General features: G+C 65.8%; 49 protein-coding genes, 1 tRNA gene and 1 pseudogene (2 of these 51 only partly in view). 22 read left to right on the top strand and 29 right to left on the bottom strand.

Annotation, left to right across the window (positions count from 1 at the left end):
* The 9 genes from ACP69Z_RS11645 to fmt form a co-directional block, all read right to left on the bottom strand.
* Positions 1-849, bottom strand: partial view of an N-succinylarginine dihydrolase gene (locus tag ACP69Z_RS11645; RefSeq protein WP_426267645.1) — the 5' portion only. It extends 402 nt beyond the left edge of the window; 849 of the gene's 1,251 nt are visible here — the first part of the coding sequence; it begins with the start codon at positions 847-849; its stop codon lies off the left edge, out of view.
* Entirely contained in the window at positions 846-1,865 is a 1,020-nt protein-coding gene (locus ACP69Z_RS11640) for an arginine N-succinyltransferase (protein ID WP_426267644.1), read from the bottom strand. The genes ACP69Z_RS11645 and ACP69Z_RS11640 overlap by 4 nt, the downstream gene beginning before the upstream one ends.
* Positions 1,862-3,070 (bottom strand): hydrolase, encoded by a 1,209-nt coding sequence (locus ACP69Z_RS11635; protein WP_426267643.1) that lies wholly within the window; start codon positions 3,068-3,070, stop codon positions 1,862-1,864. Before ACP69Z_RS11635 ends, ACP69Z_RS11640 begins: the two co-directional genes overlap by 4 nt.
* Positions 3,071-3,179: 109 nt before the next feature.
* On the bottom strand, positions 3,180-3,593 hold the full coding sequence (locus ACP69Z_RS11630; protein ID WP_426267642.1) for a hypothetical protein: 414 nt from the start codon (positions 3,591-3,593) through the stop codon (positions 3,180-3,182).
* Positions 3,594-3,664: 71 nt separating this feature from the next.
* Positions 3,665-6,343 (bottom strand): EAL domain-containing protein, encoded by a 2,679-nt coding sequence (locus tag ACP69Z_RS11625; protein ID WP_426267641.1) that lies wholly within the window; start codon positions 6,341-6,343, stop codon positions 3,665-3,667.
* Positions 6,344-6,429: 86 nt separating this feature from the next.
* Positions 6,430-7,362 carry a cysteine synthase A gene (gene cysK, locus ACP69Z_RS11620; RefSeq protein WP_426267640.1) on the bottom strand — a complete coding sequence of 311 codons (933 nt, stop codon included), beginning with the start codon at positions 7,360-7,362 and terminating at the stop codon, positions 6,430-6,432.
* Positions 7,359-8,648, bottom strand: a complete 1,290-nt coding sequence (locus tag ACP69Z_RS11615) for an MFS transporter (protein ID WP_426267639.1) — start codon at positions 8,646-8,648, stop codon at positions 7,359-7,361. The genes cysK and ACP69Z_RS11615 overlap by 4 nt, the downstream gene beginning before the upstream one ends.
* Entirely contained in the window at positions 8,645-9,397 is a 753-nt protein-coding gene (truA, locus tag ACP69Z_RS11610; protein ID WP_426267638.1) for a tRNA pseudouridine(38-40) synthase TruA, read from the bottom strand. Before truA ends, ACP69Z_RS11615 begins: the two co-directional genes overlap by 4 nt.
* Complete coding sequence (gene fmt, locus ACP69Z_RS11605) at positions 9,394-10,296, bottom strand: methionyl-tRNA formyltransferase (RefSeq protein ID WP_426267637.1); 903 nt, start codon at positions 10,294-10,296, stop codon at positions 9,394-9,396. The genes truA and fmt overlap by 4 nt, the downstream gene beginning before the upstream one ends.
* A gap of 50 nt (positions 10,297-10,346) precedes the next feature.
* On the opposite strand from fmt, the gene recR reads away from it, so the two are divergent.
* The 4 genes from recR to ACP69Z_RS11585 all read left to right on the top strand — a co-directional run bounded on the left by recR (position 10,347) and on the right by ACP69Z_RS11585 (position 12,569).
* Positions 10,347-10,943, top strand: coding sequence for a recombination mediator RecR (gene recR / locus ACP69Z_RS11600; RefSeq protein WP_426267636.1), 597 nt, complete (start codon positions 10,347-10,349; stop codon positions 10,941-10,943).
* An 11-nt stretch (positions 10,944-10,954) separates the two neighbouring features.
* Positions 10,955-11,539 (top strand): hypothetical protein, encoded by a 585-nt coding sequence (locus tag ACP69Z_RS11595; RefSeq protein ID WP_426267635.1) that lies wholly within the window; start codon positions 10,955-10,957, stop codon positions 11,537-11,539.
* A gap of 61 nt (positions 11,540-11,600) precedes the next feature.
* The gene (locus ACP69Z_RS11590) at positions 11,601-12,059 is read left to right on the top strand and encodes a hypothetical protein (RefSeq protein ID WP_426267634.1); all 459 of its coding nucleotides are present in this window, start codon (positions 11,601-11,603) and stop codon (positions 12,057-12,059) included.
* A 93-nt stretch (positions 12,060-12,152) separates the two neighbouring features.
* Positions 12,153-12,569, top strand: coding sequence for a BLUF domain-containing protein (locus ACP69Z_RS11585; protein WP_426267633.1), 417 nt, complete (start codon positions 12,153-12,155; stop codon positions 12,567-12,569).
* Here the strand turns inward: ACP69Z_RS11585 and trmFO are convergent.
* The 3 genes from trmFO to ACP69Z_RS11570 form a co-directional block, all read right to left on the bottom strand.
* Entirely contained in the window at positions 12,566-13,912 is a 1,347-nt protein-coding gene (gene trmFO, locus ACP69Z_RS11580; RefSeq protein WP_426267632.1) for a methylenetetrahydrofolate--tRNA-(uracil(54)-C(5))-methyltransferase (FADH(2)-oxidizing) TrmFO, read from the bottom strand. The genes ACP69Z_RS11585 and trmFO overlap by 4 nt on opposite strands.
* A gap of 37 nt (positions 13,913-13,949) precedes the next feature.
* Positions 13,950-15,158: a sugar transferase gene (locus ACP69Z_RS11575; protein WP_426267631.1), complete on the bottom strand. Its 1,209-nt coding sequence runs from the start codon at positions 15,156-15,158 to the stop codon at positions 13,950-13,952.
* A gap of 103 nt (positions 15,159-15,261) precedes the next feature.
* A complete protein-coding gene (locus ACP69Z_RS11570) occupies positions 15,262-16,533 on the bottom strand; it encodes a nucleotide sugar dehydrogenase (RefSeq protein ID WP_426267630.1) in 1,272 nt (423 codons plus the stop codon).
* Between the two features lie 194 nt (positions 16,534-16,727).
* Here ACP69Z_RS11570 and ACP69Z_RS11565 point away from each other — a divergent pair, with 194 nt between their 5' ends.
* Positions 16,728-17,120 carry a hypothetical protein gene (locus tag ACP69Z_RS11565; RefSeq protein ID WP_426267629.1) on the top strand — a complete coding sequence of 131 codons (393 nt, stop codon included), beginning with the start codon at positions 16,728-16,730 and terminating at the stop codon, positions 17,118-17,120.
* Between the two features lie 65 nt (positions 17,121-17,185).
* On the opposite strand, the gene ACP69Z_RS11560 is transcribed toward ACP69Z_RS11565, so the two are convergent.
* From ACP69Z_RS11560 to ACP69Z_RS11530, 7 genes are all read right to left on the bottom strand, one after another.
* A complete protein-coding gene (locus ACP69Z_RS11560) occupies positions 17,186-18,634 on the bottom strand; it encodes an AMP nucleosidase (protein ID WP_426268096.1) in 1,449 nt (482 codons plus the stop codon).
* Between the two features lie 228 nt (positions 18,635-18,862).
* Complete coding sequence (locus ACP69Z_RS11555) at positions 18,863-20,188, bottom strand: PepSY-associated TM helix domain-containing protein (protein ID WP_426267628.1); 1,326 nt, start codon at positions 20,186-20,188, stop codon at positions 18,863-18,865.
* Positions 20,185-22,182, bottom strand: coding sequence for a TonB-dependent receptor family protein (locus ACP69Z_RS11550; RefSeq protein ID WP_426267627.1), 1,998 nt, complete (start codon positions 22,180-22,182; stop codon positions 20,185-20,187). The genes ACP69Z_RS11555 and ACP69Z_RS11550 overlap by 4 nt, the downstream gene beginning before the upstream one ends.
* An 842-nt stretch (positions 22,183-23,024) precedes the next feature.
* Positions 23,025-23,894 carry an MlaD family protein gene (locus ACP69Z_RS11545; RefSeq protein ID WP_426267626.1) on the bottom strand — a complete coding sequence of 290 codons (870 nt, stop codon included), beginning with the start codon at positions 23,892-23,894 and terminating at the stop codon, positions 23,025-23,027.
* Complete coding sequence (locus tag ACP69Z_RS11540; protein WP_426267625.1) at positions 23,894-25,375, bottom strand: efflux transporter outer membrane subunit; 1,482 nt, start codon at positions 25,373-25,375, stop codon at positions 23,894-23,896. The genes ACP69Z_RS11545 and ACP69Z_RS11540 overlap by 1 nt, the downstream gene beginning before the upstream one ends.
* Positions 25,376-25,391: 16 nt before the next feature.
* On the bottom strand, positions 25,392-26,954 hold the full coding sequence (locus ACP69Z_RS11535; protein WP_426267624.1) for a DHA2 family efflux MFS transporter permease subunit: 1,563 nt from the start codon (positions 26,952-26,954) through the stop codon (positions 25,392-25,394).
* A 5-nt stretch (positions 26,955-26,959) separates the two neighbouring features.
* Entirely contained in the window at positions 26,960-28,102 is a 1,143-nt protein-coding gene (locus ACP69Z_RS11530; RefSeq protein ID WP_426268095.1) for an HlyD family secretion protein, read from the bottom strand.
* A gap of 155 nt (positions 28,103-28,257) precedes the next feature.
* Between ACP69Z_RS11530 and ACP69Z_RS11525 the strand changes: the two genes are divergently transcribed.
* Both ACP69Z_RS11525 and ACP69Z_RS11520 read left to right on the top strand, forming a co-directional pair.
* Positions 28,258-28,668: a MarR family winged helix-turn-helix transcriptional regulator gene (locus tag ACP69Z_RS11525; RefSeq protein WP_426267623.1), complete on the top strand. Its 411-nt coding sequence runs from the start codon at positions 28,258-28,260 to the stop codon at positions 28,666-28,668.
* A 2-nt stretch (positions 28,669-28,670) separates the two neighbouring features.
* The gene (locus ACP69Z_RS11520) at positions 28,671-30,287 is read left to right on the top strand and encodes an ABC1 kinase family protein (protein ID WP_426267622.1); all 1,617 of its coding nucleotides are present in this window, start codon (positions 28,671-28,673) and stop codon (positions 30,285-30,287) included.
* A 578-nt stretch (positions 30,288-30,865) separates the two neighbouring features.
* On the opposite strand, the gene ACP69Z_RS11515 is transcribed toward ACP69Z_RS11520, so the two are convergent.
* Complete coding sequence (locus tag ACP69Z_RS11515) at positions 30,866-31,123, bottom strand: hypothetical protein (protein WP_426267621.1); 258 nt, start codon at positions 31,121-31,123, stop codon at positions 30,866-30,868.
* 371 nt (positions 31,124-31,494) lie between these two features.
* On the opposite strand from ACP69Z_RS11515, the gene ACP69Z_RS11510 reads away from it, so the two are divergent.
* The gene (locus ACP69Z_RS11510; RefSeq protein WP_426268117.1) at positions 31,495-31,980 is read left to right on the top strand and encodes a hypothetical protein; all 486 of its coding nucleotides are present in this window, start codon (positions 31,495-31,497) and stop codon (positions 31,978-31,980) included.
* A gap of 98 nt (positions 31,981-32,078) precedes the next feature.
* On the opposite strand, the pseudogene ACP69Z_RS11505 reads toward ACP69Z_RS11510, so the two are convergent.
* From ACP69Z_RS11505 to ACP69Z_RS11490, 4 genes and pseudogenes are all read right to left on the bottom strand, one after another.
* Positions 32,079-32,228, bottom strand: a pseudogene (locus ACP69Z_RS11505) (DUF6538 domain-containing protein); the annotation flags it as partial.
* Positions 32,229-32,396: 168 nt separating this feature from the next.
* Positions 32,397-32,470: transfer RNA gene (locus tag ACP69Z_RS11500), tRNA-Gly, on the bottom strand.
* Between the two features lie 101 nt (positions 32,471-32,571).
* Positions 32,572-35,118 (bottom strand): TonB-dependent receptor, encoded by a 2,547-nt coding sequence (locus ACP69Z_RS11495; RefSeq protein ID WP_426267620.1) that lies wholly within the window; start codon positions 35,116-35,118, stop codon positions 32,572-32,574.
* Positions 35,119-35,319: 201 nt separating this feature from the next.
* Positions 35,320-35,976 (bottom strand): queuosine precursor transporter, encoded by a 657-nt coding sequence (locus tag ACP69Z_RS11490; RefSeq protein WP_426267619.1) that lies wholly within the window; start codon positions 35,974-35,976, stop codon positions 35,320-35,322.
* A gap of 106 nt (positions 35,977-36,082) precedes the next feature.
* On the opposite strand from ACP69Z_RS11490, the gene ACP69Z_RS11485 reads away from it, so the two are divergent.
* The 6 genes from ACP69Z_RS11485 to ACP69Z_RS11460 all read left to right on the top strand — a co-directional run bounded on the left by ACP69Z_RS11485 (position 36,083) and on the right by ACP69Z_RS11460 (position 42,194).
* Positions 36,083-36,847, top strand: coding sequence for an SDR family oxidoreductase (locus ACP69Z_RS11485; RefSeq protein ID WP_426267618.1), 765 nt, complete (start codon positions 36,083-36,085; stop codon positions 36,845-36,847).
* 65 nt (positions 36,848-36,912) lie between these two features.
* Positions 36,913-37,905, top strand: coding sequence for an adenosine kinase (locus tag ACP69Z_RS11480; protein ID WP_426267617.1), 993 nt, complete (start codon positions 36,913-36,915; stop codon positions 37,903-37,905).
* Positions 37,902-38,477 (top strand): TIGR00730 family Rossman fold protein, encoded by a 576-nt coding sequence (locus ACP69Z_RS11475; protein ID WP_426267616.1) that lies wholly within the window; start codon positions 37,902-37,904, stop codon positions 38,475-38,477. Before ACP69Z_RS11480 ends, ACP69Z_RS11475 begins: the two co-directional genes overlap by 4 nt.
* A 28-nt stretch (positions 38,478-38,505) precedes the next feature.
* The gene (locus ACP69Z_RS11470) at positions 38,506-39,792 is read left to right on the top strand and encodes a NupC/NupG family nucleoside CNT transporter (protein WP_426267615.1); all 1,287 of its coding nucleotides are present in this window, start codon (positions 38,506-38,508) and stop codon (positions 39,790-39,792) included.
* A gap of 40 nt (positions 39,793-39,832) precedes the next feature.
* Positions 39,833-40,783 carry an isopenicillin N synthase family dioxygenase gene (locus tag ACP69Z_RS11465; protein ID WP_426267614.1) on the top strand — a complete coding sequence of 317 codons (951 nt, stop codon included), beginning with the start codon at positions 39,833-39,835 and terminating at the stop codon, positions 40,781-40,783.
* A 364-nt stretch (positions 40,784-41,147) separates the two neighbouring features.
* Entirely contained in the window at positions 41,148-42,194 is a 1,047-nt protein-coding gene (locus ACP69Z_RS11460; protein WP_426267613.1) for a hypothetical protein, read from the top strand.
* Here ACP69Z_RS11460 and ACP69Z_RS11455 read toward each other — a convergent pair.
* Positions 42,191-42,640, bottom strand: a complete 450-nt coding sequence (locus tag ACP69Z_RS11455; protein ID WP_426267612.1) for a cytidine deaminase — start codon at positions 42,638-42,640, stop codon at positions 42,191-42,193. The two genes, ACP69Z_RS11460 and ACP69Z_RS11455, sit on opposite strands and share 4 nt — an antisense overlap.
* A 125-nt stretch (positions 42,641-42,765) precedes the next feature.
* On the opposite strand from ACP69Z_RS11455, the gene ACP69Z_RS11450 reads away from it, so the two are divergent.
* Positions 42,766-43,503, top strand: coding sequence for a queuosine precursor transporter (locus ACP69Z_RS11450; protein WP_426267611.1), 738 nt, complete (start codon positions 42,766-42,768; stop codon positions 43,501-43,503).
* Positions 43,463-45,145: a bifunctional metallophosphatase/5'-nucleotidase gene (locus tag ACP69Z_RS11445; RefSeq protein ID WP_426267610.1), complete on the top strand. Its 1,683-nt coding sequence runs from the start codon at positions 43,463-43,465 to the stop codon at positions 45,143-45,145. The genes ACP69Z_RS11450 and ACP69Z_RS11445 overlap by 41 nt, the downstream gene beginning before the upstream one ends.
* Positions 45,146-45,163: 18 nt before the next feature.
* On the opposite strand, the gene ACP69Z_RS11440 is transcribed toward ACP69Z_RS11445, so the two are convergent.
* A complete protein-coding gene (locus tag ACP69Z_RS11440; protein WP_426267609.1) occupies positions 45,164-45,994 on the bottom strand; it encodes a class I SAM-dependent methyltransferase in 831 nt (276 codons plus the stop codon).
* A 207-nt stretch (positions 45,995-46,201) separates the two neighbouring features.
* Here ACP69Z_RS11440 and ACP69Z_RS11435 point away from each other — a divergent pair, with 207 nt between their 5' ends.
* The gene (locus tag ACP69Z_RS11435; protein WP_426267608.1) at positions 46,202-47,863 is read left to right on the top strand and encodes a putative bifunctional diguanylate cyclase/phosphodiesterase; all 1,662 of its coding nucleotides are present in this window, start codon (positions 46,202-46,204) and stop codon (positions 47,861-47,863) included.
* Here the strand turns inward: ACP69Z_RS11435 and ACP69Z_RS11430 are convergent.
* The gene (locus ACP69Z_RS11430; protein ID WP_426267607.1) at positions 47,857-48,783 is read right to left on the bottom strand and encodes an L-threonylcarbamoyladenylate synthase; all 927 of its coding nucleotides are present in this window, start codon (positions 48,781-48,783) and stop codon (positions 47,857-47,859) included. The genes ACP69Z_RS11435 and ACP69Z_RS11430 overlap by 7 nt on opposite strands.
* A gap of 49 nt (positions 48,784-48,832) precedes the next feature.
* Between ACP69Z_RS11430 and ACP69Z_RS11425 the strand changes: the two genes are divergently transcribed.
* Positions 48,833-50,509, top strand: a complete 1,677-nt coding sequence (locus ACP69Z_RS11425; RefSeq protein WP_426267606.1) for an acyl-CoA dehydrogenase — start codon at positions 48,833-48,835, stop codon at positions 50,507-50,509.
* Here ACP69Z_RS11425 and ACP69Z_RS11420 read toward each other — a convergent pair.
* Both ACP69Z_RS11420 and ACP69Z_RS11415 read right to left on the bottom strand, forming a co-directional pair.
* Complete coding sequence (locus tag ACP69Z_RS11420) at positions 50,506-50,859, bottom strand: GntR family transcriptional regulator (RefSeq protein WP_426267605.1); 354 nt, start codon at positions 50,857-50,859, stop codon at positions 50,506-50,508. The two genes, ACP69Z_RS11425 and ACP69Z_RS11420, sit on opposite strands and share 4 nt — an antisense overlap.
* Before the next feature lie 39 nt (positions 50,860-50,898).
* Positions 50,899-51,486 (bottom strand): nitroreductase family protein, encoded by a 588-nt coding sequence (locus tag ACP69Z_RS11415; RefSeq protein WP_426267604.1) that lies wholly within the window; start codon positions 51,484-51,486, stop codon positions 50,899-50,901.
* A gap of 105 nt (positions 51,487-51,591) precedes the next feature.
* Between ACP69Z_RS11415 and ACP69Z_RS11410 the strand changes: the two genes are divergently transcribed.
* The 4 genes in view from ACP69Z_RS11410 to ACP69Z_RS11395 are tightly spaced (at most 14 nt apart) and all read left to right on the top strand, a layout consistent with a single transcriptional unit that may run on beyond the window.
* The gene (locus ACP69Z_RS11410; protein WP_426267603.1) at positions 51,592-53,241 is read left to right on the top strand and encodes a peptide MFS transporter; all 1,650 of its coding nucleotides are present in this window, start codon (positions 51,592-51,594) and stop codon (positions 53,239-53,241) included.
* A gap of 14 nt (positions 53,242-53,255) precedes the next feature.
* Positions 53,256-54,647 (top strand): amidohydrolase family protein, encoded by a 1,392-nt coding sequence (locus ACP69Z_RS11405; RefSeq protein WP_426267602.1) that lies wholly within the window; start codon positions 53,256-53,258, stop codon positions 54,645-54,647.
* Positions 54,644-56,035 carry an amidohydrolase family protein gene (locus ACP69Z_RS11400; protein WP_426267601.1) on the top strand — a complete coding sequence of 464 codons (1,392 nt, stop codon included), beginning with the start codon at positions 54,644-54,646 and terminating at the stop codon, positions 56,033-56,035. Before ACP69Z_RS11405 ends, ACP69Z_RS11400 begins: the two co-directional genes overlap by 4 nt.
* Positions 56,032-56,498, top strand: partial view of an NnrU family protein gene (locus tag ACP69Z_RS11395; RefSeq protein ID WP_426267600.1) — the 5' portion only. 196 nt of this gene lie beyond the right edge of the window; 467 of the gene's 663 nt are visible here — the first part of the coding sequence; the start codon lies at positions 56,032-56,034; its stop codon lies off the right edge, out of view. Before ACP69Z_RS11400 ends, ACP69Z_RS11395 begins: the two co-directional genes overlap by 4 nt.

The following is a 56,498-nucleotide window of genomic DNA, read 5'->3' as shown; positions in this document are numbered from 1 at the left end:
ACGAATAGCGTCTTCAAGGCTGACTTCGCTAGCAGGCACCTCGACCAGCTCGAGAACCGGGAACCGGGCCTCAAGTTCGGTGAGGAAGCCGGCTCGATCGGCGAACGCCTGTTCGTGGGCAAACAGCACACGCTCGTTGGCGACGGCGACCACGTCATTGTGGAAGGCACCAGCGGCGATCGCTTCTTCCGATTGAGCGACGAACAACGTGCGCTCGGGATCGAGCCTGTGGCGGCGGGCGATGGCCTTGCCCGCTTCGACATGCTGGCGAGCGGGGAAAGGACCGCCTGACAGGCCGTAGACGAACACCTCAACACCGGCCTGATCGTGCGCGGCGCAGAGCCGCATGTGATTGGCCGCGCCCTCGTCGCCGAAGGTCGGCGGCACGGGGCCGTGCACCGCGAAGCTCTCATGTGCGAAAGCAAGGCGAAGCTGGGCAAGCGTCGCCGGCCATTCGTGGCTGCGATGCGACATGGTGCGGAGGTTGGCGACGGTGAGGTGGGTGCGGCCGTCGGCGGTGTCGCTCGCCGGGCTGACGGTTGCAGCATTGGCGGCCCACATGGCGCTGGCGCTCATCGCATTGGCGAGCAGCGCGGGGCCCGCCTTCTCGGGTGTGGTGCCGAGGTCGGCGAGCCAGGCGCGGGCCGGGCGCGGCTGAGGCACGAAGATGCCCTGGGGTAGGCCGAGCGCGAGGTTGGCGCGCATCTTGTCGAGGCCCTGCAAGGCGGCCGCGCGCGGATAGCTGACCTTGCCGAGATTGCGCGCGGACGCGAGATTACCGAGGCTGAGGCCGCCGTAATTGTGGCTTGGGCCGACGATCCCGTCGAAGTTGATCTCGCGCACGCTCATCGGGCGACCATCGTTATTCTGGCGCCCGTTTCGATCTCGAGCAGTTCGGCCGCTTCCCGCGTGATCGCGATGCCCTTTCTGCCAAGCCGTCTCACCTCGGCCCGCACGCAGCGGAAATCGCGCAGGCGCCCCGCGGCGAGCAGGACTTTGGATTTTCCGGGATCACCACCGATCTCGACCACGGTTTCTTCGGTCGACTCGCGGATGGATCGGACCTGGTCCGTCAGTGCCGTAACAGTGGGGCCGCCATCGAAGATGTCGATGTAGCGATCGAAGGTCATGCCTTCTTCCTGCAGCATCCGCAGCGCGGCGCGGCCGGTCGGGTGCGGCTGACCCATCACCGCTTTCGCGCTGTCGGGCAGCAGCGAGACGTAGATCGGCGTCTTCGGCATGAGATCGGCGATGAACTGGGTGCCGTTCACCGCATTGAAGCCGTCCGCTTCAGGAAAGGTCATATCGAAGAAGCGCCCGGCGAGCGCGTCCCAGAAGGGCGAATTGCCAGCCTCGTCCATGACGCCGCGAAGCTCGGCCAGCAGGCGGTCGCCGAACCGCCGGCGGTGGGCCTTGATGAACAGGTAACGGCTGCGCGCGAGCAGCATGCCCCAGCCGCCGGCGCGCAGGTGGGGGTGGAGGAACAGGCCGCCGACCTCACTCGATCCTTCAAGATCGGTGGTCAGCGTCAGCATCTGGTTGCGGAAGGTCTTGCCGAGTTCCGGGCTCCACTGCGTCAGCGTGGAGAGGTGATAGGAGTAAAAGGCCTGGGCCGTGCCGACCATGCCGAACACCTGGCAGGTGCCGCGGATGATCTTCTCGCGCGGGTCTTCGAGGACGAAGATGTAGCAGTCGTTGCCTTGTGCTTCCTCGGTCTTGTCGAAGGCGACTTCCGACCTGGACAGTTTGTTGACGAGGGTGCCCTTGTCGGCGGGCAGGTTGGTGAAGCCGCCGCCGGTCAGCTTGGCCATCTCATAGATGGCGTCGAAGTCGTTCGGGTTCGCCGGGCGGATGCGGAAGCTCACAAGGCACCATCGGAGAGGCGGGCGAGCACGAGGGCCGACAGGCCTGCGCGTTCGCCAAGGGATTGCGGGATCAGATATTCCTCCTCGCTGTGGATAGCGCCGCCGCGCACGCCCATGGTGTCGACCACCGGCACGCCGCAGGCCGCGATGTTGTTGCCATCGCAGACGCCGCCGGAATCCTTGTGGGTGATGTGCTGGCCAAGGTCGCGGCCTGCCTGCTCGACCAGTGCGAACAGGCGCAGGGCTGCGGCGTCGAGCGGCTTGGGTGGCCGGCCAAAGCCGCCGTGCGTGTTGATCTTTACGTCGCGGGCGGCGGCGACGTGGCGGACGGCGGCAGCGATGCCGTCGCGCGCTGCGGCTTCGAGCGCAGGGGTGCGCGGGCGCAGGTTGACGCGGAGGATGGCGCGGTCCGGCACGACATTGTTGGGCGATCCGCCGTCGAGCCGCGCGACGTTGACCGCCAGGCCATCGCGGCGGAGCGCTTCAAGCCCAAGAGCGAGTTCGGCCGCGGCGGTGACGGCGTTGCGGCCGTCTTCGGGATTGCGCCCGGCGTGTGCCGATCGGCCGCGGATGTCGAAGGAGAAATTGCCCGATCCCGGGCGCGCGCCAGCGAGCGTGCCGTCGGGGAGGGCGGACGGCTCGTAGGTGAGGGCCGCCAGCTTGCCACGGGCTGCCGCGGCGATCAGCGGGGCGGATGAGCCCGAGCCCACTTCCTCGTCGCTGTTGATCACGACCTCGTAGCCGGTTGATGCAGCGCCGGGGTGCTGTTCGAAGGCTTGCAGGGCGGCGATCATGACGGCGAGGCCGCCTTTCATGTCTGCCACGCCGGGGCCATTGACCCGGCCGTCCGGCATTTCGCGCACCTCCTGAAACGGGTGATCGGCGCCGTAAACGGTATCCATGTGCCCGGTCAGCAGAAGCTGCTGCGGCGCGCCCGGACGAACAACGAGGTGGAGGTGCTTGCCGTGGACGAGCTCGCGGTCGACGCCGGATGCATCGAGGGCGCTGACTGGTTCCGGGTCGCGCAAGGCCAGCGTACCCGGCAACACCGATAGCCGGGCGGCGAGCAGCTCTGCCATGGTGGCCAGACCCTGAAGGTTGGTCGAGCCGCTATTGACCGAGGCCCAGGCAACGACCTCATCGAGGCGGCAGGCGTCGGCCGCGCGCTCTACCAATTGCCGTTCGATGCCTGAGCATTCCCCCATTCCGGACGCTTAGCCAAGCGACCGCATGAAGGCGAGGGGCAGTCGCGCCAAAAGAAAAGCCCCGGCGGTGAGGCCGGGGCTTATCGAAATCAGAGAAGGTCCGACGAGATCACGGGCTGATCGAGATCTGGGTGGAGCCTTCACCGTTGCTGAGCAGCAGGGCGGCAAGACCACCGAGCGCGGCAAGGCCGAGCAGCAGCGGAAGAATGCCGACGCCAGCGCCAGCGGCAGTCGCCACCGGGGCAGCGACCGGAGCGGCTTCGGCAACCGGAGGGGCAACCGGCGCATCAAGGGTTGGGAAGACGCAGCCAGGGGTGCCGGCCTGGGCCGTGGCAGAAGCCGCCGCCGAAGCCGCCGCCGCGCCGCACAGCGCCTGGCTCGACGCCGGGGAAGCAAATGCCGCAAGCGACGCCCACGGGCTGTAGTTGGCCGACTGGACGCGCGAGGCCGCTGCCGCGGGTGCGCTGACCAGGAAAGTGGCGGCACTGGCCGTGACGACCAAGCGTGCTGCAAAGCTCTTCATTTCAAACCAACTCCCAGATTCCTTGCCGCACATGCCCGGCTTCATCCGTTTTGCCAAGTATTTTCGGTCCATTACTGCACATGCGCCAGAACCTGTGGCGGAGCGGTTAACGTCGGGGCCGGCTGGTGGTCCGGGGTGGCGGACAGCCGCTCGAGGTCGAACTCTTCCTTGAAGCGGATCCCGAACCGGTCGCGCTGGGCCCAGCGGATGGTGGCGGTGACCGGGCCGGCACCGACAACATCCATGATGATGTTGCGTCCGGGTGTCACCGGCTGGCTGCATTCGACCAGCGCCCCCATGGCCGAGATGTTGCGCAGCCTGACCTCGATGACCTCGCCGTCGAGCCCGATCAGGGCGCGGCGCATCATCCGCTGGCGCGGTTCGCGCAGGGACGGGCTGGCGTCGGCTTCCAATGTCCTCGCCTGCGCCAGGTCGATCGCATCCGAGAGTGCCACCGGCTGACCGAAGATATAGCCTTGGATCTCGCTGACCCCGAGGTTGCGCATGAGCTGCAGGTCTTCATGCGTCTCTACGCCCTCTGCAACCGTGTCCATTCCGAGGCTTTCGGCGAGGGTCACGATGGCCCGGATGATCGCGGTGTTGCGGTTCTCGTTCAGCGTGGCGCCGCGCACGAAGCTGCGGTCGATCTTGATCTTGTCGAACGGCGCCTGCTTGAGATAGCCGAGCGAGGAATAGCCGGTTCCGAAGTCGTCGAGGACCAGGCGGACACCAAGCTCTTTCAACCGGGCAAAGGTCGCCTCGGTGGTGTCGCATTCGGTCAGGAACACGCCTTCGGTGATCTCGAGCTCTAGCCGCGACGGCTCGACGCCCGAGACGGCAAGCGCGGCAGCGACGACATCGACCAGGCGGGGATCGTTGAACTGGATCGGCGAGACGTTGACCGCAAGGCGGAAGGTGTCGGGCCAGTGACGGACCGCCTGAAGCGCCTCGATCAGCACCCACTCGCCAAGCTGGCCGATCAGCCCGCTTTCCTCGGCGATGGGGATGAACTCGCCAGGCGGGATGAGACCGCGCTTGGGATGCTGCCAGCGAACCAGCGCTTCGAAGCCGGCCATTTCCTCGCCGGCGGCACGAACGATCGGCTGGAACACGACCGATAGCTCGTCCCGCTTCACCGCGCCGCGAAGATCATGTTCCAACATCTGCCGGTTGGCGGCATTGTTGTGCATCGAGGGTTCGTAGAAGCGATGACGCCCGCGACCGGCCGCCTTTGCGGCATAGAGCGCGAGGTCGGCATTGCGGACCATCGAATCGGCGCAAGACCGCTCGGGCTCGCCGACTGCGATGCCGACCGAAGCGCCGATGGTCACTCGCTGGCCTTCGAGCATGTAGGGGCGCGAGAGCTCCGCGATGAGGGCGCCCGCGATGCGATCCAGGAGGTGGATGTCGGTGGTACCGGGCAGCACCGCCTTGAACTCGTCCCCGCCAAGCCGGCCGACCTGGCCATGGGGGGCGATCACCTGGGTGAGCCGCTGCGCCACCTGTTTCAGCAACGCGTCACCCGACGGGTGGCCGTGCGTGTCGTTGACGTGCTTGAAGCGGTCGAGGTCGATCAGCAGGAGCGCGCAGCCGCGGTGGCTGTGTTTGGCGTTGCGAAGGCCCTCATCGAGCGTCCGCCGCATCATTGCGCGATTGGGCAATCCGGTCAGCGAATCCGAGCGGGCGAGGCGACTGATCTCCTGCTCGGTGCGGCGTTGTTCGGTGAGGTCGGTGCCGATCCCGCGAAAGCCGTAGAAGTGGCCATTGTCGTCGAACACGGGGTTGCCCGACAGCGACCATTGCACCTCGTCATCGCTCGCGGGACGCACCACGATGTCGGAGAATGGGAAGCGCGCCGAGAGGTGGAAGCCAAGCGTGCGTTCTTCGCGCAGCCCTTGGTTGTTGCCGTTGTCGACCGACATGAGGTCGGTGAACTGCCGGCCAAGCAGCGCGTCGGGCGAGGTCTTGAAGTCGTCGGCAAGCTGCTGGCTGACATAGGACAGGGTGCCGGCTGCATTGGTTTCCCAGAACCAGCCGCGTCCGCTGTTCTCGAACTCTTCGATGAAGTTGAGCGCCTTCTTGGCTTGCCAGTCGAGCATCAGGCGGCGGCGGCTACTGGCGAGCATCAGCTGGGTGATGATGATCGAATAGACGGCGGTAAGGAGGCCGAGCAGCGGAATGGCGGCCCGAAGCAGCGGATCGTCGGAGAAGATGTTCACGCCGATGGCGGCCATCAAGGCGTTGAGGATGGCGGCCGGCGGCGAGCCGATCGAAAGCATCGCCTTGACCGCAAGGCCGGCGCCGAGCGCCAGGGGAAGGAAGCTCTTGTCGTGAAGCCCGCTGTAGGCCGCGCCGCCGAATAGCATCCACAGGATGCCGGTGAAGCAGAACCAGCCAAGGATTAGCCGCGCGGTAAAGACCGGTGTCAGCCGCAGCCGCATGCGCAGAAATAGCAGCAGGCCGGCGCCGGCGTCGAGCAGGAGGGCGATCGCTACCAGCGCCAGCGCCATGGCGAGCTGGTTGCCGTCCATGTTGCCGCCTTCGCGCACCAGAAGGATCAGGCCGACGATGAAGTGGGTCGCGGCAAGCAGGATGGGGCCATAGGCCCACATCGCCATGCGCTTGGACTGAAGCGTCAGATCGTCATCATCTCGCGGAGGCAGAACGTCGAACGTGATCGCCTCGCACACCGACGCGCGAGGTCGTCCGGGATCGGCCTTGTCCGTGAAATTGAATCGCGATTGAGGCATCCTGGTTCCTGCCGGTTTCATCCGAGCAGGACCAGTTATCGTGATGCGGGTTAATGCTTTATCTAAAGCGGAGGATTGACGTCCGCTTAACCCTCTTCAGGCAAGAAATCAGGTACGGACAAATAACGCTCGCCGGTGTCGTAGTTGAAACCGAGCACGCGCGCATTGGGGCCGAGTTCCGGCAGCTTCTGGGCGATGGCGGCAAGCGTCGCGCCCGAGCTGATGCCGACCAGGATACCTTCTTCGCGCGCCGAGCGGCGGGCCATCTCCTTGGCATCCTCCGGCGCGACCTGAATGACGCCGTCGAGCACGTCCATGTCGAGGTTGGCCGGGATAAAGCCGGCGCCAATGCCCTGGATCGGGTGGGGCGCAGGCTGGCCGCCCGAGATGACCGGCGACAAGGTCGGTTCAACCGCGAACACCTTGAGGTTCGGCCAGCGCTTCTTGAGCTCACGCCCGGCCGCGGTGATGTGCCCGCCGGTACCGACGCCGGTGATCAGCGCATCGAAGCCGCGATCGTCGTCGCCGAAATCGGCAAGGATCTCGGGCACGGTGGTGCGCAGGTGGACATCGATGTTGGCGGGGTTGTCGAACTGCTGCGGCATCCATGCGCCGGGCGTGGAGGCGACGATCTCCTCGGCGCGGGCGATGGCGCCCTTCATGCCCTTTTCACGCGGGGTGAGGTCAAAGGTGGCGCCGAAAGCAAGCATCAGGCGGCGGCGTTCGACGCTCATGCTGTCGGGCATGACGAGGATCAGCTTGTAGCCCCTGACCGCCGCGACCATCGCAAGGCCGACCCCCGTGTTGCCGCTGGTCGGCTCGACGATGGTGCCGCCAGGCTTTAGCCGGCCGTCGGCTTCGGCCGCTTCAATCATCGCAACGGCGATGCGGTCCTTGACCGAGCCGGCGGGATTGGACCGCTCCGACTTGATCCAGACTTCGGCTCCTTCCGGAAACAGCCGGTTGATGCGGATGTGGGGGGTCTGGCCGATGGTGGCGAGGATGTTGTCAGCCTTCACGCAGGTTTCTCCTGTTCAACTGCTTGGGCGAGCACTTCGGGCGGCGGGTCAAAGGTCTTTGCCCGCCTGAGTTCGGGAAACAGATAGGACCACAGCCCTGCGATACCAATGGCTGCGGCCCCGCCGGCGACCACCGCGCCGACCGGTCCAAGCACCGCGGCGGCAACGCCGGACTGCAATTCGCCAAGCTCGTTGGAGGCGCTGATCGCAAGCCCGCTCACCGCCGACACCCGCCCGCGCATGGTGTCGGGGGTGTGAAGCTGGACGAGGCTGGAGCGGACATAAACGCTCAGCATGTCGGCCGCGCCCAGGCAGGCGAGCAAGGCGAGGCTGAGGGCAAAGGTCTGGGACAAGCCGAACAGCACCGTCACAAGGCCAAAGGCGGCGACGCTCCACAGCATCTTGATCCCGACATTGTTCTTGAGCGGATTGAACGAGAACCAGCCAGCAACCAGCGCCGCCCCGATGGCCGGCGCGCCGCGCATCAGGCCGAGGCCTTCGGTACCGACGTGAAGGATGTCGCGGGCGAACACGGGAAGCATGGCGGTGGCGCCGCCGAGCAGCACGGCGAACAGGTCGAGGGTAATCGCACCCAGAAGAAAGCGGTGGCGGCGAACGTAGCTCAGCCCCTCGATCATCTGTCGGATCGGGTGCGGATGCCCTTGCATGGGTGGCGGCACGACGCGGCGAACCGGGGTCAACAGCAGCACTGCGAGAGCCAGCATCGCTACCGATGCCCAGTAGGGCAGGGATGCACCGGCGGCGTAAAGGAAACCGCCGAGCGCTGGGCCGGCGACCGAGGCCGATTGCCAGGCGATGGACGATAGGGCGATCGCCTTTGGCAGCAGTTCGGGCGGCACGATGTTGGGCGCAATGGCCGCCATGCTCGGTCCTAGGAACACGCGGGCAACGCCGTGCAGCGCCGCAAGGGTGAACAGCAAGGGGAGGCTCAGCACCTCATTCCAGGTGGCGAGCGCAAGGCACAAGGCAACCAGAAGATCGACGCCGTTGGCGATCCGAGCCACCGTTCGACGTTCGAAACGGTCAGCCGTCCAGCCGGCAACGGGGGTGAGCAGGGCGAGGGGCACGAACTGCACGAGGCCCAGCAGCCCCAGCATCAGTGCGCCGTCGCGGATGCTCATGCCATAGTCGGCGCGGGCCGTGTCGTAGACCTGATAGCCGATGATCACGACCATCCCCATGGTCGCCAGCACGGCACAGAAGCGCGCGCACCAGTAAAGGCGGAAGTCGCGGATCTGAAGCGGAGAGGTGAGGGGTGTCGTCACGCGGCCGGCGTGTCGTAGAGCGCTTGCGCGAAGTAAAGCCCCTCCGCCGGGGCATTGAGGCCAAGTGCGGCGCGGTCGCGGGCTTCGAGCGCCCGCTTCATGTCGGCAGGCGCCCATTGACCGAGCCCGACGAGGCTGAGGCAGCCGACCATCGAACGCACCTGATGGTGGAGGAAGGAGCGGGCGGCGGCATGGATGTGGATCTCGTCACCGACCCGTTCGACGTCGAGGCGGTCGAGGGTCTTCACCGGACTGTCGGACTGGCAGTTGACCGAACGGAAGGTGGTAAAGTCGTGGTGGCCGACGAGGTGCGCCGCGCCTGCTTGCATCGCTTCGGCATCGAGCGGCTTCGCAATCCGCCAGGCGCGGCCGTTGTCGAGCGTCAGTGGGGCGCGGCGGTTGGCGATGCGGTAGAGGTAGCGGCGGCCGAGGCAGGCAAAGCGGGCATGCCAATCGGCCGGGACCCGCTCGGCCGATAGCACGGCAACCGGATGAGGGCGGAGGAGGGCGTTGAGGCCTTCCGCCAAGCGGTGGCCGTCCAGCTGCTTTTCAAGATCGAGGTGCACCGCCATCGCCAGTGCATGCACGCCGGCGTCGGTTCGGCCGGAAGCATGGGCGGTGACCGTCTCACCGGTCATCTTGCGGGCCGCCTCCTCCAGCGCACCCTGGACCGAGGGGCCATGATCCTGGCGCTGCCATCCCATGAACGGTGCGCCGTCCCATTCGAGGATCAGCTTCCAGCGCGTCACGGCAGGATGGTGCCGGGCGGCAATGCGAAGCCGCGCAGCAGTTCGGCCGTGAACATCGCCCGCCCGCCGGCGCGCTGGAGCAATGTCGGCCGAAGTGCGCCGGTGCCGCAGGCGACCGTGAGGTTGTCATCGAGCACGGTGCCAGGCGGCGCGCTGACACCTTCGACCAGTTCGGCTGAGAGCAATTTGACCCGCTCGCCTGCCGCCTCGAACCAGGCGCCCGGAGCAGGGGCGAAGGCGCGGACCTGGCGCTCGGTCACGGCGGGGGCGCGGGTCCAGTCGATGCGTGCTTCGGCCTTCGCAATCTTGGGCGCATGGGTGACGCCCTCCTCTGGCTGGGCCTGCGGCGGGGACGGGCTGGCAAGCTCTTCGACCATCAACCGCGCGCCGATCTTTGCCAACTCATCGGTGAGGTCGCCGACCGTCTTGCGGGCGATCGGCGTTCGGCCGACGCGCAGCATCGGGCCGGTGTCGAGACCGGCCTCCATCTGCATGATGGTGACGCCCGTTTCCTCATCACCGGCAAGGATCGCGCGGTGGATGGGCGCGGCGCCGCGCCAGCGGGGGAGGAGGCTCGCATGGACATTTAGGCAGCCTCGCACCGGCGCACCGAGGATCGGCTGGGGCAACAGCAAGCCGTAGGCGGCGACAACCGCTGCCTCGGCGCCGAGCGCAGCGAAGGTTTCCTGCTCCTCCGCCGAACGCAGCCGCTCAGGGGTGCGGACGGTCAGCCCGAGGTCCTCGGCGCGCTGCTGGACCGCGGTCGGCTGCAGCTTCTTGCCGCGTTGGGCGGGCCGGGGTGGCTGGCTATAGACGGCGGCAATCTCGTGCCCCGCTTCTACGAGTGCATCGAGCGTCGGCACCGCAAAGGCCGGGGATCCCATGAAGATAAGCCGCATGGGGTGAGGCCTATGGCGGAAAGCTCCCGCTTTTCCTATCTGGATTGGCGATGGCCTCCCAGGAAATCGAAGCTCTCGCCAACGCGCTCGCCCGGTTGCCCGGCCTTGGCCCCCGCTCGGCCCGGCGCGCTGTGCTGCACCTGATGAAACGGCGCGAAGGTGCCCTCCAACCGCTGCTCTCTGCCCTGCAGACCGTGTCAGAGCGGCTGTCGACCTGTTCGACCTGCGGCAACGTCGACACGCGCGATCCGTGCACCATCTGTGCCGACCCGCGCCGCGACGACAAGAGCTTGTGCGTGGTGGAAGAAGTGTCGGACCTGTGGGCGCTCGACCGCTCGCGGCTGTTCCCCGGGCGCTATCATGTGCTCGGCGGTAAGCTGTCGGCGCTGGAAGGGGTGCGGCCCGAGGATCTGTCGATCGACCAGCTGCTGCGCCGAGTATCAGCGGGCGGGATCGACGAGGTCGTGCTGGCGATGAACGCGACGCTCGAGGGGCAGACCACCGCTCATTACCTCGCCGAGCGGCTGGAGAAATTTCCGGTGCGGCTGACCCAGCTGGCGCATGGATTGCCGGTAGGCGGCGAGCTAGACTATCTCGACGAAGGCACGCTGGCGCAGGCGCTTCGCGCGCGGCGCCCGGTCGCCTGAGCGGAAGGCAGATGCGCGACCGCGATCTCGTTCGGCTGCACTGGCCGGAGTCGCGCCGGGCGGCCTTCGACACGGCTCTGGCGCTCGACGACCGGCTGGCCGAGGTGGCGCTCGGCGCTGCGCAGCCGGCGCTCGGCGCCATCAAGCTCGCCTGGTGGCGTGACCAACTGGCGGCGCTCGACACCCAGCTGCCACCGCCCGAGCCTTTGCTGTCGCGAATAGTATCGGACCTGATGGTGGTGGGCGTCAGCGGCGCAAACTGTGCGGCACTTGCCGACGGGTGGTTGCAGGTACTGGAGGAAGAGCCCGATGCGGCGCCGCGTGGGGCGGCTCTCTTCGCAATCCTCGGGCGCGTGCTCGGGAGTGAGGGCGTGCCGGGCGGCGAAGCCTTTTCGCGGGCGGACCTGGCCCGGCGTTCGGGCGAGCCCGAGTGGCTGCGCAAGCTGCCTGCTGCGCCCACGACGCGCCCCGTGCGGCCGGTGACCTTGCTCGATGCGCTCGGCCGCCGCGATGCGGCGCGCTTCTGGCCGCCGGAGCCGGAAGCGACACCGGGGCGAAGCTGGACGCTGATCCGTCATCGCCTGACGGGGCGTTGACGGCAGCCAGAGAAACGGTGACAAGGCGCGCGCCGGATCGCTGTTTGCCAGGAGGTCATCCATGACCCGCCTCGTCGCCGGCGCTGTTGCTGCCTTGCTTCTCACTTCGGGCGCCGTGTTTCTTTATTCCAGCCGATCTGCCGATGCCGCTGCCGCTGCGCCGGCGCCTCCGCCGGTCGCGCCTGCCATGCCGCTGGTCGCTGCCGCGACGCCGAGCTTCGACACGGTGCGATCACCGCCGCTCGCCAGCCCCAAGAGCCGCGAGGAGAAGCGCTTTGCGCGGGCCGACAAGGACGATGACGGGAGGATCACGTCGGCCGAGCTGTTCGAGCCGCGGCGCAAGGCGTTCGCCAAGCTCGACCGGGATGGCAACGGGACGCTCAGTTTCGATGAGTGGGCGGTCAAGACCGTGAGCAAATTTGCTTCGGCCGACCGCGACCGGTCGGGATGGCTGACGGCGGCCGAGTTCGCGACCACTGCGCCCAAGGCGCCCAAGCGGAAGACCGTCTGCAGCTGCTGACATGTGGCTTAGCAGCTGAAATGGCGTGCTATTTGGCTATTTGGGGGGGCGTCACTAAATCTGTGGCGGACCCTTCGGTCCGGAAGGCCCGGCATGCAGTTGAAGTGCGTTACCTACACCAGCCTCGCGGCGCTTGATCTCGACGAGGATCAGCTGCGGGCGATCCACGGCGCTGCGCGCGACCTGAACGGTATCGACGGCATCAGTGGCCTGTTGCTGTTCAACGGAACGCACTTCCTGCAATGGATCGAGGGGCCACCCGAGGCGATCGACGAGTTGATCGAGCGCCTCCGCCGTGACCCGCGGCATAGCGGTTTCGAAATTCGTGACGAGCGGACCACGACCGAGCGGATGTTCGGCGACTGGACCATGAAGCTGGTGCGGGTGCGTTCCAGCTTTCTACTCGCGCAGGACGATGTGGTGTCGCAGCTTCCCGACGATTTCCCCGAGCATCTGCGCGCGCGGGTGTTGCAGATGGTCGAGAAGATCAGCGAGGACGTTACGCTTTAGGCTTCCACCGGTTCGGCTAGCGAGGTCTGGCCGACCGCTTCGCCGAGCCATTCCGAAAAAGCGGCGCGGGCGCGGTCGGTATAGGCTTTCTTGCGGTCGGCCTTGCGGAAGCGCTCGGGCAGCGGCGGCATCAGGCCGAAGTTGACGTTCATCGGCTGAAACGTCTCGGCGTTGGCGTCGCCGGTGATGTGCCCGAGGAGGGCGCCGAGTGCCGTGGTGTTCGGCGGTGCGGCAAGTTCCTTGCCGCTGGCCTCTGCGGCGGCGAAGCGGGCGGCGATGAGGCCGATGGCGGCGCTTTCGACATAGCCTTCGCAGCCGGTGATCTGCCCGGCGAAGCGGATGTTGGGCCTGGTCTTCAGCCGCAATCGGCGGTCGAGGAGGTCGGGGCTGCGGATGAAACTGTTGCGGTGGATGCCGCCAAGCCGCGCGAATTCGGCGTTCTCCAGACCCGGGATGGTGCGGAAGATTTCGGCCTGCGCGCCGTGACGGAGCTTGGTCTGGAAGCCCACGATGTTCCACAAGGTGCCGCTGGCATTGTCCTGCCGCAGCTGCACGCAGGCATAGGGCCAGCGGCCAGTCTTCGGATCATCGAGGCCGACGCCTTTCAGCGGCCCGAAGCGCAGCGTCTCAGGACCGCGCTCGGCCATCACTTCGATCGGCATGCAGCCCTCGAAGTAGGGCGTGTCCTTTTCCCATTGCTTGAATTCGGTCTTCTCGCCCGCATTCAGCGCGTCGACGAAGGCGTGGTACTGCTCCTTGGTCAGCGGGCAGTTGATGTAGTCGTCGCCGCCCTTGCCCCAGCGCGCGGCCTTCCAGGCGACCGACATGTCGATGCTGTCGCCGTGGACGATCGGCGCAATGGCATCGAAGAAGGCGAGGGCGTCCTTGCCGGTCTCGGCCGCAATGGCCTCGGCCAGCTTCGAGCCGGTCAGGGGGCCCGTGGCGATGATGCAGGGGTGATCGGGAAGAGCATCGATCCGTTCGCGAACGATGGTGATGTTCGGATGAGCTTCCAGCGCCTTCGTGACCTCCGCGGCGAAGCCTTCGCGGTCGACGGCGAGGGCTGAGCCGGCGGGCACCTTGGTGGCGTCGGCGCAGCGCATGACGAGGCTGTCCATGCGCCGCATTTCCTGATGCAACAGGCCGACCGCGTTGTTTTCCGGGTCGTCCGAGCGGAAGCTGTTGGAGCAGACCATCTCGGCCAGCCGATCGCTTTCATGCGCGGGCGTCATGTCGCCGCCGCCGCGCATCTCGCTGAGGCGAACGGTGAGCCCGGCTTCGGCCAACTGCCACGCCGCTTCCGAGCCGGCGAGGCCGCCGCCGATGATGTGAATGTCTTGCATAGGCCGCGCCCTTAGCGCCGTTTGCCTGTGTTGCGAACTAGCGCGCGCCGAAGCCGGTCAGCATCGTCTTCAGCGTCTTGAACAGGATCAGGACGTCGAGAAACGGCGAGAAGTATTTGATATAATAGAAGTCGTACTGGAGCTTGCGGTGGATGTCCTCGACTTCCGCGACGTGGCCCTGGTTGGTCTGGGCCCAGCCCGAGATGCCCGGCTTCACCACGTGGCGGTAGCGGTAGAAGGGGATCTCGCCGACATACCAGTGGCTCAGCACCTCCGCTTCGGGGCGAGGGCCGATCCAGCTCATCTCGGCCCGCAGAATGTTCAGCACCTGCGGCAGCTCGTCGATGCGGCTCTTGCGGAGGAAGGCGCCGACGCGGGTAATGCGCGGGTCGAAGTCGCCGGTCATTGCCGCCTTGCGCGCGTCATGGCCCGCCGCAGCGTTTTCCACCCGCATGGTACGGAACTTCATGACGTGAAAGGGCGTGCCGCGATGGCCGATGCGGCGCTGCCGGAAGAAGACCGGGCCGCCGTCGTCGAGGAGGATGGCAATCGCCGCCACCGCCATGATCGGGAGCAACAGGGGCAAAGCGGCGATCACCGCCAGGAAGTCGATCACCGTCTTGAGGTGGAAATAGCCGCGGGCCGGGACCAGCGAACCGAAGCTGTTTTCCGACAGGTGGTCGATCTCGACCCGCCCGGTGAGAGATTCGGCAAGCGGCTTCACTTGGTAGACGATGAGGCCGGCCAGCGCGGCGTCGGCAAGGAATGCTTCCCACTTGGGCGACAGATCGGCGGTAAAGTCGGCGACAATGGCGTCGCAGCGCGATGCGAGATCGAGGCGTGGCTGGTCGAGCTTGATCCAGCTGACGCCTTTCAGGTCGACCAACTTGGTCCAGGCACCGAGCGGCACCACACCGATCTGCAGGTGCGTCCGCCGCTGCACCGCGAAATAGATGAGGTAGAACCAGGCAACGTGAAGCACGAAGCCGGCGATAAAGGCGACGCGGTCGTAGGGCAGCCGCGTGAAGAAGAAGAACGCCAGCACGGCCGCATGCGCCGCAGCGCAGGTCGGCAGGATGACCAGGCTCGAACGGATGCCCGGATAGGGCTCGACACTCAGCCGCAGCCACAGGGCCAGGCACACCGCGAAGAGATTGGCCCAGAATGCGTTGAAGCTCGACACCCATAGCGTTTCAGGCGTGATGAACAGCCGGAACGCGAGCGGCAGGAAGGCGGCGACCAACATGGCGCCGAGAAGCTGGACCCGCCTGCGGCCAAGCCAACTGTCACGCCGGACGTGAGAGACGGGGGTGAAAGCCAACATAAACCTAAGTTATTGCGAGCGGGACCTAGAGGGTCCACGCGCCTCCTGTCGACCCTTGCGTCCAGTTCCACAAGCGCTTGAGATCGGCGATTTGTCCGCCGTCCTTGAGCAACGCGGAAACGCGCGTTTCGTCCCATTCCTTGTAGACGGAGTGAGCGACGGCACCGAGGACGAGATCGACTTTCTCGCCCAGCGCAGCGGGGTCAACCAGCTCCAGCCCATATTCGTGATGCGCTTCAGCAGGGTCCGCGAGTGGGTCGGCAACCAGCACTTCGTGGCCGAGCCAGCGCAGCCGCTGGACGACGTCGATCACCCGGCTGTTGCGAAGGTCCGGCACGTTCTCCTTGAAGGTGAGGCCCAGCACCAGCACGCGGCCGGCGCGGTTGCCGAGCCGCTCGTGAAGGCGGTCGGCCACCCACGCACCCATTCCGTCATTGGTCTCGCGCCCGGCGAGAATGACCCGCGGCTCGTGGCCAAGCTCGCGGGCGCGGTGGGCGAGGTAATAGGGATCCACCCCGATGCAGTGACCGCCGACGAGCCCCGGCTCGAACGGCAGGAAGTTCCATTTGGTGCGCGCGGCTTCCAGCACGTCCCAGGTGCTGAGCCCGAGCTTGGCGAAGATCTGCGTGATCTCGTTGATGAAGGCGATATTGATGTCGCGCTGCGCGTTCTCGATGACCTTGGCCGCTTCGGCTGCCTTGATCGAGGCGGCGCGGAAAATACGCCCGCCGTTCATGGCGCCATAAAGGTCGGAGAGGAGGGCGGTCGTTTCCGCATCCTCACCCGCGACGACCTTGGTGATGCGCTCGACCGTATGCTCGCGGTCGCCTGGGTTGATCCGCTCGGGGCTGTAGCCGAGGCGGAAGTGCGTGCCGCGCTTCAGGCCCGACACGTGCTCGAGTTCGGGGCCGCAAATGTCTTCGGTGACGCCGGGATAAACGGTGCTTTCGTAGACGATCACGGCCGGGCGGTCGGCGTCGAGCATCGCGGCAACACTGCGGGTGGCGGAGAGCAGCGGGCGGAGGTCCGGCTGGTTGGACCCGTCAACCGGGGTCGGCACGGTGACGATGTAGACCTCGGCGCCGTGGACGGCGGCCGGATCGTCGGTCAGCGCGAGCGACGTTGCTTGGAGCCGCTCCGGCTCTACCTCGCGCGTGCGGTCCTCGTGGCGGCGCAGTTCCTCGATTCGGCTGCCATCGATGTCAAAGCCGGTTACTCGCATGTGGTCGGCAAGGGCAACTGCAAGCGGCAGGCCGACATAGCCAAGCCCCACCACCACGACATGCTGATCCTGCACCCACCGCTCCTTGCATCGCTGCTGTTCCGGGCGCTCATACGGAGGGTTGTGCGCTGCAGCAAACGCCGAAGTCCCGAAGCGAGCTATAAAAAAGCCTTGCAACTTCGTTCCGGGGTCGTGAGTTTGGGAACAGGCATTCGTCTACCAACCAGGGGGGCGGATCCGACGTGTTTCAACAGGTGGGGAGTGCCGCCATGACCAAGTTGTCCATTTTTGCCGGGATCGCCGGCGCTGCGCTGTTCGCCAGCGGTGCCGCCGCCCAGTATGTGCCGGGCTCGGAAATCGTCGGTCAGACCGTGCAGGTCGAGACCAATGGCGTTGTCAACAACGTGACGTTCGAGCCGGGCGGCACCGCCCGCATCTCGACGCCGAGCGGCAATGTCGTTCCGGCGAGCTGGACCGCCAACGCCGGGCAGCTGTGCCTCAGCACCGGCGGCGCCCAGGAGTGCTTTCCCTACAACCAGCCGTTCCAGGCCGGTCAGCCGGTAACCGCGACGTCGAGCTGCGGCGCGACCAGCCGCTGGCTTGCCAATGCGACCAACCAGCCGGCTGCCCCGCAGCAGCAGCAGGCCGGCGAGCGCGGCTAAGCGCTACCGGATCGCAAGTTCGGGAGAGGGCTCGGCAGAAATGCCGGGCCCTCTTTCGTTGAGCCTTAACGGAACGGCGGCTCGTCGAAGCTGCGAAGCTTGCGGCTGTGCAGCGCGTCGCCTTCCTCGCGCAGCAGGTTCAGCGCCTCGATCCCGATCCGGAGGTGCTGGCTGATCGCCCGCTCATAGAAGGCGTTGGCCTGCCCCGGGAGCTTGAGTTCGCCGTGGAGCGGTTTGTCCGACACGCACAGCAGGGTGCCGTAGGGCACGCGGAAGCGGTAACCCTGCGCGGCCACCGTGGCGCTTTCCATGTCGATCGCCACCGCCCGGCTCTGGTTGAAGCGCAGCGCGCTCGCGGTGTAGCGGAGCTCCCAATTGCGGTCGTCGGTGGTGACGACGGTGCCGGTGCGGAGCCGCTTCTTGAGGCTGTCCTCGTCCTCCCCGGTGACCTTGGCCGCCGCATCGAACAGCGCGGTCTGCACTTCGGCGATCGGCGGCACGGGGATCTCCACCGGCAGGATGCCGTCGAGGACGTGGTCGTCGCGCAGGTAGGCGTGCGCCAGGACATAATCGCCGATCGTCTGGCTCGGGCGCAAGCCGCCGCAATGGCCGATCATCAGCCACACTTCGGGGCGCAGCACCGCGATGTGGTCGCAGATCGTCTTGGCGTTGGACGGACCGACGCCGATGTTGACGAGGGTGATGCCGTCATCGCCGTTCGGGCCGACGAGGTGGTAGGCCGGCATTTGGAAGCGCCGCCACGATCCCCCTGCGATCTCCGCTTCGGCATTCTCCAGCATGTCGCGCTCATAGCGGCCGCCGGGCACGCTCAGCGCCTGATAGGGACTTCCTTCCTGGCGCAGCGCGTCCGCCGCAAAGCGAACGAATTCATCCACGTAGCGGACGTAGTTGGTGAACAGGATAAAGCGCTGGAAATGTTCTGTCGGGGTGCCGGTGTAGTGGCGCAGGCGCGCCAGGCTGAAGTCGGTGCGCGGCCCGTCGAACAGCGCCAGCGGCCGCGCGGTGTGGCGGCTCATGTCCCAGTCGCCGTCGGCGATCTCGTCGCCGATGTGGACCAGCTCGGTGGTCGGGAACCAGCGCCCGAGCTCGGCCGACTGGATGCCGCCGAGCTTCAGGTCGTCGCCGGCGTCGAGGACGTAAGGGTAGGGTATTTCGCTTGCCGAGCGGCCCACGCTGATCTGCACCTCATAGTCGGAAGTGAGATGCTGGAGCTGCGTGCGGAGATAATCGCGGAACAGCCGCGGGCGAGCGATGCTGGCAGTGTAGATGCCGGGCTGGTTCAGCCGCGCAAAGGCGCGTGCCGGCAGTGGCGGCGGGCTGTCCGGGTCGTAGTCGATCCGGAGTTCCGGATACGCGAAGCAGCCCTCGGCGCGGGCTTGCGGTTCTGGCTTGATCCCATCCTGCACATAGTCGGCAAGCGCGCGGCGGAGGTTCTGGACGGAGCGGTCGAAGATGGTCTCGAGCTCGTCGAGGATCGTCTCGATGTCTGGCATGGCGCCATGTAGCGCATTGGCGCCGCGGGGCAAGCTGGAGCGGGTAGCGGAAATCTGCTCCACTTCCACGATCAGCTCAGAACGGCAGATTTCCGCGGTTCAAGAAGCGTCCGGGAAGGGGTTGTGCTACAGCTAGGTGCGACAAGCAAGCCGCCTCGGCTTTTCGTCTGCTTTGCGCCCCTTGCAGACACTCACGCAAGGGGCGCTCCGACGAGAAAGCGGACATACCTAACCTCGCGACGCTGGACGTCGTTGAGCCCAAACCCGATCGAAGATCACGACGACGACCATGGTCGCGCCTGTGAGAGGGTACAGGATGCCTAGCACTGCGGCAGCTGCTGTCGCGACCTTACCACGATTGCGGTCCTTCGGCAGCGGTGGCGCGAGCAGCCGGCGTTGCACGCGGCGCTTCCACCAGAGCACGGGTGCGCTGACGCAGAGCAGCAGCAGCGAGAGGCACCCCGCCAGCATGATCCAGCGATTGGCCGGGCCATATTGCTGCCCCTGGTGGGTCGCGATGCCCCATTCTATCAGTTGCGCGCCCTTACCGAACTGAGCGTAGGAAGCATTCTGGAGGATGCGACCGCTGCTTGGTTCAACGTAGACGGCGCGGGCGTCCTCAGAACGGTTGATTACCCGCGTGAAGCTATACGGCTGCCCCACATCGAGAGGGAGGCTGATTGTCATGGGGGCACCGACGCCAGCACTACGGGCGACTGCGGCGGCTATGTCCACGCACACGTCCGACGAGCCGCTGGCCTGCGGCGGCGTTGCTTCCTGTAGGGCCCAAGGAAGGGCCTCTCGCCTAGCGGCTGCGGCGCCATGCTCATGGCCTCCGCCCCCGGCCTTGCCTATCTCCCACGGCTGCGGCCCGGGCCCCTTCGGCCGACCAAGGCCATTCTCAGCCACCATCCGCTGCACCTGAGCGCCCCAGAACACCGACCATGGCATGCCGGTCACCGCCAGAAACAGGACGATCCCGCCAGCGAGCACGCCCGTGCTGGCGTGGAGGTCGCGCCAGAAGCGGCGCTGACGTGGCGGTCCGCGCAGGGCCAGCGCCTTGTTGCTCCCTCGCGGCCACCACAGAACCAAGCCGGTGACGACAAGGACGATCGCCCAGCCTGCGGCGATCTCGATCAGCGCGTTGCCGAGGGTGCCGGTGATCACCAAGCTATGAAGGTCGCGGACCGTCTTCATGATCCCGCCGGCCTTGGTGCTGCCGAACACAGTGCCCGAGCCCGGGTCGACGAAGGCCGTGCGCGCCTCATCGCCGAGCTGCACCCGCATGCGCCAGCTTTCAGCGGTTGAGGCCGGCACCTCGACTTGAGTCACCTCGCCGCCCGTCTGCTCCTCGGCAGCAGCGATGAGGCGCGAGGCCGGTAAAGCCTCCCGCGTCGACGAGAGCGTGATCCAGTCCTTGTAGACCAGTCGCTCAATCTCCGGCTTGAACAGGTAAAGGCCGCCGGTCACTGCCAGCCAGGCGAGGAAAGGCAGCGCGATCAGCCCGGCGTAGAAGTGCCAGCGCCAGAAGGCGCGATAGAGATCATTGCTCATCGCCGCCCCCCAAACCGCTGGCGGACTCCGATCGAGAAGGAGCGGCGTTCAACCGGATAGAAGATTGCGCTGCTCTCGTTGTTGTTCGGCGTCGCTGGATTGTCGAAGGCGTAGCGCACCACGGCGCTGATATCGCCGGCGGTCTTCTTGTTGGTGAGGTTCCGGAGGTCGGCAAAGAACTCCGTGTCCTTCGAGAGCGAGACCGAGCCCCCGAGATTGAACAGGGTGTAGCCGTTCGTCCGGAAGGTGTTGGCGTAATCCGCCCAGGCGCCCTGCGGCACCCACTCGATGCCAGGAGTGATCCCCCAGGCATCGGGTCCAAGCCGGACCTGCGCCCGGACGAGGTGCTTGGGAATGACCGGCAGGCGATTGTCTCCGAATTGGCGGTCACCGTCGAAGCGGAAGTCGTTGAACTGATAGGTGGAGCTCAGCTTGGCCCACGGCCTCACCGGCAGCTCCAGCCCGGCTTCGATTCCCTGATGGATCGTTCGGTCGGCGTTGAAGGTCGACGCAGGAATGTCGGGGCCGATGTTGAACTGCAGCAGTTCGTTGCGGGCACCGGCCCGATAGGCGCTGAAGTCGAGCATGACCGGCCCGATCTGCCCTCGCATCCCGACTTCGCGCGTCCAGGCATGCTGCGCCTGTAGCGGCACGAAGCTGGCCACCTGGGCAAGTTCGATGAACCCCGGCAGCTCGTGGCTGCGGCTGACGTTGGCATAGAGCTGAAGCTGGGGCCGAGCCTCCCACAGTAGGCCGAAGCGCGGCGAGAACTCGTCATAGCTCGCCGAGCCTGTGGCCTTGGTGGGCAAGATCTGATCCTGACGGCGCTTCCCGCTGGTGTAGACGCCCCCCGCGATTGCGATCAGGCCGCTTCCGAGGCCAATCCGCCCTTCACCATAGATGTCGATCGTCCGGGCAGTCTGGTCGGCCTCGAAGGTCTTGGCGCCGCGCTTGCCGTTCACATTGACGAAGCGCTTGGCGTCTACGTCGCCGAAGCGAGCGGTAACGCCAGTCAGCAGCTGAAGCGGTCCTTTTGTCCACCCGACCCGTCCGAATAGACCGCGATCGACCGAGTCCTGATCAACCACCTGGAAAATCGGATGGTAGAGGCTCTTCACATTGATGAAGGCACCGCCCTCGAGATCGACATCGCCCACCGTGAAGGTGGTGCGGTTCTGAAGGCGGAGCGAGTCGATGTCGCGCGCCTGATTGCCGAAGAAGCTGCCGGTCTTCGGACGCGTCCGCACCGTGTCGTAGGTGAGCGAACCCGGTAGCTCCTGCCGCAGGCGATTGGCACCGACGTAGAAGCGGGTCTGTAGCCCTTCGGACGGCTGCCAACCGAGATTGCCGTTGAAGCGCAGGCCGCTGCGGCGAGCATGCTCCCGGTCGCCATCGCTGCGATCGCCGTTGATTGCGACCCAGCCGTCCAGCTCCTCATTAGCGAAGCCGTAGGAGCCGAGCGCTCGTATGGTGTCGAACGAACCGCCGTCGGCGCGTAGCCGGACGTCATTCGACGTGCGTCCTGTAGGCGTGACGCCGTTGATGGCCCCGCCGAGCGTGGTCCCGCCGAAACGGAAGGCATTGGCTCCGCGAAAGACCTCCAGCCGGTCTAAGACGGCCGGATCGAGCTCCTGAAAGTCGCCGTTGTCGTCGGCGAGATTGATGGGGATGCCGTCCTGTAGCAGCGTCAGGCCGCGCATGTGATAGCCACGGCTGATGCCCGATCCTCGGATCGAAAGGCGTATCTCCTGACCGAAGCGCGGCTGGGCGTAGACACCGGGCGAGAAGGCCAGGGCCTCGCGGAGCGAGACGGCGGCCTTGTTGGCGAACTCATCGGCGGTGACGAGGTCGGTTCCGCCTGGGCGACCCTTCACTTCGGCAGCGCCTTCGGGAAGGCGGGTTCCGGTAACGACGATGGTGGGCGGCTGAGCGTCCTCTTCGGATAGCTCAGCGGTGGCAAGCGCGGCCGCACTTGCCAGGAGAGTAACAAGCATTGGTGAGATCCTGACAGAATAGAGGACCGGCGAGACTGCGCCGGCGGATAGCGTGTCAGGTTCTGTGCGGAGGTCCCGTGCTCGGCGGGGGAGGTGCGGCGAGGCCTTGTCCAACGCGCGCCAAGGCGAATGTAAAGCCTAAAGCTGGTGGCGAAACAGTAAGATTGACGATCGCCGGGGTCGGGGGAAGCGGGATAGACAAAGCCGATGCGGCGAAGGTGCAGGGAGCCGAATGGTCGGTCTTCCTTTCTTTGTCATGCTTGCCACTGGCACCAGGGCTGGCGTGCGGAATGACCCCGTGATCGTCATGAGCGCTTGGCGAGCTCATGCTCTCGTGATCGCTGCCACTATTCGCTGGCGCACTGCTGTCGGTGAAGCCTGAACACAGGATCAACCGAAGACCCTGCGCGTCCGCCACCGGCATCCAACCGACCGGCACCAAGGCACGGGCAAGCAGGCCCATTCCTAGAAGGACGAGCCACAGCTGGCGCGGAGCCCCTAGGCTTGCAAGCCGAGTCACGCCGCGGCCTTAGCTCGTTCGCTTAGGCTTGCCCATGTGACAGAATGTCCGCATCGCTCGCCTAGCGCCGAGCAGGAACCAGTCCGCTTGCGGCCACAAGCAGCCGTTGAGCAGGGAAGGTCCGCTTAGCGCCCATGCAGGTCGTTGATAGAATCGCTAAGGGCACCCGATAGCAGACCCTGCAATCCTCGCCGCTAAGATTGGAGGTGCCGGATTGAGGGCATGCACACTGCCGCTGAAGGGCGCTCAATCCACATGCTGCCGAGAAGAAAACGTTCACAATTTGTCGTGCTTACACCGCCGCACGACGCCACAGGCAAGATTATCTTCGTTCTAATCTGTCAGCTTTCTCGCCAAGGTCTTGCACCGGTTTACGGATATCTTGGATGTCCCGTTCTACCCCATCGGCTTGCTCGTCGAGTCGGCGGACCGAACTGCGCTGCTGCTGGACTGCTTGTCCTACTTGATCGGCCTGATTGCCGGCGTTGCGGATCGAGCGCCTGACATTTGCGATGTCGTCACGGCTCGAGACCACGTCGCGCTCAAGCTTTTCGGCGCTGCGAGCAAAGCTGTTGATACCCTCGCTTGCTCCGCGCACCTGCTCAGGGCGCACGCTACCCAACAGCCGCTCTACACCCTGCTGCCATTCTGCTGTCGAACGCCGGGTCTGGTCCAGCTTCCTTGCCGCGTCAGCCTGGCCCGTCTGATCAAGCGCCCGAACCGCACGGTCGAGCGTCTGCGACACCTGCACTGCTTTCGCGGCAGGATCGGTGGCGGTCCCGCCCTGGACGGCGGCAATCGTGCCCACGATGTCCTCATCAGGCGGGTTGATCAACGGTCCGTCGGTTGATGGCAGGAGCACCAGGACTGCGGAGCCATCGAGCAGTGACCGGCTGATGTCCGCTCGAAAGCCGGCGCGCACCGGCAGATCAGTGTCGAGCGCTACTTCGACGGTGGGCCCGCCAACTTCGCCGGCCGACAGATAGATCTTATCTACCCGGCCGACCCGAACCCCGGACATGGTCACCGGCCCTCCGACTGCCAAGCCCGAAACACTTTGGTTGAAGGAGATCCTGTACTTCGCACCATAGGTGCTTGTCCCGGCACCGATGTACCAGGCGAAGAAGATCAGTCCGACAACCAACAGCCCGCAAACGATGGCGACGAGCAAACGGTTGGACCGTGTTTCCATCAGTTGCCAAGTCTCGCGGGCACCACCGGAGGTGCCCAGCCTAGTCCAAGCGACTTCTGCACGGCGATGTAACTGCCGGTGAGCGCCGCAGTGGCACCTCGCAGGTTCTGCTCAGCAAGGGTCAACTGGCGCTTCGCTTCCAGTAGTTCGGCACGGGCCGTGGTTCCGGCGTTGAACCGCTGCCGGGTCAGCCTGGCCTGGCGCTCCGCGGAGGCTCGGACGTCTGCGAGCGCTGCCACCTGGCGTCGCTGCTGTCCGAAGCGGGCAAGGGAGTTTTCCGCATCCTGAAGGGCACCGAGCACTGCCTGCCGGTAGCGCGCCTCGGCTTCCTCGAGACCGCTCCTTGCCTGCCTCACACGAGACGCATTGCGACCGAAATCGAGAAATTGCCACTGGATCTGCGGAATGGCGATGGCGCTGATGTTGCCGAGATCGAACAAGTCACCCGGCTTGGTGCCACCAAGCCCAAGGATCCCCATGAAGCTGATCCGGGGGAAGCGCAGGGCTTCGGCGACCCCGATCCGCGCTGTCGCTGCGGCAAGGTTGCGCTCGGCGGCGCGCACGTCTGGGCGACGCTGAAGCAATTCGGCAGGATTTCCGACCGACACGACCGCCGGCGGAAGCGGTACTTCGGCCGGAGCAGCCAACAGCCCGTCGACACTGCCAGGGGCGCTGCCGGTCAGGGTCGCCAAGGCGTTGAGATACACGTCCCTTTCGGCTTCGGCGGCTGCGACTTCGGCCTCAGTGCCCCGGAGAGCGACCTGCGCACGCTCGACCTCGTAGGCAGCGGTGGTCCCGCGCTGGAAGCGTTGCCGGGCGGTCGCAACGGCTTGCTCTTGAAGCGCCCGAGCGCGGCCCAGAGTGTCGATCCGGTTCTGCCGTTCGCGCAGATTGACATAGGCCTGACCAACCTCCGCTGTCAGCTGCACCTGAGCGTCGATCGCGTTTGCCTCGGCCGCCCCGAGCTGGGCGTTGAGGCTCTCGATCTGGCGGCGCGAGGCGCCGGCGAACTCCAGCTCCCAGTTGGCGTTCAGGCCAAGATTGAAGAAGTTGAGGGACGAAATGTCGTCTGATCCGCCCTCCGCTGGCGGAGCGCCGGCAGAGCTGCCGTTGTTGTCCGTGCCAAGGTCGACGCCCGGCAACTCGGCGCGCACGTAGGTGCCCTGCGCCGCGACGGTAGGATAGCGGTTCGCCTGTTCCTGACGCACCGACTCGCGAGCCTGGCCAATCCGCGCCCGCGCGATGTCGAGCGACGGATTGCTGCTGAGCGCCCGCGTCTGCAACTCGGTAAGGACTGGGTCGCCGAACTGCGTCCACCACGAAGACAGTCTGGGCGACTCTGGGGTGACCAAGCCCCCGCCCCGGACGAAGTTTGCGGAAGGTGTCGCCGCACCAAGAGTTCCCGGACCCTTGTAGTCAGGTCCCGAGGTGCAGCCGGCGAGCAGAAGGGCGGCAGTAAGGGCAATCAGCGGGAAGCGCATCTCGATCCTTTGGGCATCAATGCATTGACAGCGACATCCCCTTGGGAAGCGGTCGCAGGAACAGGACAAGGGGAACCGACAGCGTGGTAATGATGGTCATGCCGAAGAAGATGTCGTTGTAGGACATGACAAAGGCCTCGCGCTGAATGGTACCAGCAAGAGTCCGAAAGGCCGCCTCGAGACTGCCGAGCGACTGCTGGAGCCCGCCGAGGTAGGACTGGACGTCCCAACCGTTGGCATTGAGCGACTCCTCCATCCGCCGGCTGTGCAGCCAGCTGCGCTGGTCCTGCACGGTCGCCAGCCCTGCAAGCGCGAAAGACCCTCCCAGATTGCGCGCGGCGTTGAAGATTCCGGAAGCATCACCGGCATCTTCCTTGGTGACCGATGCTACGGTCGCCTGGTTCAGGAACAGCATGCAGAAGACGATGCCCACGCCCCGCATCAGCTGGCCCGGGATGAAGTGAGAGCCGGCGGTCTCGGCGGTCAGGCCGGCGCTGATCCAGCCGCTCCAGGCGATGATGGCCAGGCCGCCACCCACTGCAATGCGGATGTCGAGCCTGGGAATGAGGAAGGGGACGATCGGCATCAGCAGAAGCGCTGGAAGCCCCATGTAGAAGATGATCCACCCGGTCTGAAGCGCATTGTAGTCGGCAATGATCGCGAGAAACTGCGGAATGACATAAGTCGTGCCGTACAGCACCATGCCGAGCACGAGACCCATCACCACCACGCTGCCGAACTGCCGGTTGAAGATGAGGCTGAGCTTCAGCACCGGCTTGCGGGCAGTCAGTTGGCCCCAGGCCAGCATGGCGAAGCCAAGCAGGGTCATGATGGTCAACTGAACGATCAGGGTGGATTCGAACCACTCCTCGCGATGTCCTTCTTCTAGCACGACGGTCAGGCCGCCCAAACCGAGGATCATCCCGGCAATGCCGAACCAGTCGGCGAAGCGCAGATAATCCCAGTCAGGCTTTTGGTGCGGCAGGCCGAGCAGCAGCAGCAGCAGCAGCACGGCACAAACCGGCACGTTGACGAAGAAGGCATAATGCCAGCTGAGGTTCTCGGTCAGCCAGCCGCCCAACAGCGGGCCCACCACCGGACCCAGGATGACGGTGACTCCGAACAAGGCCATGCCGATTGGCTGCTGCCGGGCAGGCAGACGGGTGGCGACGATAGTCATGGCGGTTGGGATCAGCGCGCCACCCATCAGTCCCTGGCCGGCCCGGCCAATGATCATGGTGGTGAGGTCAGTGGCAATTCCGCACAGCATCGAAAAGGCGGTGAACATCACGACGGCGATCAGCAGCAGCGTGCGCAAGCCCAGCAATCGCTCCAGCCAGGCGCTCAGCGGGATGATGATGATCTCCGCGACCAGGAATGACGTCGCGATCCAGGTGCCCTCCGATCCAGACGCCCCGATCTCGCCCTGAATGGTGGGCAGCGCGGAATTGACGATCGACACGTCGAGGGTGGCGAGCAGCGCGCCGAGGCTGCCTGCCGCAACGGCGAGCCAGGCAGATAGATCGGCCCGTTCCTCTCCCCGTCGGGCAGGAATGGAGGAGGCGGCGGCGGTCGCCATCGGGTCTAGCGACGCCCTTCCTGCGCCTGACGCACGCGTTCCAGCTCGCCCTTCGCGCCGCGCGTATCCACCGTCACGTGGACCGACATGCCCGGTATCAGCAGCCGGCGGACTTCAGGCCCGGCCTGGATCGCGATCCGCACCGGAATTCGCTGCACGATCTTGGTGAAGTTGCCGGTCGCATTCTGCGGCGGAAGCACGGAGAATTGCGCGCCTGTCCCGGGCGCGAAGCTGCCAACGCGGCCGGTCAGCTCGAGGTCCGGAAGGGCGTCCACTTCAACGCGGACCGGCTGGCCCGCCCGCATTAGCCCGACCTGCGTTTCCTTGAAGTTCGCCTCGATGTAGAGCTGCTGCGTCGGAACGATGGTCATCAGCCGCGTTCCAGGCTGCACGAATTGACCGACGCGGACCGCCAGATCTCCGACGCGGCCCGCGATGCTCGAGCGAAGGACTGTCGATTCCAGGGTCACGTTGGCCGCTTCGAGCTGAGCCTCAGCGGCGCGGCCCTGCGAGCGGGCTTGCTCGACTTGGGTGCGCAGGGTGCCGAAACGGCGCTGCGCCGCCAGCAGGTCGGCCTGTCGGGTCGCCAGCTGTGCACGAGCCTGCTGCTGCTGCTGAATTAGCTGGTCCAAACGCTCGCGGGGCTCCGCGCCGGAGGCCGCCAGGGGGCGGTAGCGAGCGACTTCACGACTGGCGAAAGCGAGGTCAGCCTGCGCTGCCGCCAATTGGGCCTGAGCCCGCTCCGCCGATGCCTGTTGTTCGGCAATCTGCGCCTGGACGGTGTTCGCGCTCGCCCGTGCCGCTTCGATCTGAGCCTGCAACTGGGAGGTCTGGGCGCGGTAATCACGATTGTCGAGCAGAGCGAGCTGCTGGCCCTGACGGACTTCCGCATTCTCCTGGACAAACACCCGCTCGACGTAACCGCCGACCCGGGGCGCAACGATCACGCTGTCGGCCTGAACAAAGGCGTCGTTCGTGCTCTGTTGGTATTTGCCGTAGCTTTCGTTCTGCAGATACCACCACAGGACGCCGCCCGCCACGATGACAGCCAAAATCAGCAGGCCGAGACGCACCTTGGGATTCGACAAGGGCGAGCTGCGCTTCTCCTCCCCAGTGTCGGCCGCAACGTCACCCGACTGGGTCACCATGTCCATTTGGGTCCTCGATCAAGACTCGTTCGTTTGAAGCGGCGCATTGCACCAAACTATATTCTGCCGCAATACCATTTGATATGGCACCTCAGCATCGACCCCTAATCGAAATTGCAAAGCAGTTTGCCTGGACTTACCTGCGACTTCAGCGGATGCTGGATCGCTGCCTAGCCGGGTCGGAGGCGTCGGTCGCGCGGATCCGGCTGCTCGCTTATGTCGCGGACGGACCCAAGCGCTCGACCGACATTGCTTCCTTCTTCGGTCACGCGCCGCGCACCGTCACCGAAGCGATCGATGCGCTCGAAGCGGCAGGACAGTTGAAACGCCGGATTGTTCCCCAGGACCGCCGGATCAAGCTGGTCGAACTGACCCCCGCCGGCCGCGAGGTGCTGAACCGCGCGCAGCCGGAATATGAGCGCCTGCTGGCCGAAACGGTGGGAACGCTGGACTCGTCCGAACTGGCCGGACTGGACGGCGCTCTATGCAAGCTGTCCCAGCGGATCGAAGCCATGGAAGCCGAACTCGCCGGCCCTCGCGAGCGGTCCCAGCCGGAGCAAAGGTGAACATGAACGAGCGAAGCTCAGCCGGAGCCGTCACCCCTCGCACCATGGGCGAGCGGGAGCGCTTTGGCCAGATCGTCGGGATCTTCGGCCGGCACGGGCTGCGCGGCCTGGCGTCTCGCCTCGGTCTTTCCGGCGGGCGCGACGAGGAGATGGAAACAGCCCGCCCTGAAGCGGTGGTCGCCGTGCTTCGCGACCTCGGCCCGGTGGCGGTCAAGTTCGGCCAGATCCTGGCGATGCGCAGCGATCTTCTCGGCCCCGACTGGATCCGCGCACTATCGACCCTGCAGGACCGGGTTCCCGCACTGCCATTTGATCGCATCCGACCCGCAGTCGAGGAGGCGATCGGCGGGCCGCTCGACAGCTATTTTGCAAGCTTCAATCCCGAACCCATTGCCGCCGCTTCGATCGCGCAGGTCCATGCTGCGACCCTGCCGTCTGGAGAGCGCGTGATCGTCAAGGTCCGCCGACCGGGGATCGAGCGAACGGTCGATGCCGACCTGCGGCTGCTCCGCCGCCTGGCGCGCACCGCCGAAAAGCGCATTCCCGAAATCGCCCGGATGAAGCCCGACGAACTGCTGCGCTATTTCGCCGAAAGCCTCGACCGGGAAATGGACCTGTCCGCCGAAGGCCGGGCAAGCGATTCGATCGGCGCCTTCCTCGCCGGCCTCGGAGTGCGGACGGCGCGGTTCGAGTGGGAGCTGACCGGGCGCCGGGTCAACGTCCAGGAACGGCTGGAGGCGATCCCCGCCACCGACCTTGCCACCGCGCGAGAGCGGGGAATCGACCTCACAAAAGTCGCCCGCACCTACGCCCAAGCCGTGCTTCGGATGATCATCTTCAACGGTCAGTTCCATGCCGACCCGCACCCCGGCAATGTGCTGATATTTCCGGACGGAAGCATCGGGTTCATCGACTTCGGAGCGGTCGGCACCCTGCTTCCCCGCCGGCGGGAGGAACTGGTCCGGCTGGCCCTCGCCATCGCGGCCGATGATCCGGCCGGCGTGGTCGATGTGCTGATGGTCTGGGCCGGCGATCCGCCGGTCGACCGCATCCGGCTGGAATTCGAGCTGGCGGCGCTGATCGACGAATTTCGCAACGTGGTTCTGGAGCAGGTCGACCTCGCCCGCATCTTCAACCAGGTGTTCGGCCTGCTGAGGGACTTCGAACTGGCGCTTCCGCCCGACCTTGCGCTTGTGCTTCGGACCCTGCTCACCGCCGAGGGCTTCGTCCGTCGTATCGACCCAGCCTTCGACATCGGCGGCGAGCTGGCGCCGATCGCCCGCCAATTGGTGAGCCAGCGCACCAGCCCCGCCCGGCTAGCCAGGGAGGGGCGCAAGCTGGCGGCTGCGCTCGGCCGGGCGGCGCTCAGCGCGCCCGAGCTTATCGGACAGGTGGAGAAGGTGGCCCGCACCGGCAGTCTGCCGGTCAGCCTCGATCCGCGAACGATCGAACAGCTTGGTCCGCGACGCTCCTCGCACGTGCGGTCCGATCCCCAACTGCTGCCCGCCGCCTTGATCGTCGCCGGAGCCATTCTGGCAGGAACCGAACCGCTGCTGGGCCTGGCAAGCGGTAGCCTGGCAGTCGGCCTGCTCGTCTTCGGGCGCCTGCGCAAGTCGTAAGGATGCTCGGGCAAAACGGGGCGTGCTCCACCTAGTTTCTGCCAGCACTCATTTCGAGCAACTCCGCATATGGTGCAATTTTGGCACGATGCTTTTGCTAGGATCGTTCTCGAAATTACCCGCAAGCCCAAGCACTGGCAGCGATGACGCTTTTGAGACCGTGCAGGCTTATGGACTCCGTCTTCGCCAAGCGGCAGCAAGCGCAGTAAGCGTCCGCATGTGACTGCTAGCTCCTCATAAGCAGACGGTCTTTTGTCGGCCACAAGCGGAAATTGGTGAGACACCCAAATCTGGCCGAGATGCGCTGTTCGAGAGGGCAGGGCGGTTGCCGAGTTCGCTTAGCGCCCTTCTCCGGTGATCTTGACGCGACCACTCGACCTCGGCTGACCAACTAACGCCGGCAAGGGGTGCTAAGCGGCCACCACGCATCGAAATGAACAAGCGTCCGAGGATGCAAGGAACGAGCAGAGGCATGCGCTACGTTCCCGAAGAAAATCGGGCGTACACCCCTAGCGGGCACACGAAGTGGCAGTAAACCTAGCGGGATGAGTGACGCGGAAGCGATAAGCGAGATTACGCTAGACGACTTTGCAAGGCGCTTCTCCATGCGCCCGGCGAAGCTCATGTGGTTCCTCGGCGCAGGCGCTCCGCCGCCGCAGGAATCCAAACGGCTCCCTCCACTGGTTGATCAGTTTGATAATGGTGGCGAGCCCACTGTCGCAGTCGAGTGCATCTTGAAGCTCTCGGCCCGTAAATCGATCGGGATCTTTGCCGTCGGCAACTTCTCTGTCGCAGTAAGCTGCGACCTCTTCATAGGTTACGTTTGCCTTGCGCATGTTCATACTCCCTGTTCAGAACATTCTGAACAGCCTTGTCCTGCAAATCAGATGCAGGTGGAGTAGAACCAGCCGGCATCACGCCACGATAGTGAACGTGATCTTTCTAGTAGGTCCGTCTTCTACTTTTTTGCGAGCCGACTGCTCATTTTTTCACGTGCCGGGGCATCGAGTTCAGCAAGAGAATGGAAAAGCGACAGTCGCTGATAGCTCTGAGGGACTCCTGATCAAGGAGAACGATCTTGAATTACCCTGATAAGCTGTGTGTGCTGAGCCCGCACATCGTAACGCTGCGCTTGCCAACAAGTTTTGCCAGCCAGTAACAGTTAGCCGTCTATTTGCGAGCCTTCGCGACACTGACGTTCATCAGAGTGGATGACGGACGCTTCAGCTTCCACGAGCTGTCCAGGCACGACGAATACGGCGATCAGTCCGTGAAAGTGCTCATTGCGCTCTGCAGCGTCCTTGACGTCTGCGAGGCTTCGCTGGCGGCCTTTCGCCTGAATGACTTGGCGGATTCTCTCGTGCGTGTCCCGGAGGGGTGTGAGCTGAAAGTCCCGGGCAAGGCTGCCCTCGTGCACTTTCGCAATGCGATGCTGCGGCAGCCAATTAACGCTGCCTCGCTCGACAAGGATGGCGGGATGCCGACCCTGCAGCGAACAGCGTTGGCTCATGATCTGCCGGCCGAATGGGAGAAGCCGAGTGCGGGCTACAACCCCGCACGATTGCGTTCGCAGCTGACCGCTCGCAGCCAGGCCATGTGGCTGGCCATCGCCGCGGATCGGCTCCCGCCAGACGAGATGCGGATCGCGGAGGAGGACTTTCTCACCTGGAAGGCGGAGCAGTTGGCCGACTGAGACGCCAGCCCACTCACCACGACCCTGTTCGACAAGGCCCGCCTGGCGGTGAGATCCGTTCGACCCTTGTGAACTAGCACCAACCCCTCCCATGCGACGGACAACTGCGCCCCCCGTCGCCGGGCTGTCAGCGGGTCCGAGGTCCCCAGACTGATGGTTATAGGTTGAGATTGCCGAAACGGCACAGGCAGCCGGCGTCTGTAGGAGTAGCGGGCACCTCGGCGCCGCAGATAGGAGGCGTGGGACATGGGTCGGCCTTTCGGCTGCCGTCCCGATGATCCCTGCTGCGGCGGACGATCGGCGCCGACCCGTGCCAGCCTGCCACTTGGTGTGACAAGCAGGTGCTACAGCCCGGCACCCCGCGGGAGTGCACCGGGACGCAGCAAAGGCGGACTTCTGCTGATGCCGGTCGAAAGTGGAGCGGGTAGCGGGAATCGAACCCGCGCGTTCAGCTTGGGAAGCTGACAGGCTACCATTACATCATACCCGCTCAAGGGCTGGGCGGGCGATTGCCACAGCTTGGCGCGCAAGAAAAGAGGCGCCACGGTTTCCCGCGACGCCTCCCGTCTGCTTTCGTTTCGAAGCCGTGGCTTAGAAATCGAGGCCGATCGTCGCCTGGAAGGTGCGCGGGGCACCGACCGAGAAGCGGGGACCGCCGGCAAGGTTGTTGGTCGTGTTGATGTTGCCGAAGTAATACTTGTCGAACAGATTGATCACGCTGCCGCGCAGGTACAGGCCCTCGCGGAGCATATCCAAGTTGGCGCGGACGTCGCCGTCGACGATGAAGTAGCTGTCGGTGCGGCCGTTGGTGGCAATCGGCAGGTTGCCGACCGCCGGGAGCGCGCCAACGCGACCATTGTCGTCGGTCGAGTAACGCTTGCCGGTCCACTTCGCCTGAACGCCGAACGACAGGAAGCTGATGTCCTGCTGGGCACGGCCACCGAAGCTCCACCGCGGGGTCTCGGTGAACTCGGCACCCTTGGTCAGCACGACGGCACAGGTGGTGCCCACCGTGGTGCCGGCGATGCAGCCCGAGCCACCAGCCGCGCCAAGGACGTTGTCCTTGATCTTCGAGTTGATGTGCGAGGCATAGGCGTACAGCGTCGTGCCGGGCGCCACGCGGTAGCTGACCTGGCCGTCGAAGCCGTAAGCGCGGGCGTCGCCCACGTTGCGGTCAAGCGTCGCGCCGAAGGTCTGGCTCGCCGGATCGAGATCCTGCGCTGTGACGATGCGGTTCTTGTAATCGACATAATAAGTCGCGAGCTGCGCCTGCAGCGGACCCGAGCGGTAGCGATAACCGAACTCGTAGCTGTTGGTCGTCTCCGGCTTTACGTCGATTCCGACCGAACGATACAGGTTATCGGTCGAGGGCGACGAGAAGTTCTTGCCGTAGCTGACATACAGCTGGTGGCCGCCGGCAAAGTCGTACGACAGGCCGCCCGAGGGAAGCAGCGGGCTGTACTTCACCGTGCGCGAGAACGGCGCGTAAACGGCGTTGCTCGGAATCGGGACGGTCGGGCTGCGCGGGGTGTTGGGATCGATGATCACCAGGCCCGACGGCACGGTTTCGGTGGTGCAGCGAACGTTGCCGCTCGACACCTGGGTGAAGCAATACTGGTTCAGCTCACGGCGGAACCACGGCGCACGCAGACCGATGGTGGCGGTCAGGCGGTTGTCGAGAAAACGGCCGAAATATTCGGCGCTGAGCTGCTGCAGCTGAGCGATCGACTTGCGGTCGCGGTTCTGCAGGACGGTGTTGTCCGCCGTGTAGATGCGGGCCGCATTGTTATACTTGCCGCCGAACACGTCGATGGTGTCGCCGTTCTCGAGCACCTTGCCGAATTCGCCGGTCTGCCGGTGGCGGCCACGATCGAAGGTGTAGGCAACGCGAACGCGCTGGCTGTCGGTCACTTCGTAGACCAGCGACGACAGCAGGGTGTAGCGGTTGGTGCGGGTGTTGCTCGGCTGGTAGACGCGAACGGTGTCGCGCACGTCGCCGTCGCCGTTCAGGTCGACGCCCGCGGCAGTCGCCGGGTTGCGGCCACGAAGGCGGCTGTCGGTCTCGCTCAGCGTGGTGGTGCCGCCGCCGTTCGCGATGATGTGCTGATAGCCGGGGTCCGCCGTCAGGATCAGGCCCGGCGCCAGGGTGTAGCGGAACTGGCCACGGAAGTTGCCGGTGTCCGACGGGTTGATGCGCAGGTTGTAATAGTTGGTGCAGGTCGACGGAGCGAGGCCCGGAACGTTGGTCACGGTGGTCGAGCTCGACCCGTCGTTGTCCGCAACGCCGGCGGTCGGCAGGTCGCGGGCGCACTGCGCGATGTTATCGAAGTAAGGATCGGTGATGTAGTCGCTCACCAGGCCGCTGTTGTAGCTGTTGTTGCGGTTGGTGTTGTAGTGCCACGCGATGCTGGCGAAGTCGCCGTTGGTGCCGAGCGGCTGATACAGGCGAGCATTGGCCTGCTGCTTCTCGAGATCGCCGGGGCCCTTGAACTTGTCATACTTCTGGGTCGAGCCGGCGATGAACGCGCGGGTGCCCGAGCTGGTCAGTTCGCCGGTTTCGAGCATGCCGAAGAAGCGGCTGTAATCAAAGCTGCCGATTGCCGCCTTGGCAAGGCCGCCGAGTTCCTTGGCCGGAACGCGGGTGCGGTAGCTGACAACGCCGCCCGCGGCCGACGGGGTCGGCGAGTCGACGTCGGTGGTGCCGAGGTTCACCGACACCTGGTCGATGATTTCCTGGTCCATCTGCTGGTTCGAGAAGATGGCGTAGTTGCCGGTGTCGTTCAGCGGCAGGCCGTCGAACAGCAGGGCGACGCGGTTGCCCGGGAAGCCGCGAATACGCAGGTTACCGCCCGACGAACCATACGGATCGCTGTTGGTGAAGTTGACGCCCGGGATGAGGTTGATCGACTGCAGGATCGACTGGCCTTCGGACTGGCGAACCAGCACTTCGTTGGTCAGGATCGAGCGGGTCTTGGGAACGTCGGGAACGACCACGCCGCCAACGCCGCGGGTGCGGGTGCCGGTGACGATCACGGTCTCGGCAGTGGCTTCGGTGGCATCCGTACCGGTCGACTGGGCAAAAGCAGCAGTCGGCACAAAAGCGGCCGCTGTCGAGCAGAGCAGAAGGAGCTTCTTCACGTGGGGTTCCCCGATGTAATTATGTGAATGACTGACGCGTGTTCGTGCAGTTCATCGGGGCGGCTAGAGTTGGATTAAGACAAAAAGGTGACGCCCCGAGGGATGCCACCAACTGCCTTCACCACTGTTGTTGCAATGCAACATCTAACCGGTCGCCACCCCGCGACTCGGGCGAGGGAAGAGCAGGTTAACCGCTGTTTTTCAAGCCGCAGAGCGGTCCATCGAGCGTCCGAGCTTCACGAACATCAGGATGAGTGGCGGAACGAACACAATCGACAGCACGACCTTGGACAGCATCTGCCCGGCGAGCAGCGCGCCGATCGGAAACACGCCGTAGAAGGCCACGGTAATGAAGATCAGCGTATCGACGATCTGGCTGAGCGCCGAAGCGACGGCCGAGCGGAAATAGAGCAGGCGCGATCCTTCGCGGCCTTTAAGCGCCGAGAAGATGGTGACGTTGAGCACCTGGCTGGTGCCGTAGGCAACGAGGCCGGCCAGCCAGATCCTGAGATTCGAACCCATGATCGTTTCAAACGCGGCAAGCCGCTCGGCTTCCATCTTGTCCGATGCTGGAAGCGCCAGCACGAGCACGGTCAGTGCGGCAGACATCAGCAGGGGGACGAAGCCCCACACCACCAGCTTGTTGGCAATTGCGCGGCCGTGCAGCTCGGCCACCGCGCTCGACGTCACCACCAGCAGCAGGAAGGCGAAGATGCCGGCTTCCACCGCCAACGGTCCAAGCGCCACCTGCTTGTTGCCGAGCACGCCGGCGATGCAGACCATGCCGCCATAGAAGATGCCAAAGGCGAACAGCGAAGGCGCGATGAGGCGGCTGGACGGAGCAGTGTCGGCGTTCATGAGCGGGGAGGGGTAGCGGCTCGGGCAGGAAGTGCAACTGCCTGTCTTGCGGGAGGAGTAGGCGAGGACCACCTGCGCGGTTCAGGCAAGCAAGGATCAGGGCGCGATGAAGACCAGCGGCAACACCATTTTCCTTACTGGCGGCGGTTCGGGCATCGGCCGTGCGCTGGCGCAACGCTGGCATGACGCTGGAAACACGGTGGTGGTGGCGGGACGCAATACCGACACGCTGGCAGAAACAGCGGCGGGCCGGGCAGGCATCCACGTCGAGCGTCTTGATGTCGATGATGTGGCTAGCCTCAAGAACAATGTCGCGGCGATCCTGGAGCGGCATCCCGAGATCAACGTGCTGGTGAATAATGCCGGCATCATGCGGTTCGAGAAGCTGGACGGCGCGCGGGGGTTGGCCGATGCGGAAGCAACCATTGCGACCAACCTCCTGGGTCCGATCCGGCTGACCGATGCTTTGATCGACCATCTCCTCGGCAAGGAGGATGCGGCGATCGTCAACGTGACGTCGGGTCTTGCCTTTGTGCCACTCATCACGACACCGACGTACAGCGCAACCAAGGCCGGCATTCACAGCTACACGGTAGCGCTACGCGAGGCTTTGCGCGGACGGGTCGAGGTGATCGAGCTGGCGCCGCCGGGTGTGCAGACCGACCTGACGCCGGGTCAATCAAATCGGCCCGGCTATCAGCCTCTCGACGATTTCGCCGACGAAGTGATGGCGCTGTTCGCGAAAGCGCCGACGCCCGAAGAAATCCTGGTCAAGAATGTGCAGGGCTTCCGCCATGCCGAGCGCGACGGCAAGGTTGCCGAGCTCGTCACCATGCTGGCCGAGCGGTCGCGGGCGAACGGCGCGCAGTAAGGGACCGCTGGGCGGGCGGCGGCGAGGTTGACCCCGCCCGCGCGGGTCCTTAACCGCCCGCCTTCGTGACTTCCCCGCCCCACGCCACCGACATCCTCGCCATGGGCGACGCGCTGGTCGACGTCATCGCGACCTGCGACGACGACTTCCTGACCCGCTTCGACCTGCCCAAGGGCGCGATGCAATTGCTCGATCCGGCCGAGGCGCTGGTGCTGTACGATGCGATGGGCAGCGCGCGCGAGACGAGCGGCGGGTCGGCGGCCAACAGCATGGCCGGCGCTGCCGCGTGCGGTGCCAGCGTCGCGTTCGTCGGGCAGGTCGCGAAGGATCAGCTCGGCACCATCTTCACCCACGACATGCGCGCGCTCGGCGTTCGCTTCGAAACGCCGCCGCTCGAGGACGGGCCGCCGACCGGGCGCTGCCTCATCCTGGTCACGCCAGACGGCGAGCGGACCATGAACACCTCGCCCGGCGCCGCCCATTGTCTGGCCGCGGGGGCGGTGGACGAAGACGCCGTCCGCGCCGCCTCGATCCTGTATCTCGAAGGCTATCTGTTCGGGCCGGAGCTGTGCCGCCAGGCGATGTTCCGCGCGATCGATATCGCCCACTCCGCCGAGCGGACCGTCGCCTTCACCCTGTCCGAGAGCGTCTGCCTGCCGGGCCGGAAGGAGCCGCTCCAGAAGCTGATCGCGGCGGGCGGCATCGACCTCATCTTCGCCAACGAAAGCGAAGCGTTGCAGCTGGCCGGCGCGTCCGACCTCGACAGCGCGATCGAGCGTTTGTCGACGCAGGTGAAGACGTTGGTGTTCACGCGCGGGCCGGCCGGCGCCGTTGCTTATGAAGGCGGCACCCTGACCGAAGTGCCGGCCATTTCCGTGCCGCAGGTGGTCGACACCACGGGGGCGGGCGATCTGTTCGCCGCCGGCTTCCTCGCCGCGCGGTGCAAGGGGCATCCGATCGATCGTCAGCTGATGACCGGCGGCATCGCGGCAGCCGAAGTGATCAGTCATTTCGGTGCCCGCCCGGTCGCCGATCTTGCCGAACTGGTGAAGCTATGAGCATCCGCCGAATCGCCGTTTATTGCGGCTCCACCCCCGGCAACGATCCGGTCTTCGCCGAGGCGGCGGTTGCGCTGGTCCGCGAAATGGCGGCGCGCAAGATCGATCTCGTCTATGGCGGCGGCCGGCTGGGCCTGATGGGCCTGATCGCGGACACCATGCTTGAGGCAGGTGGCGAAGTGCATGGCGTCATCCCCGCCGCGCTGGTCGACAAGGAAGTCGCCCATCTTGGTCTGACCGAATTGCATCAGGTCGCCGGGATGCACGAGCGCAAAGCCAAGATGACCGAGCTGTGCGACGCGTTTGTCTGCCTACCGGGCGGCATCGGCACGCTGGACGAATTGTTCGAAGCCTGGACCTGGAATGCGCTCGGCTATCACGCCAAGCCATTCTGCCTTCTCAATGTTCAGGGTTTCTGGACCGGGCTGGGCGACTTCATGGACCATGTGTCGGCCTCGGGCTTCCTTAGCGAAGGCCGCCGCCGGCAGTTGCTGATGGCCGACACGCCGGCGCAAGCCATCGACAGGCTGGACGAAGCCGCCGCAAACGCTACGCAAGGCATGGTCTGGTAAATACGCCGGGGGGCGGGAAAGCATCACGATGAATCAGTTTTTCGGGCTGCTCGGCATTGCCGCCATTCTTCTGGTCGCTTTCCTGCTGTCGAGCGACAAGCGCGCGATCCGGCCGCGTGTGGTGCTTGCGTCTTTCGCGCTGCAGGCGGTGATCGCGTATCTGGTGCTGAATAACAGCGTCGGCCGGGCGGTGATCCAGGGCATGGCCACCGGCGTGTCCAACCTGCTCGGCTATGCGGGCGAGGGAACGGCGTTCCTGTTCGGGCCGAAGGACAATAATCCGGCGCTCTACAACACGTTTGCTTTGGGCGCGCTGCCGGTGATCATCTTCTTCGCGGCGTTAGTGTCGATCCTTTATTACCTCGGCATCATGCAACGCGTGGTGCGCTGGGTCGGCGGGGCGATCGGCTGGGCGACCGGCATCGGCCGCGTCGAGGCTCTGGGCTCGGCCGCCAACATCTTCGTCGGCCAGTCGGAAAGCCCGCTGGTCGTGCGGCCCTATCTTGCCGCGCTGCCGCCGGCCAAGCTGTTCACCCTGATGGTGGTCGGCATGGCGGGTGTCGCGGGCACCATCCTCGCGGCCTACGCCAGCCTGCTCGGCGACCGCTACCTGCCGTTCCTCCTCGCCGCCGCCTTCATGAGCGCGCCGGGCGGGATCCTGATGGCCAAGCTCCTGATGCCCGACCCGGTCGAGCCGGTCGCCTCGCCGACCACCGGTGAAGCGCTGGCCGAAGCCGGGCCGCCCGCCGAGACGGTGCAGATCGCCGAAACCTTTGAGGAGGGCGAGAAGCCCGCCAACATCATCATGGCCGCCGCCCAGGGCGCGCAGACCGGCGTCAAGCTGGCGGTCGCGGTCGGCGCCATGGTGCTGGCCTTCGTCGCCCTGGTCGCGCTCGCCAACGGCATCCTTGGCGGGGTTGGTGGCTGGTTCGGCTTGCAGGGCCTGAGCTTCCAGCAGCTGGTCGGCTACGTCTTCCAGCCGATCATGTACCTGATCGGTGTGCCGTGGAACGAGGCGGGGATCGCCGGCGGCCTGTTCGGGACCAAGATCGTCCTCAACGAATTCGTGGCTTTCATCGCTTTGGGCGATGCGGCTGGACCGGCTGCGGCGCTGAGCGATCGCAGCCGCGCCATTGTCACGTTCGCGTTGTGCGGTTTTGCCAATTTCTCGTCCATCGCGATCCAGATGGCGGTGACCGGCGGGCTTGCACCCAACCAGCGGCCGGTGATCGCGCGGCTTGGCCTCAAGGCGCTGCTGGCAGGCAGCCTCGCCAACCTGATGAGCGCGGCGCTGGCGGGGATCATGCTGCCCTGAAGTCTTGGCGGAACAGTCGCTTCGGCGTAGAGGCGGGGTCATGACGACCGATACGCTCACCGCCGACAACATTGCCTCCGTCAGCCTCAAGGAGGCCGACGCCGACCGCGACGCCTTCGCCCAGCACCTGGGCCGAAGCTTCGAGGAATATGGCTTTGCCGTCCTCGCCGACCACGGTATCCCCGACGACCTGATCGCCCGGGCCGAGCAAAAGGCGAAGGAGTTCTTCGCGCTGCCCGAGGAGACCAAGCGCAAGTACGCGCTCGGCAGCGGCGGGGCGCGGGGCTACACGCCGTTCGGGATCGAGACGGCCAAGGGCGCCAAGGCGCATGATCTGAAGGAATTCTGGCACGTCGGGCGCGAGCTTGCCGCAGGTCACAACTTCCGCGACGTAATGGCCGACAATGTGTGGCCGTCCGAAGTGCCGGGGTTCAAGGAAACCTTCCTCGAGCTCTACGACACCTTTGACCGGACGGGCGTGACGGTGCTCAAGGCGATCGCGCGCTACCTTGGGATCGACGAGGATTATTTCACCGACACTGTCCGCGACGGTAATTCGGTGCTCCGCCTGCTGCACTATCCGCCGCAGAAGGAAGCGACCGGCGAGCATATCCGTGCCGGGGCGCATGAGGATATCAACACCATCACCCTGCTCCTCGGCGCTGAGGAAGCGGGCCTGGAGCTCAAGACCCGCGACGGGCGCTGGATCCCGGTCAGCCCGAAGCCTGGCGAACTGGTGATCAACATCGGCGACATGCTGCAGCGGCTGACCAACGGGAAGCTCCGTTCGACCCCGCACCGGGTGGTCAATCCGGCCCCGGACCGGGCCTCGAACGCGCGCTACTCGATGCCCTTCTTCCTGCACTTCCGCCCCGATTTCACCATCGAGGCGCTGCCCGGCACCGTGCCGGCGGGTGAGGAGCCCAAGTGGCCGCCGATCAGCAGCCACGACTATCTTCTGGAGCGGCTGCGCGAGATCAAGCTCGCCTGAACCAGCCACCCGGCGAAGTTCACGAAGTTCACATAGGGCGGAGGTCTGAAAAAGTCTTCCGTCTTATGCCTAGCAACCACGACTCCGAACCGGCGAAGGATGCTTCGGCTAACCGCCGCAGTACGTAGATCAGTCCAGTTCCTACATAGCAAGCATGGCGAATGGGGAGTGTCGACCGGGCGCCGTCGGGACACGTCACTGCCGCGCGTCTAAGCCGCACGGGCGTTGGTCGAAGCGTTCGGCGGTCGGTCGATGGGACGTCCACCTGCGTCGCAAGACGGATGACGGGCAACCGCGGTCGACCTCATGCCAGCGTCAAGGGCCCGCACGCGCAATTGCTCGTGCGATACAGGGATTCTCACCGTTGTCAGACCAAGCATGGCTCGCGCAGAACCCGATCGACGTCAGCCAGTTTCCGGTCGACGTGGATGTGGAGGGCGGCAGCTTCTTCTTTCGCGAGGTCACCAGGGAAAGCCTCGCCCGAACCGCCTTTCTTGACGGGCGAACATCGTTCTGGACGGGCGAGAGCACGGCACGCCCCGCACGGGGGATTTCCGTTCCGAGCGACCCTCCCGCGATGCGGCTGATCCTCCACACCGGCTTTTGCGGGTCGACCCTTCTGGCAAGCGTGCTCGACCAGCCGGGCCGGGCGCTGGTGCTGCGTGAGCCGCACGTGCTGGCCGCGCTGGCGGAGCAGACGAGGGACGAGCCGAGCGCCGAACCCTTGTTGTGGAAGGCGTGTCATCTCCTGTCCCGCCGCTTCAGCGCGCACGAAGCGGTGGTGATCAAGCCGACCAACTGGTTCAACTCGCTGGTCTCGCTGATCGCAGTGGAGCCGACGAGCGTGCACCCGGTTTTCCTCTCCTCGACCAGCCGTGAGTATCTGACCGCGGCGTTCCGCGGCGGGAACGAGCGGATCGGTTTCCTTGTCCGGCTGGCCGGGCACCTCGCAAAGCGGGTGCCGCAGGGGGCTGCCTTGTGGCAGGCGGCGGCCGCGTCAGAGCTGGAGCCGCTGGAGCGGGCGGCGCGGATCGTCCTGCTTGCCCGCAGCCTTCAGCATGGGCTGTTCAGCCGCGCGCAGCGGCAGGGGAATTGGAAGGCGGATCGCTGGATCAGCTTTGCGGACTTGAAGGACGATCTCGCCGGAACCGCGTGGAAGGTAAGCCGGCTGCTCGAGCTCGACCTTGATCGTGACGCGCTGGAGCAGCGTTGTGCAGAGTTGGCCAACCGCAACGCCAAGTCGGTTGGAGCGGCTTATTCGGCGGAGCGGCGGCGGGCGGAGGACGAGGACGTTTGGTCGCTCCACCGCGGCCGGTTCGAGGCGGCGCAGCGCTGGGCTTCCGAGGCGCTTGCCGACGATGCGCCCGGTGCCGGGGGTAGCAGCGCAGCGATGGCGGGCGTCGCCGCTTAACCGGGCGAGGCGTCGCTGAGGCTGGCCGGGCCGAAGCCGTGCGGAATGAGGGTGGAGAGCGTGAGCCGCTCGACCCTGGTGCCGTCGCCGCTGGCGCACAGGATCTCGAAATCCCGGCCGGCGAGGTGGCTGGCTTCCAGCAAGGCCTGGCGGCAGCCGCCGCACGGCGTGACGCTCTGATCGCCGGTGAGCACTTCACCCGAACCGTTGCCGCCGGCGACTGCGATGCGCGCGATCTGGCCCAGGCCGAATACGTGCTGGGCAGTGGTAAGCGCGCTTTGTTCGGCGCAGATGCCGAGGCGATAGCAGGCGTTTTCCATATTGGCGCCGGTGACGAGCGTGCCGTCGGTGCTGAGGATCGCGCAGCCGACTGAATAGCCAGAGTAAGGGGCATAGGCCTTGAGCGCGGCGGTGCGGGCGGCTTCGATGAGGTCGGCGTCGGTCATGGGGGTGTGCCTAGCCTCGCAGTCGTCTTTCGTCATCCGAATCGTCATTGCGGGCGCAGCGAAGCAAGCCAGTCGCAACGGGGTGATTGCTTCGCTACGCTCGCAATGACGAGTGGGGACGCTGCATGAGCGACAAAGTTGAAAAGGTCGAAGCCTCGGCGCTGCACGGGCGCAGCTTGCGTTACTTCGATCTCGTGATGGCCGCGTTCGTGGTGATCCTGCTGCTGTCCAACGTGCTGGGCGCGGGCAAGGTCAGCGTGATCGACCTGCCGGTGATCGGGCTGTGGCCGTTCGGCGCGGGCATCCTGTTCTTTCCGGTGTCCTATGTGATCGGCGACGTGCTGACCGAGGTCTACGGCTTTGCCCGGGCGCGGCGCTGCATCTGGGTCGGCACCGCGGCCTTGCTGTTCATGGCGTTCATGAGCTGGGTGGTGGTGGCACTGCCGCCAGCCGCGGACTGGACGGGGCAGGCGTCTTACGAGGCTGTGTTCGGGCAGGTGCCGCGGATCGTCTTCGCGTCTATCGTCGCCTTCTGGGCGGGCGAGTTCGTCAATTCGGTTGTGCTGGCGCGGATGAAGGTGTGGACGGGCGGCAAGTATTTGTGGACGCGGACCATCGGCAGCACGGTCGCCGGTCAGGGTGTGGACAGCCTGATCTTCTATCCGCTGGCGTTCTGGGGCGCGGCGGGATGGACGAATGATCTCGTCTTGAAGGTGCTTCTGACGCAATGGGCGCTGAAACTGGCGTGGGAAGCGATTCTCACGCCTGTCACGTACGCCGTGGTAGGGGCGCTGAAGCGCCGCGAAGGAGTGGATGTTTTTGATGAAGGCACGAATTTCACGCCTTTTGCTGCTCGCGTCTAGCGCCGGGCTGGCGGCTTGCGCGACGGTCGAGCGGCCGCAAGCGCCGGTGGCTTCCACCGCGCCGGTCGAGATCCAGATCCTCGGGCTCAACGACTTTCACGGTGCTCTCGAGACACCGCGTGATCCCGTGCCGCTGCGCAATGCCGATGGTACCACGACCAAGATCCGTGCCGGCGGTGCGGCACAGCTTGCCGCGACGCTGAAGCGCCTGCGCACCGGGCGGCAGAGCGTCACGGTCGCCGCGGGCGACCTGATCGGCGCGACCCCGTTGGTGTCGGCCAATTTCCTCGACGAGCCGACGATCCGGGCGATGAACATGATCGGGCTCGATTACGCCGCGGTCGGCAATCACGAGTTCGACAAGGGTGGGGCCGAGCTCCGCCGGATGCAGGACGGCGGCTGCGACAAGCTGACCAGCCGGGTGCCCTGCGCGGTCGAGCCGCATACCGGCGCGACGTTCCGCTATCTCGCCGCCAATGTGATCACCGAAGGGGGCACGACCTTCTTTCCGGGCAGCGCGATCCGGCAAGTGGGGCCGGTCAAGGTCGGCTTCATCGGCCTCCCGCTAAAGGACACCGCGACGTTGGTGACCCCGGCGGGTGTCGCCGGGCTGACCTTTGCCGACGAAGCGGCGACTGCCAACGCGCTGGTGCCAAAGCTCAAGGCCGAGGGCGCGGACGTGATCGTGCTGCTGATCCACCAGGGCGGCTATGTCCCACCGGTCTTTGACGCCAAGGGCTGCGAGGGGTTGAGCGGCGATATCCTGCCGGTGCTGGGCAAGCTCGATCCCGCGATCCGGGTGGTGGTGAGCGGGCATACCCATCACGCTTATGCCTGCGAGATGGAGGCGAACGGCGGCCCAAGGCTGCTGACCAGTGCGGGTAAGAACGGGTATCTGGTGAGCGATATCCGGCTCGATTTCGATCCGGTCAGCCGGCGGCTCGTATCGGCGAGAGCCGAGAACGTGCCGGTGCTGGCGGAGCGTGACGAGGCGGTGCAGGCGATGGTCGATCGCTACGTCGCGGCGGCGCGGCCGGCGGCGGAGCGGGTGGTGGGCAGGCTACCCGGTCCGGCGCTCAAGGATGCGGACGATGGCGACAGCCCGGCAGGCCAGCTGATCGCCGACGCGCAACTGGCCGCGACGCGCAGCCCGGACAAGGGCGGAGCCGAGATTGCCTTCATCAACTCGGGCGGGGTCAGGACCGACATCGTGCCGCGGGCAGACGGCAGTGTCACTTTTGGGCAGGTCTTTGCCGCCCAGCCGTTCGGCAACAGCCTGGTGGTGAAAACCCTGACCGGCGCGCAGCTGAAAGCATTGCTGGAGCAGGGGTTTCGCGAGGTGAGTGGCAAGGTGCAGGTGAGCTCGCTGCTGATCCCGTCGGAGGGGTTCAGCTATCGCTTCGACCGCAGCCGGCCGACCGGGCAGCGGATCGTCGCCATGACGCTTGGCGGCAAGCCGATCGATCCGGCCCGGCGCTACCGGGTGACGGTGAACAACTTCCTGGCGAGCGGCGGCGACGGCTATTCGGTGCTGGCCGACGGCACGGACGCACGTGACGGCGGGCTCGACCTCGATGCGCTGGAAGCGTGGCTCGCCACCGCGCCGCGGGTGCCTGCGGGCAAGCGGATCAGCGGCAACTGATCCGCTTGGCCCGGCCGGTCAGCGCGGCTTGACGAAGCGCAGGGTCATCCGGTCGCTCTCGCCGATCGCCAGGTATTTGGCGCGGTCCTTGTCCTTGAGGGCGAGGGTCGGCGGCAGGGTCCAGACGCCATCGGGCCAGTTGGCGGTGTCCTTGCGATTGGCGTTGATCTCGCTTGATCCGGCGAAGCGGAAGCCCGCGTGTTCGGCGAGGCGGCGGACGGTCGAGACCTTGAGGTAGCCGCTCGATTTCTCGCGCGCGGCATCGGCGCTTTCGGGCAGGCGATGCTCCTCGATCCCGAGCACGCCGCCGGGCTTCAGCATGGCAAAGATCTGCTTGAAGGCGAGGTCGGCATAGGGCTGGTCGCCCATCGCCCAGTTGTGGACGTTGCGGAAGGTCAGCACCACGTCGGCGCTGCCGTTCGGAACGCCGGCCTGGCCGGCTTCGCGGACCGGGAAGATGACTTGGCGCGCGCGGCCGTAGAGGGGCTGATCCTTCTCGACCAGGCGCTTGAAGCCAGCGAGGCCGCGTTCGTTGGGGGCGGCGACATAGTAGGTGCCGCCGCCGTTCAGCACGTAAGGCGCGATGATCTCGCTGTACCAGCCGCCGCCGGGGAACAGTTCCACCACGGTTTGCTTGGGACGGACACCGAAAAAGGCAAGGGTCGCGGCCGGGTTGCGATATTCGTCGCGGGCGCGGTTGGTGTCGCTGCGCGCCGGGTTGGCGACGGCGGCGGCAAGCGCGCGCTGGTCGGCGGCGGGGAGGGCGGGCGCACGGCTCTGCAGGGCAGCGGTGCCCGCGGTAGCGGCAAGCACGGCGCTGGCGGCGAGCAGGAAATGACGGCGGCGCATCAACGGGTCTCCTTGGGCGAGGCAATGGCGAGCATCCTTGTTGCCGCGTGTCGCCGCGCCCTGCAAGGAGGTGGGCAAAAGCCGGTGATGGGCCTCAAGTGAAACAGATGTTTAACGCCTTGCGGTTCATAGGCTTGCGCCATGCCGGCCTCGACCCGAAGCGCGACACAACAACAACGGCCCTCTCCTTGGGCGGATGGCGAGCTGTTGCTCGACGCGCTGCCGATCCCTGCCGCAATCATCGAATGCACCGCCGGCAAGCTCCGGATATCGGCGCATAACTGCCGCTTTCGTGACGCGGTGGCGACCTCCACCGCGGCCACCCTTGATGGGCTGAGTGCGCAATGCCTGTCGGGCGATGGCCTCATTGCGCGTTATCTTGCCGACTGGTTCGCGGATGCGGACACGGCCAAGACCGACCTCGACATGCGCGATGGGTCGGGAGTCGCGGCGCGCTTTTACCAATTGAAGCTCGCGCCGCTGCCGACCCACGGAAACTGCCGCCGTGCGCTTCTGTCGGTCGTCGACCGCACGGCCGAGGTGCAGGCCGAGCGATCGCTGCGCGCCGAGATGCTGCGCGACAGCCTGACCGGACTTCCCAACCGTCTTGCCTTCACCGAGGTGATCGAGGCGGCCGGGCGCGAGCCGGGCGAGGGCGGAGGCCATGCGGTGCTGGTGGTGGACATGCTCCGCTTCAGCCGGATCAACGAGAGCATGGGCGGCCTTGCCGGCGACGAATTGCTCATCACCTTCGCCCGCCGCCTGATTTCCGCCCTGCGCGCGGGCGACAGTCTGGCGCGGACCGGCGGCAATGAATTCGGCATTGTGGTCGCGGTGCGCAGCACCGACGATGCGCTGAAAGCCGCGACCCGCATCCAGGACGCGATGAACGCGCCGTTCCGGCTGAGCGAACTCGAGATCAAGGTCGATTGCGCGATCGGCCTGGCACTAATGCAGCCGGGGCAGGACGCCGAAGAGCTGTTCCGCAACGCGCAGTTCGCGGTCAAGCAGGCCAAGGCGAGCGGGCGGCCCGAGGTCTACGAGCCCAAGGAAGCGAGCCTCGCCCGCCGACGCTTCTCGATCGAGACCGAGCTCCGCCGCGCGCTGGAACGCGACCAGCTCAGCATGAGCTTTCAGCCGCTTGTCGATCTCAAGACCGGTGAAGTGTCGGGGTTCGAGGCGCTTGCCCGCTGGCACCATCCGGAACGCGGCGAGATCAGCCCGACCGAGTTCATCCCGGTCGCCGAGGAAAGCGGGCTGATCCTGCATCTTGGTCGCTGGGCGATGGACAAGGCGGCTACGACGCTGGCCGGGTGGGACGAGGAAACGGGGCAGCGCCTGCCGTTCAATGTCGCCGTGAACTTGTCGGCGATCCAGGTTGCGCGCGACGACATCACCGCAATGGTCGGTGGTGCGCTCCGGTCGAGCGGGCTGACCGGTGACCGGCTGACGCTGGAGCTGACCGAGAGCGCGATCGTCCAGGACCCGCGCCGGGCGACCCGCGTGTTCGATGCCCTGAAGGGCCTCGATGCCCGCGTGGCGATGGACGATTTCGGCACCGGCTATTCAAGCCTTGCCTATCTCCAGCGATTGCCGATCGACGTGCTGAAGATCGATCGCAGCTTTGTGTCGGGCATGATGATGGACCCCGATAGTGTGGCGATCGTCCGCGCGGTGCTGAGCCTGGCCGAAGCGCTTGGCATGTCGACCACGGCGGAAGGGGTGGAGAGCCGTGAGCTTGCGACCACGTTGGCGGCGCTCGGCTGCGTGTCGGGGCAGGGGTTCTTCTTTGCGCGGCCGCTGGCGATGGCGGAGGCCTTGCCGTTCTGGCGCAGCCGGCTGCGAACCGCGGGGCGGCGCGCTTACTGACGCGGCGCGGCGGCGCGGGCTAGGCGGTCGTTGATCGCGCGGCCGATGCCTTCATCGGGAATAGGAGCGACGGCGATGGCGCGGCAAGCGTTCGCGTCGGCCTCGTGGAGTAGGTCAAACAAGCGCGCTGCGGCTTCGGCAAGATCGCCCGAGGGGCTGAGGCTGACGTCACCAGCGACGTGGCCGAAGCCGATCAGCCATTCGCCAAGTGCGGCGTCGCTGGCACCGAGGCGGAGCGGCTTGGCCGGGGCGTAATGGCTTGCGAGCATGCCCGGTGCTTCGACCTTTTCGTTACCGGACGGTGCAGCCTGCGGAACGTGAACCGGGCCGGGGCGGAGTAGCCGCGGCGCACCGCCAGTCATGGCGATGATCGTGCTTTCAAGCCCGTGCGCGGTCTGCCCGTCATCGATCACCAGCGGGATTTGGCCATCGAGCGACGCAAGGACATGAGCGGCGCGGGTCGGACTGATCCGCCCGCTGGCGTTGGCGCTGGGGGCAGCAAGCGGGCGGCCGCTTGATTCCAGCAAGGCGCGCATCGCAGGGTGGGCGGGGACACGCAGCGCAATGGACGGCAGGCCGGCGGTCACCAGGCTGGCGACCGGACTGTTTTCGGCGAGCGGCACGACCAAGGTGAGGGGGCCGGGCCAATGCTGCTCGGCGAGCTTGCGGGCGTCGGGATCGAAGGTCCCGAGCTGCTCCGCAGCCGCGAGGTCGGGCACATGGACGATCAGCGGATTGAAGCTCGGCCGGCCCTTGGCTTCGTAGATGCGGGCGACGGCGCGGGCGTTGGTCGCGTCGGCGGCGAGGCCGTAGACCGTCTCGGTCGGCACGGCCACGGGCTCGCCGGCGCGGATCAGGTCAGCGGCGGCGGCAATTGCAGCGGGCCCGAAGGGCCGTATCTCGGTGCTCTTGCCCGGCATGGCGCCGCCGCTATGGCAAAGGACAACGCTTCACAAGGGAAGGACGATTATGCCGCTTCGCTGCCCGGTCGAGGAACAGCGCTTCGTGCTGGAGCATGTGGTTAGGATCCACGAGCTCACCAACGATGCGGATATCGTCGACGCACTGCTGGAAGGCGCGGCTCAATATGCCGAGGGCGAGGTCGAGCCGCTGAACCGGGTGGGCGACATGGTAGGCGCAAAATGGTCGCCTGACGGCGTTGCGATGCCGCACGGCTTCCATGAGGCCTATCGTCACTTCGTCGAGGGCGGCTGGGGCACGATCAGCGCGCCGGAGGAAGCGGGCGGGCAAGGCCTTCCGCTGAGCCTTGGTGCGGCGGTGATGGAGGATCTGAACGCCGCCAATCTGGCGTTCGCTTTGTGCCCGATGCTGACCATGGGTGCGATCGAGGCGATCGGCGCGCATGGGTCGGAGAGCCAAAAGCGCGACTATCTGCCCAAGATCGTGAGCGGCGAGTGGCCGGCGACGATGAACCTGACCGAGCCGCAGGCGGGATCGGACGTTGGCGCGCTCCGCACCAAGGCGGTGCCGAACGGCGACGGCTCTTATGCGATCACCGGGTCCAAGATCTTCATCACCTATGGCGAGCATGATCTTGCCGACAATATCATCCACCTGGTGCTGGCGCGGACTCCCGATGCGCCGGCGGGGACGCGCGGCATCTCGCTGTTTTTGGTGCCTAAGGTGCTCCCCGACGGCAGCCGCAATGACCTTCGCTGCGCGTCGATCGAACATAAGCTTGGCATTCACGCGAGCCCGACCTGCACCATGGCGTTCGGCGATAACGGTGGGGCGACCGGCTGGCTGATCGGGCCGGAGCATGGGGGCATGCGGGCGATGTTCACCATGATGAACAATGCGCGGCTGAATGTCGGTCTGCAGGGGGTCGGGATCGCCGAAGCGGCGACGCAGCGCGCCATCGCTTATGCCCTGGGCCGGGTGCAGTCGGCGCGGGCAGGGGCGGCGAGCCGCGATTCGGTGGCGATCGAACAGCATCCGGACGTGCGGCGCATGCTGCTGCGGATGAAATCGCTGACCATGGGCGCACGTGCGCTTGCTTATTACGCTTTCGGGCAGATCGATCGCGGGCATCGCGGCGACAAGGCAGCGGCGATGCGCGGCGACGTGCTAACGCCGCTGGTCAAGGCGTGGGGCACCGATGTCGGGGTCGAAGTCGCCAGCATCGGGGTGCAGGTTCACGGCGGCATGGGCTTTGTCGAGGAAACCGGCGCCGCCCAGCATCTGCGCGATGCACGGATTGCGCCGATCTACGAGGGCACCAACGGCATCCAGGCGGCCGATCTCGTCGGGCGCAAGCTCGGGCTCGACGGAGGCCTCGTCTTCGACGAGTTGATCGCCGACATGCGCGCCGAGATCGAGGCGCCCGCGCTGGTCGCGCTAGCCGATGCGGTGGAGATGGTGGCGACGAGCCTTCGCGCCGCCGATCATGACGATCGGCTGGCGGGCAGCTATCCGTTTCTCACCATGTGTTCGGTCCTGACCGCCGGCTGGCTGCTCGAGCGGCAGGCGCGGGCAGCGAGCGGGGACAGCCCGTTTCATCGCGCCAAACGTGCGGCGGCCGGTTATTTCACGACGGTGGTGGTGCCGGAAGCGCTCGGCCTCGCGGCAGGTGCGGAGGCCGGCGCCCAGCTGCTTTACAGTGTGGAAGCCGAAGCGCTGGCTTAGGAGCGTTCGAGCAGTTCGGCGGGATCGATGCCGAGCTGTTCCATCCGGGCGCGTACCGCGGGCCATTCCTTGCGGATGAACTGGTCGCGCTCGCTGTTCGAGAGGCGCTCGCGGGCGCCTTCGGCGACGAACATGCCGACCCCGCGGCGGACAACGATCAGCCCTTCGTCCTGAAAGCCCTGATAGGCTTTGGCGACGGTCAGCGGGTTGGCGCCCTGTTCCGCGGCAAAGGCGCGAACCGAGGGTAGGGGATCGCCGTCCGCGAACTGGCCGGAAAGGATGGCCTCGGCGATGATATCGCGCAGCCGGACGTAGACGGGTTTCAGATCGGATCGTGCGCGAAGCGTCATGCTGTTCTAATACGGTGCGGCGCGAGGGATTGCAACCGTTTAGAGCGGCGGCGTCCAGCGCCGGACCACGGCGGCCATGTCGGGCCGCGGGCGTTCCTCGAGTTCGCGGCCGGGTGAGCCGATGAAGAAGAAACCAGCGATCCGTTCGTGCTCTCCGGTGCAGAAGGTTTCACGGACCAGCGGGTCGTAGGCGGCCCAGCCGGTCAGCCAGCTGCCGACAAAGCCGTGGGTGTGCACGGCGTGGAGCAGGTTCATCGCCGCGGCGCCAACTGAAAGTTCCTGTTCCCATACCGGGATCTTGTGCGGGATCACGGGGGAGGAAACCAGCACCACCAGCGCTTCGCCGTGACGGGCGAAGTCGTCGGCCTTGTGGCGGTGGGCATCGTTGGCGCTCGGATCATTCTCGCCGAGCGCGCGGGCGAGCAGCGCCGCGAACTCGCCGCGCTGGTCGCTGCCGACCACCACGAAGCGCCACGGGTTGAGCTTGCCATGGTCCGGCGTTCGCGCCGCAAGCGCCAGGATGGCGCCAAGTTCGGCCTCGTCAGGACCCGGCCCGACCATCTCCCGCGCTCGTCCGGAGCGGCGGCTGGCAAGGTAGGAAAGCGGTGTGGAAAGGTCGTTGAACATGGGCGTGGCGGAGATAGGGGCGCCACCCGTTTGTCACAATGCGCTTGGCAGCGGCAATTTCACGCTTAAGGTGCCGCAACTTTTTGCAGGTCACGGGAACAGTACATGAAGCCTATGGAACTCTGGCAGGAAGGTGACTGGATCACCGCCATTGCCGTCGTCCTTCTCATCATCTTCCTGGCGATCGGCGGCAAGATCGCCGTCCAGAAGGATCCGGAGTTCGCAGGCCACCCCAAGGGCCTGTACATGCTGTTTTTCGCCGAAATGTGGGAACGTTTCTCCTACTACGGTATGCGGGCGCTGCTGATCTTCTACCTGACCAAGCACTGGCTGTTCGCCGACGACAAGGCGAACCTCATCTACGGTGCCTACACCAGCCTCGTGTACATCACCCCCGTGCTCGGCGGGTATATCGCCGACCGTTATCTCGGGCAGCGCAAGGCGGTGCTGTTCGGCGGCCTGCTGCTCGCGATCGGGCACAGCCTGATGGCGGTGGAAGGCACTGGCGGCCAGTCAGACGCGACCATCAACGTCTTCTGGGCGGCGCTGGCTTTCATCATCGTCGGTTCGGGCTTCCTCAAGGCGAACATCTCGGTGATGGTGGGGCAGCTCTACAACCTCACCGACGTGCGCCGCGATGGCGCTTACACCATCTTCTACATGGGCATTAACGTCGGCGCCGCGCTCGGAACGATCCTTGTCGGCTACCTCGGCGAGACGATCGGCTGGGGCTATGGCTTCGGGCTTGCGGGTATCGGCATGCTCACCGGCCTGATCGTGTTTGTCCTCGGCAAGAAGGCGCTGAACGGCGCCGGTGAAGCGCCGCGACCACTGAACAAGGGTCTCGAATATTCGCTCTATGGCGTTGGCTTTGCCGCCGTGGCGGTAATCTGGGGCCTGGTCCGGTATCAGGACGTCATCCAGGGCCTGCTGGTCGTCTCCGGTGTCGCGCTGCTCGGCTATGTTCTCTACGAGAGTTTCAAGCTGCCCAAGGAGCCGCGAGAACGCATGTTCGCCATCCTGTTCCTGATCAGCCTCAATCCGCTGTTCTGGGGCCTGTTTGAACAGGCGGGCGGGTCGATGAACCTGTTCACCGATCGCTTCGTCGACCGCGGCGCGGTGCCCGCATCGCTGTTCCAGTCGATCAATCCGATTTTCATCATGATCATGGCGCCGATCTTTGCCGGCCTGTGGGTGACCCTGGGCCGTCGCGGCAAGGAGCCTTCGGCCCCGGCCAAGTTCGGCCTGGCACTGGCTCAGATGGGTCTTGCCAACCTCGTCCTTGTCTATGGCGCCGAAGCTTATGGCGTGCTGGCGATGACTCCGGTCATCCTGGTGCTCGCCTACTACTTCTTCGCCACCACCGCAGAGCTGTGCCTGTCGCCGGTCGGCCTCAGCGCGATGAACCGGCTTGCGCCCAAGTTCCTCGCCAGCCTGATCATGGGCGCCTGGTTCTACATGACCGCGGTCGGCAACTTCGTCGCGGGTAAAATCGGTGAAGCCACTGGCGGCCACGACGGCGAAATGAGTAAGCAGGGTCTGCTCGACGTGTACGAGATGTTCGGCTGGATCTCGGTTGGTGTCGCGGTGGTCGTGCTGCTGCTGTCGCCGATCGTGAAGCGCTGGATGCACCTCGACACGCTCGGCCGCGACGACGAACTCGCCGGACGGACCGAGATGGGCGGCGACCGGGGGCAGGATGCCGGCATGTTCCCGCAGGGTGAGACCGCGCCCAACGCACCGCGCCAGTCGTAAGGGGAAACAGGGGCATGAAACAGGGGCTGATCGGGGTATCGCTGGCGGCGCTTGCGCTTACCGGCTGTGCCACCACGGGCGGTAACGAGAAGGACGACGGGGAAAGGATCCGGATTGCTTCGGATCCCTTCCCCTCGACCTACCAGCGCTATGGCGGCACGCCGGTGGTGATCACCGGCGTCACCATCCTCGACGGCGAGGGCGGGCGGATCAACAACGGCCAGGTCTATCTCGCCGACGGCAAGATACAGGCGGTCGGCCAGACCGTCGCGGCCCCGGCCGGGGCGCAGGTGATCGATGGGACGGGCAAATATGTGACGCCCGGCATCATCGACGTGCACAGCCACCTTGGCGATTATCCCTCGCCCGGCGTCGAAGCGCATGAAGATGGCAACGAGGCCACCGGCCCGGCCCGCCCCGAGGTCTGGGCCGAGCATAGCGTCTGGCCGCAGGACCCGGGCTTCAGCCGCGCGCTGGCGAACGGCGGCGTCACCTCGCTGCAGATCCTGCCCGGCTCCGCCAATCTGTTCGGCGGCCGCTCGGTCACGCTCAAGAACGTGCCCGCGCGGACCATGCAGGGAATGAAGTTCCCCGGCGCGCCCTATGGCCTGAAGATGGCCTGCGGCGAGAATCCCAAGCGCGTCTATGGCGACAAGGGCGGTCCATCGACCCGCATGGGCAATATCGCTGTCACCCGCCAAACCTGGATCAACGCCAAGGCCTACAAGCGTAAGTGGGATGCCTACGAACGCGACGGCGGCGATGCGCCCGAGCAGGATCTCGCGATGGACACGCTGAAAGGCGTGCTCGAGGGCAAGATCCTCGTTCACAACCATTGCTACCGCGCCGACGAAATGGCCAACATGGTCGATCTGTCAAAGGAGGCGGGCTACAAGATCACGGCCTTCCACCATGCGGTGGAGAGCTACAAGATCGCCGACATCCTTGCCCGTGAGGGCATCTGCTCGGCGATGTGGGCGGACTGGTATGGCTTCAAGATGGAAGCCTATGACGCGATCCGCGAGAACATCCCGTTCGTCGATCGGGCCGGGGCCTGCGCCATTGTCCATTCGGACGACGCCAATGGTATCCAGCGGCTTAATCAGGAAGCTGCCAAGGCGATGGCCGCCGGTCGCCGCGCCGGGCTCCAGATCACCGAGGAATATGCCTGGCGCTGGCTGGGAATGAACCCGGCGAAGGCGCTTGGCATCTTCGACCAGACCGGCAGCCTCAAGGCGGGCAAGAATGCCGATGTCGTGCTGTGGAACGGCAATCCGTTCAGCACCTACACCCGGCCCGAGCGCGTGTGGGTCGACGGAGCGCTGATGTACGACGCCAACAATCCGCGGATGCGGCCGGTCAGCGATTTCGAGCTTGGCCAACCGGGCGAAGGGGACGTGAAATGATCCGCCGCTCTCTGACTGTCCTGCTCGGCGCGACGGCGCTGGCCGTGGCATCACCCGCCGCCGCGCAGACCATTGCCGTCACCGGCGGCACCGTAGGGCTGGGCGATGGCTCGGCACCGATCCCCGGCGGTACCGTCGTGATCCGTGATGGCCGGGTGGTTGCCGCGGGGCAGGGTGTGGCCGTGCCCGCGGGCGCACAGGTGATCGATGCCACCGGTAAATGGGTGACGCCGGGCATCATCGCCGGCTTCTCGCGGCTTGGTCTTGCCGATGTGGACGCCGTGGCCGCCGCCAACGACCAGCGTTCGGACGGACCGTTCAGCGCCGCGCTGGATGTCGCTCCTTCGATCAATCCCAATGGCGCGCCGGTTGCGATCAACCGGGCCGAGGGCGTCACACGCGCCATCGTCGCACCGAGCACCGGCAAGAGCATCTTTGCGGGGCAGGGCGCGCTGATCGACACCGGTGCCGACGGCCAGCCGATCACCCGCGGCCGCTTGTTCCAGTTCGTCGAGCTGGGCGAGGACGGGGCGGAAACCGCTGGCGGCAGCCGTAGCGCCGCGCATGCGCTCCTTCGCAATGCGCTGCGTGAAGCCGGGCAGGTCGCGGGGGGACGAGCGCCTGCTCGCGATACGTCGGGACGGACGGGAGACGATCCGCGCGAGGACCCGGTAGTCGCCAATCCCAATGAGAACCGCTCCTACGAGGCGCGGCGCAATCAGGACGTGCTGCTGACCCGCTATGACGCAGTGGCGCTGGTTCCGGTTGTGCAGGGGCGGCAGACGTTGCTGATCCATGCCGAGCGTGCGGCCGATCTGCGGCAAGTAATCGCGTTAAAGCGCGAGTTTCCACGCATTCGGATGGCCATTGTCGGTGCCAACGAGGGCTGGACCATTGCTCCGGAGCTTGCGGCATCGGGCATTCCGGTGATCGCATCGGCGCTGACCTCGCTGCCCGGCACATTCGAGAGCGTTGCGTCGACCATGAGCAACATCGGCCGCCTCCGCGCTGCCGGCGTCAAGGTGTCGATCGGCACCATCAATGACGACGAGCAGCGCATGGCGTTCCGTGCCCGCTGGTATGCCGGCAATCTCGTCGGCCTGTCGCGGTTGCCAGGCGCCGCGGGGCTGAGCTGGGGCGAGGCGCTGGCCGCCATCACCTCGCGCCCGGCTGAAGCGATGGGGCTCGGCGGCGAGGTCGGAAGCCTGGCGCCGGGTCGCCGCGGCGACATGGTGATCTGGTCGGGCGATCCGCTCGACAATCTCAGTGCTGCCGAGGCCGTCTTCATCGACGGCGTGCAGCAGCCGCTGGAAACACGCCAGACCAAGCTTCGCGACCGCTACCGGACGCTCGAGCGGGGCGCGCTGCCGGAGGCGTATCGGCGGTGAGCGCGGCGGCGGCGACAACGCTGTTCGCAGCGTTGTTCGTCGCCACGCACCTTTTGTTGTCGCATCCGCTGCGGGCGCCGCTGGTCGCAAGGCTTGGGCCCAAGGGCTTTCTCGCGGCTTATTCGGCCGTGTCGTTCGCTTGCTTCGTGCCGATGGTGCTCGCTCGCCGCGCGGCGGGCGCGGAAAGCTTGATGTGGTCGGTGCCTGGCTGGGTGTGGAGCGCCGCGTTGCCGGTCATGTGGCTGGCGTGCGTGTTGCTGGCCGGCTCGTTCGTGCGCAATCCGGCGATGGAAACCCTGCAACGCCACGATGCGGTGATTGGTCGGCCAGCCGGCGTGTTCCGCTGGACCCGCCACCCGATGATGTGGAGCTTTGCGTCGTGGGCGCTGGTGCACCTGGCGGTGAACCCTGAGCCAAGCGCGGTCGCGATCGCGGTAGCCATCCTGCTGCTCGCCCTCGTCGG

The sequence above is a fragment of the Sphingomonas sp. LHG3443-2 genome, from assembly GCF_049896405.1.
Lineage (GTDB): Bacteria > Pseudomonadota > Alphaproteobacteria > Sphingomonadales > Sphingomonadaceae > Sphingomicrobium.
The sequence above is the reverse complement of the archived record's forward strand: the minus strand, read 5'-3'. Positions and strand labels throughout refer to the sequence as shown.

Excerpts from the sequence above, each read along its gene's own strand:
- ACP69Z_RS11635 (WP_426267643.1), bottom strand. The coding sequence starts at position 3,070 with ATGGGGGAATGCTCAGGCATCGAACGGCAATTGGTAGAGCGCGCGGCC.
- ACP69Z_RS11630 (WP_426267642.1), bottom strand. The coding sequence starts at position 3,593 with ATGAAGAGCTTTGCAGCACGCTTGGTCGTCACGGCCAGTGCCGCCACT.
- ACP69Z_RS11625 (WP_426267641.1), bottom strand. The coding sequence starts at position 6,343 with ATGCCTCAATCGCGATTCAATTTCACGGACAAGGCCGATCCCGGACGA.
- fmt (WP_426267637.1), bottom strand. The coding sequence starts at position 10,296 with ATGCGGCTTATCTTCATGGGATCCCCGGCCTTTGCGGTGCCGACGCTC.
- recR (WP_426267636.1), top strand. The coding sequence starts at position 10,347 with ATGGCCTCCCAGGAAATCGAAGCTCTCGCCAACGCGCTCGCCCGGTTG.
- ACP69Z_RS11595 (WP_426267635.1), top strand. The coding sequence starts at position 10,955 with ATGCGCGACCGCGATCTCGTTCGGCTGCACTGGCCGGAGTCGCGCCGG.
- ACP69Z_RS11590 (WP_426267634.1), top strand. The coding sequence starts at position 11,601 with ATGACCCGCCTCGTCGCCGGCGCTGTTGCTGCCTTGCTTCTCACTTCG.
- ACP69Z_RS11585 (WP_426267633.1), top strand. The coding sequence starts at position 12,153 with ATGCAGTTGAAGTGCGTTACCTACACCAGCCTCGCGGCGCTTGATCTC.
- trmFO (WP_426267632.1), bottom strand. The coding sequence starts at position 13,912 with ATGCAAGACATTCACATCATCGGCGGCGGCCTCGCCGGCTCGGAAGCG.
- ACP69Z_RS11575 (WP_426267631.1), bottom strand. The coding sequence starts at position 15,158 with ATGTTGGTCGCCGCCTTCCTGCCGCTCGCGTTCCGGCTGTTCATCACG.
- ACP69Z_RS11565 (WP_426267629.1), top strand. The coding sequence starts at position 16,728 with ATGACCAAGTTGTCCATTTTTGCCGGGATCGCCGGCGCTGCGCTGTTC.
- ACP69Z_RS11560 (WP_426268096.1), bottom strand. The coding sequence starts at position 18,634 with ATGCCAGACATCGAGACGATCCTCGACGAGCTCGAGACCATCTTCGAC.
- ACP69Z_RS11555 (WP_426267628.1), bottom strand. The coding sequence starts at position 20,188 with ATGAGCAATGATCTCTATCGCGCCTTCTGGCGCTGGCACTTCTACGCC.
- ACP69Z_RS11550 (WP_426267627.1), bottom strand. The coding sequence starts at position 22,182 with ATGCTTGTTACTCTCCTGGCAAGTGCGGCCGCGCTTGCCACCGCTGAG.
- ACP69Z_RS11545 (WP_426267626.1), bottom strand. The coding sequence starts at position 23,894 with ATGGAAACACGGTCCAACCGTTTGCTCGTCGCCATCGTTTGCGGGCTG.
- ACP69Z_RS11540 (WP_426267625.1), bottom strand. The coding sequence starts at position 25,375 with ATGCGCTTCCCGCTGATTGCCCTTACTGCCGCCCTTCTGCTCGCCGGC.
- ACP69Z_RS11535 (WP_426267624.1), bottom strand. The coding sequence starts at position 26,954 with ATGGCGACCGCCGCCGCCTCCTCCATTCCTGCCCGACGGGGAGAGGAA.
- ACP69Z_RS11530 (WP_426268095.1), bottom strand. The coding sequence starts at position 28,102 with ATGGTGACCCAGTCGGGTGACGTTGCGGCCGACACTGGGGAGGAGAAG.
- ACP69Z_RS11525 (WP_426267623.1), top strand. The coding sequence starts at position 28,258 with ATGCTGGATCGCTGCCTAGCCGGGTCGGAGGCGTCGGTCGCGCGGATC.
- ACP69Z_RS11520 (WP_426267622.1), top strand. The coding sequence starts at position 28,671 with ATGAACGAGCGAAGCTCAGCCGGAGCCGTCACCCCTCGCACCATGGGC.
- ACP69Z_RS11515 (WP_426267621.1), bottom strand. The coding sequence starts at position 31,123 with ATGCGCAAGGCAAACGTAACCTATGAAGAGGTCGCAGCTTACTGCGAC.
- ACP69Z_RS11490 (WP_426267619.1), bottom strand. The coding sequence starts at position 35,976 with ATGAACGCCGACACTGCTCCGTCCAGCCGCCTCATCGCGCCTTCGCTG.
- ACP69Z_RS11485 (WP_426267618.1), top strand. The coding sequence starts at position 36,083 with ATGAAGACCAGCGGCAACACCATTTTCCTTACTGGCGGCGGTTCGGGC.
- ACP69Z_RS11475 (WP_426267616.1), top strand. The coding sequence starts at position 37,902 with ATGAGCATCCGCCGAATCGCCGTTTATTGCGGCTCCACCCCCGGCAAC.
- ACP69Z_RS11470 (WP_426267615.1), top strand. The coding sequence starts at position 38,506 with ATGAATCAGTTTTTCGGGCTGCTCGGCATTGCCGCCATTCTTCTGGTC.
- ACP69Z_RS11465 (WP_426267614.1), top strand. The coding sequence starts at position 39,833 with ATGACGACCGATACGCTCACCGCCGACAACATTGCCTCCGTCAGCCTC.
- ACP69Z_RS11455 (WP_426267612.1), bottom strand. The coding sequence starts at position 42,640 with ATGACCGACGCCGACCTCATCGAAGCCGCCCGCACCGCCGCGCTCAAG.
- ACP69Z_RS11450 (WP_426267611.1), top strand. The coding sequence starts at position 42,766 with ATGAGCGACAAAGTTGAAAAGGTCGAAGCCTCGGCGCTGCACGGGCGC.
- ACP69Z_RS11445 (WP_426267610.1), top strand. The coding sequence starts at position 43,463 with ATGAAGGCACGAATTTCACGCCTTTTGCTGCTCGCGTCTAGCGCCGGG.
- ACP69Z_RS11440 (WP_426267609.1), bottom strand. The coding sequence starts at position 45,994 with ATGCGCCGCCGTCATTTCCTGCTCGCCGCCAGCGCCGTGCTTGCCGCT.
- ACP69Z_RS11430 (WP_426267607.1), bottom strand. The coding sequence starts at position 48,783 with ATGCCGGGCAAGAGCACCGAGATACGGCCCTTCGGGCCCGCTGCAATT.
- ACP69Z_RS11425 (WP_426267606.1), top strand. The coding sequence starts at position 48,833 with ATGCCGCTTCGCTGCCCGGTCGAGGAACAGCGCTTCGTGCTGGAGCAT.
- ACP69Z_RS11420 (WP_426267605.1), bottom strand. The coding sequence starts at position 50,859 with ATGACGCTTCGCGCACGATCCGATCTGAAACCCGTCTACGTCCGGCTG.
- ACP69Z_RS11415 (WP_426267604.1), bottom strand. The coding sequence starts at position 51,486 with ATGTTCAACGACCTTTCCACACCGCTTTCCTACCTTGCCAGCCGCCGC.
- ACP69Z_RS11410 (WP_426267603.1), top strand. The coding sequence starts at position 51,592 with ATGAAGCCTATGGAACTCTGGCAGGAAGGTGACTGGATCACCGCCATT.
- ACP69Z_RS11405 (WP_426267602.1), top strand. The coding sequence starts at position 53,256 with ATGAAACAGGGGCTGATCGGGGTATCGCTGGCGGCGCTTGCGCTTACC.
- ACP69Z_RS11400 (WP_426267601.1), top strand. The coding sequence starts at position 54,644 with ATGATCCGCCGCTCTCTGACTGTCCTGCTCGGCGCGACGGCGCTGGCC.